Raw genomic sequence first — 57,365 nt, 5'->3', positions numbered from 1 at the left:
GTTTTCGGATCGATCATCTGTATATCCCATTTCTCAGGTTGTGGACTGACCGTTTACGCGGGGTTTAGCCAAGCCTGCCGGCAAAGTACAGGCCGGCAGAAGGAAAAACTGCAACGTTGCAGGAAGAATGACCAAACAGCCGCGAGCCTGCCGCAGAACCCTGTACTGAACGGTCATAACGCCAATGTCAGCAGTCGTGATTTGCTGTCGCGACTGTGATCCTTACGCGGGAAAGAGCATCACAATATGAAAGGAAACGAATGCTCTCGTCGATCCATCTGCTGCAGCCGCATCTCCTGAGCCTGCTGCGCATCGTCTCGTCCCTCGTGCTTTTCAGCTACGGAACGCAGAAGATCCTGCACTTCCCCGCTGCGGCGAGCGTGCCGCCCGTCGGATCGCTTTCGTGGGTTGCCGGCCTCCTCGAACTCACACTCGGCTTTCTGGTGCTGATCGGCTTCCAGACCCGTATCGCCGCCTTCGTGCTTTCCGGCCTGATGGCCTTCGCCTATTTCATCGGTCACGCATCGAAGAGCTTCTTCCCAGCACAGAATGGGGGTGTCGCCGCCATCCTGTTCTGCTTCGTCTTCCTCTATCTGGTCGCCGCCGGCGCGGGCACCTTCAGCGTCGATAATCTGCTAAAGCGCGGCCGCACCGCTGCTGCCTGATCACTTCGAATAAAAAACGCCGGGGCGATATCGAATCGTCCCGGCGTTTTTGATCATATGGGCTTGATCGGCGCGTAACTCAGACCTTGACCCAAGCGCCGTTGCGCTTGGACGAAGCCACGCAGGCCTCGACGAAGGCGACACCCTTCACACCGTCATCAACGGTCGGGTAAACCACAGCCTTGTCGACCGCTTTGCCTTTCTTGTGCGCGTTGATGGCGTGGGCAGCTTCCGTATAGATCGTCGCGAAAGCTTCGAGATAACCTTCCGGATGGCCGGACGGAACGCGGGAAACGCGCGCTGCGGCAGCACCGGAGCCGGCACCATTGCGGGTGATCAGCCGCTTGGATTCACCGAACGGCGTGTACCAGAGATAGTTCGGATCGGCCTGAACCCATTCGATACCGCCCTTGGTGCCGTAAACGCGCACCTTGAGGCCGTTCTCATGACCCGGCGCCACCTGGCTGCACCAGAGCATGCCCTTGGCGGGCTTTTCCGAACTCTTGGCCTTGAAGCGCAGCATCACATGGGCGTTGTCATCGAGACGGCGCCCCGGCACAAAGCTGTCGAGATCGGCAGCAAGGCTGTCGAGTTCGAGACCCGTGATGAAGGACGCAAGGTTATAGGCGTGCGTGCCGATATCGCCGGTCGAGCCGCCGACACCCGACTGCGCCGGGTCGGTGCGCCATGCGGCCTGCTTCTGGCCGGACTGTTCGATCGCTTCGGTCAGCCAGTCCTGGGGATACTCGGCCTGAACGATACGGATATCGCCGAGCTCGCCATTGGCGATCATTTCGCGCGCCTGACGAACCATCGGATAGCCCGTGTAATTATGCGTCAGGATGAAGAGCGCACCGCTCTCGTCGGCAACCTTCTTCAGCTTCTTGGCATCGGCAAGGTTTGATGTCAGCGGCTTGTCGCAGATGACATGGATGCCGCGGCGCAGGAATTCCTTGGCAGCGTCATAATGCACGTGGTTCGGCGTCACGATCGAAACGGCTTCGATGCCGTTCTTCAGCTTCGCTTCGCGGATCGCCATTTCCCGGTAGCTGGAATAGGTGCGCGACGGATCGAGACCGAGATCGCGACCGGACTGGGCAGCCTTTTCCGGCGTCGACGACAGCGCGCCGGCGATCAGGTCGTACTGATCGTCGATACGCGCTGCGATACGGTGGACTGCACCGATGAAGGCCCCTGCCCCGCCGCCGACCATGCCAAGCCGGATGCGCGGCTCACGGGCCTGTTCGGATGATGCTTCGATTGCCATAATATTCTCCTCGAAATCCTGATCAGGTTACGACAGACCCAGCATGCGCCGGTTGGCCGCCTGATCGGTGCCGCCGGCAGCGAAGTCGTCAAAGGCCTTTTCGGTGACGCGGATGATATGGGCCGCAACGAATTCAGCGCCTTCACGCGCACCGTCTTCCGGATGCTTCAGCGCGCATTCCCACTCGACTACGGCCCAGCCGTCGAAATTGTTGGCGGTCATCTTCGAGAAAACGGCGCCGAAATCGACCTGACCGTCGCCCAGCGAGCGGAAGCGGCCGGCGCGCTCGACCCAGCCCTGATAGCCGCCGTAGACGCCCTGACGTCCGGTCGGATTGAACTCCGCATCCTTGACGTGGAACATCTTGATGCGATCTTTGTAGATGTCGATGTTGTCGAGATAGTCGAGGCACTGCAGCACGTAGTGCGAGGGGTCGTAGAGCATGTTGGCGCGCGGATGGTTGCCGACGCGCTCCAGGAACATCTCGTAGGTGATGCCGTCGTGCAGGTCTTCGCCCGGATGGATTTCGTAGCAAACGTCAATGCCGTTTTCGTCGGCATGGTCGAGGATCGGCTTCCAGCGGCGGGCAAGCTCGTCAAAAGCGGTTTCGACGAGACCGGCCGGGCGCTGCGGCCAGGGATAGATGAAGGGCCAGGCAAGCGCGCCCGAGAAGGTCGCATGCGCCTTGAGGCCGAGATGCTTGGAAGCCGTCAGCGCATACTTGACCTGCTGCACGGCCCATTCCTGACGCGCCTTCGGGTTGCCGCGCACTTCGGGTGCTGCAAAACCATCGAAGGCTTCGTCATAGGCCGGGTGGACGGCAACGAGCTGGCCCTGCAAATGGGTGGAAAGTTCGGTGACTTCGACGCCGTTTTCACGCGCCTTGCCTGCGAACTCATCGCAGTAATCCTTGGATGTCGCCGCCTTCTTGAGGTCGATGAGCTGGCTTGCCCAGGTCGGAACCTGCACGCCCTTGTAGCCGATATCGGCCGCCCATTTGGTGATCGCGTCCCATGAATTGAAAGGGGCGGTATCGCCAGCGAACTGTCCGAGGAACAGGCCCGGTCCCTTGATCGTCTTCATGTCAGTTTCCTCCCTGAATATCGATCGTAAACGTTTTCGAGAAATCTTAGCGCGCCGTTCGATAAAGAAAAGGCGCCTCCCCGCCAATGCGAGAGATTTAAGCGGTTGGGCCAAAATCAACGCGGCCTGGACCTAATCACGCCCGCCGCTGATCGGCAAGAGGTACGTGCCGCATTTTGGCTTCAACTTATCCGAAGGCATGAAAAATGCGCCCATCCTTTCGAATGGGCGCATGCAGAAAGACTGATATCAGAACGGAGAATCCGGGAAGTAGAAGTTCTTGGCATTATCCTTGGTGACGAGCGTGGCGTCGAGGATGTAGTTGCCGTGAACCGGAACCTGATCGTAGAGCGCAGCAGCGGTCAGCTCCATGGCCGTACCGACCATCGCCGGCGGATAGAGAACGTCGACCGGGATCAGCTTGTCGCCATCCATGACCTTCTTGACCATGTCCTTGGAGCCGGCACCGGCAACGACATACTGGATGTCGGTGCGCTTGGCCTGCTCGATGGCCTGGAGAACGCCAACGGCCATGTCATCGTCCTGGCACCATACGACGTCGATCTTCGGATACTTCGTCAGATAGTCCTGCATGACCTTGAAGGCATCGTCACGGTTCCAGTTGCCGTACTGGCGGTCGAGAACCTTGACCTTGGAGCCGGCAATACCCTTGTCGAAGCCATCCTGGCGCTGCTGATCGATCGGGATCGGCAGACCTCGAATAACGACGACCTGAGCTTCCGGGGTCTTTTCGGCAATGTACTTGCCCGCGACTTCGCCGAGTGCCGGGTTGTTGCCGGCGACATAGAGGTCACGCACGGAATTGTCGTTGTTCGACGGCGCACGGTCGACGAGCGCGACGAACTTGCCCTTGCCCTTGACTTCCTTGATGGCGTTGACGAGCGGATCCGGATCCGACGGCAGGATGACGAGCGCATCGATGCCCTGCGTATCGAGGTCCTGCACGGCGTTTGCCTGCGTTGCGGCATCCGGCGAGGTCTTGACGATGACATTCAGGCCCGGATGTTCGGCCATCAGCTTCTTGGCAATGCGCTCGGCGTGAAACACGACGCCCGACGTCCAGCCATGGTCGGCTGCCGGAATGGACACGCCGATCGTATAATTCTTGTCCTGGGCGTAGGCTGCGCCGGCAAAAGCCACCCCCGCAACCGCCAGCCCCAATATGAGTTTGCGCATGCTATTTCCTCCCAAAATATCAGGGACTTATTCAATCCGGGCCGGGTGCCCTGGATAGCCCGGCCAATCCGAGAAGCAGGCCTGTCTTACGATTTGCGCACCAGCGACCGCTGCACCAGCATGGCGATGATGATGATCGCGCCCTGGATCGCACCAATGAGATATTCGCTGATGAAGTTCGAAAGCAGCATGATGTTGCCGACGAGCTCAAGAATGAAGGCGCCGCAGATCGTGCCCCAGACACGGCCCGCACCGCCCTTCAGAGCCGTGCCGCCGACAACGACAGCCGTGATTGCCTGCAGCTCCCACAGAATGCCCGTCGTTGCCGAAGTCGAGCCGAGACGCGGCACATAGAGCAGAACGGCGATCGCCACGCAGAGTCCCTGAATGACGAAGGCGATTGTGCGCACCCGATTGACTGCGACGCCGGAATAGCGGGCAACATCGCTGTTCGAACCGACTGCCACGACGTGACGGCCATAGCGCGTGCGGTAGAGAATGAAAGCGGCAATGGCGGTAACGACCAGGATAACGACGATCGGCACCGGGACACCGAAAATACTGCCGAAATAGGCTGGCCGATAAAGCGTCTGAATATCAGCCGAACGCAACGTGATTGCTCCGCCCTGCGACAGCCACGTCGTCAGACCGCGATAAATGCCCATCGTCCCGAGCGTCGCGATGAAGGGCTCGATCTTGCCGACCGTCGTGATGAGGCCGTTTGCGAGACCGCAAAGCGCACCGGCGACCACGGCGAAGACGACGGCAGCAGTCAGCATCAGCACCGGATCGGCAATGATGCCGGAATTGATGAGCAGGATCATCAGGCTGGCGACGAAGGCCACCATGGAGCCCACGGAAAGGTCGAGGTCGCCTGCCGAGATAACGAAGGTCGCACCGACGGCGATGATGGCAATGAAGGCGCAGCGCGTCGCGACATTCGTAAGATTGGTAATGCCGATGAAATTCGGATTGACCAGTGCGCCCACGATGAGGAGCAAGGCCAGTGCGGCGAAGGGGGCAACCGCGCGCAGATCGACGTCACGCCAGGATCTGCGCCGGATCTCCCTGGTCTCCTCGTTAACACTCATGTCCAAAACCAACCTCCCGTCCCATGACTGCTGGGCATCTTGTTTGTCTCGCGCGCGGTCCGCTCGCGTAGCGCCTCGCCGACATCAGGCAGCCGCTTGACGCTTCAGCCCCGCGGCGTAACGCATGATTTCCTGTTCGGAAATTTCATCCCCTTCGAGGATGCCGACGATCCGGCCTTCGCGCATCACGGCAACCCGCGTGCAGAGCCCTATCACTTCGGGCATTTCCGAGGACACGACGATGATCGACCGCCCGTCGCGGGCGAGCGCCGAGATGAAATGATAGATCTGCTGCTTGGTGCCGACATCGATGCCGCGCGTCGGCTCATCGATGATGATGATCTGCGGTTCGGTCTCCATGACCTTGGCGAGAAGAAGCTTCTGCTGGTTGCCACCCGACATGCGGCCGGCAATGATATTGCCGTCGCGTACGCGGATGTCGAAGCGCCGCTTGGCCTTGGCAAGCGCTGCCGCTTCGCTGTTCGGGCTCAGATAACCATGGCTGACATGGCGTTCGAGCGATTGCAGCGTCAGGTTGGCGATCATGCCCGAACCAAGCAGCAGCCCTTTGGACTTGCGGTCCTTGGTCATATAGGCGAGGCCGGCGCGATTGGCGGCACGCGCATCACCCGAAGACACGCTTTCGCCGTGGATGACGACCTCGCCGGAAAGGCGCGAACGTAGGCCGGCGATCGCCTCCATCAGCTCGGTACGACCCGAACCGATAAGTCCGGAAAATCCGATCACCTCGCCCTTACGCACTTCGAAGCTCGCATCCTGCACGTAGCCGGTCGAAACCGAACTGACGCGAAGCACGACTTCCTCGTCGACATTGGGCTCGACCTTGGCCGGATAGAGGCTCGAAAGCTCGCGGCCGACCATGAGCTGCGCAATGGATTCACCATCCAGCATGGAGGTCGGAGCCGTCTTCACCCACTGGCCATCGCGAAGGACTGTGACCCTGTCGGTCAGCTCCATGACCTCGTCAAGCTTATGGGAAACGAAGACGAAACTGGTGCCCTGATCGCGCAGCTTACGTACCTGCTTGAAGAGCATATTGATTTCCTCGCGCGACAAAACGGCGGTCGGCTCGTCCATGAAGACAACGCGGGCATCGCGGCTGATTGCCTTGGCAATCTCGACCATCTGCTTGTCGGCGATCGACAGCGAACTGATCATCGCATTCTCGTCGACATGCGAACCGAGCACATCCAACACGCGACGCGTCTCCGAGCGCATGTATTTGCGGTCGAGCACTCCGAAATGCGTGACCTCGCGACCGAGGAACAGGCTCTCGGTGACCGTCAGATGTTCAGCAAGATTGAATTCCTGATGAATGATGACAATGCCGAGCGCTTCGGCTGCGCCGTTCGGAGGCAGCACCACTGGCTCGCCGTCGAGCAGGATCTCGCCGGAGGTCGGCTGCTCGAAGCCGGAGAGAATCTTGACGAGAGTGGATTTTCCGGCGCCATTTTCGCCCATTAGCGCGTGGATTTCACCGGCACGGAGATCGAAGTTGACGCTGAAGAGAACCTGCACGCCGCTGAAAGACTTGCAAATGCGCCTAGCGGACAACACCACCGGTGCAATCTCTGCAGTATCCACGGTCATGATTTCCTCCTGCGGCTCCCATCCGCTTATGTGGGCATATGTAAACCTTTACATCAGCCATGTAAAGGTTTACATCGTGGATTTACACAGATCTGTTGCGCGGTGAATTTGACCTCCCGACAAGTCTGTGTAGTGTGCGGCGAAGACAGCCCAAGGCAGACCACGTGTCGAATTCCACGCCCGCTACAATCGAAGACGTCGCTCGGATCGCCGAGGTTTCCATCGCGACGGTATCGCGGGCGATCCACATGCCCGAAAAGGTGGCCAATTCGACGCGCCTGAAGGTCAACCAGGCGATCGCCATCACCGGCTATACGACGAATGCCATGGCGCGCAGCCTGCGGCTCGGTCGTTCCAACATGATCCTGGTCGTGGCGCCCGATATCGGCGACCCCAACTTTTCCAATATCCTCATCGGCCTGGAAAACGAGGCGCGGGCCCATGGCTACGGCGTGCTGATCGGCCATACGCAAAATGATGCGCAACGCGGCCTGGAATATCTGAAATTCTTCAATTCCAACCAGGCTGCAGGCCTGATCCTCTTTACCGGCATCCTGCCCTTCGGCCATCAGATGGTGACGGCGCAGCTGCCGCCGAGCGTCGGCGTCTTCGAACCCGTCTTCAATGGTGGCATCCCCTATGTCGGCGTCGACGATATTGAAGGCGCGAGGAAAGCCGTCGACCTGCTTCTGGCGGAGGGACACCGCAAGATCGCCTTCATCGGCGACTCCCGCACCCGCCTCGCCTACAGCCGCCGCCGGCAGGGCTATGACGCCGGCCTGGACGCCGCCGGCGTGCCGAAAGACACGCGTATCGTGCTGGAAGGCGATGGCACGATCGAAAGCGGCCGCCATGCCGTGGAGCAGCTTTTCATGCGCGACACGCTGCCGACTGCCTTCATGTGCGTCAACGACCAGACAGCGATCGGCGTAATGATCGGCTTGAACGCCCGCGGCTACAATATCCCGCAGGATTTTTCGGTCACCGGCTTCGATGACGTGCCGCAAGCCGTTTTCATGAGCCCCTCGTTGACGACCATTCGCCAGCCGCGCACGGCAATCGGCAAACAGGCCATGGCGCTGCTCTTGGAACTTCTCTCCGACGGCCGCCCGGCCGAGACGGAAATCCTGCTGCGACCGGATCTTGTGGTGCGCAATTCTGTTTCGGCGCCGCCGCGCAACTGGCAGAAGCGATAGCATCGAAGCCTCGACAACCATCCGCCATTGCCTGATCTCCGCCCCGTTCTAGTTTGCCGGCAGAATCCTCTGCGAAGACGGGACAACCGAAATGACACGGAACGAACTGGCTGACAGATACCGAAGCTACATTGCTTGCCTGAACAAACAGGACTGGGCAAATTTGAGAAATTTCGTCCACGACGAGGTTCGCTACAATGGCAAGCACATCGGCATCCTCGGCTATCGGGAAATGCTGGAAGGTGATTTTCGCGCCATTCCCGATCTCTTCTTCGATATCCAACTGCTGATCTGCGAGCCGCCACATGTGGCGAGCCGTTTGCAGTTCGACTGCACACCGAAGGGCGAACTTTTCGGTCTTCCCGTCAACGGCAGGAGAGTGCAGTTCGCCGAAAACGTCTTCTACGGGTTTCTGGATGGAAAGATCGAGAATGTCTGGTCGGTTATAGACAAGGCAGCCATCGAGGCCCAGCTTTGAAAGGCGGAATTTCCTCTCCGATCATGCAATCCGCTTGAACGTAGTGAATTGAAATCTCTGCACGCTATGCCAGGGTGTCGAGTGATCGTGGCGGCGGCTGTCGATCAGCTCGAAATCTGGTCCGAGGAGTTCTGCCAGACTGTCGGAGCTATGGCGCGCAACCGGCAAGCCGCTGCACTTGTCCGGCCCATCGAGGGCAAAAGTCCCCATGATCAGATGCCCCCCCATTTTCAACGCACGTTTCAGCCGCTCGATATAGGCTGCTTGCTGAGCCGCATCGGTCAGGAAATGAAAGGCTGCTCGATCGTGCCAGACATCATAGGCCTGAGGTGGCTCCCAAAGCGTGGCATCAACAGCGATCCACTTGACCTCCTCACCTTTGACGCCAAGACGCTTTCGCGCCGTATCGAGGGCCGCCGACGAAAGATCGAGCACCGTCACATCGCCAAACCCTTCGGCAAGAAGGCTATCGATCAGTCTTGAAGCTCCGCCGCCCACATCGATGATCGCGTCGGATCGTTTTGCCTTAACGAGATGGATCAGTTCGAGAGAAGGCGCCGGGCTTTCCTGAAACCAGCTGACATCGGTTTCGCTCTTGGTCGAATAGACGTTTTCCCAATGCAGCTTGCGATCGTCAGTCATGAAACGCTCCAAACGTTTTCTCCACCGCTCGTGATGGCATGCCAGATTTCCGACGGCCCGACCAGCACAACCGGCCGTCCCCCGTCTCCGCACAACGAAAAAGCCGGGAAGCTTTTGCTCCCCGGCTTTCAGAAAGATCAGACCGGCAATCAAACGTAGCGGTTGACGATGTTTTCGAGCAGTTCCTGCTTGCCGGACTTCGGCTGCGGATTGATATCCTTGCTTTCGACCCACTGCGTGATTTCTTCCAGCGAATATTCGCCGCGGAAGAGCTTCTGTCCTTCAGCCGAATTCCAGCCGGCATAGCGGTCTGCGAGCGGCTGCGACAGAGCCTTGTCTTCGAGCATCTTGGCAGCAGCCTTCAGGCCGCGGGCGCAGCAATCCATGCCGCCGATATGGCCGATCAGCAGGTCTGCCGGATCAAGTGACTGACGGCGCAGCTTCGAATCGAAGTTTGTACCGCCCGTCTTGAAGCCGCCGCCCGCCAGAACGTAGTAATAGGCCAGAGCCATTTCCGGAACGTTGTTCGGGAACTGGTCCGTATCCCAGCCGGACTGGTAATCGTTGCGGTTCATGTCGATCGAGCCGAAGATACCGAGCGCGTTGGCAAGCGCCAGCTCGTGCTCGAAGGAGTGGCCGGCAAGGATCGCATGGCCCTGCTCGATGTTGAGCTTCACTTCGTTTTCGAGGCCGTGCTTCTTGAGGAAGCCATAGACCGTCGCAACGTCGTAGTCGTACTGGTGCTTGGTCGGCTCCTGCGGCTTCGGCTCGATGAGGATCGTGCCCTTGTAGCCGATCTTGTGCTTGTATTCGACAACGAGGTTGAGGAAGCGGCCGAGCTGGTCGAGCTCGCGGCCGATATCAGTGTTGAGCAGGGTTTCATAGCCTTCGCGGCCACCCCACAGAACGTAATTTTCGCCGCCGAGCTTCTGCGTGGCGTCGATGCAGGTCTTGACCGTCGCAGCAGCGAAAGCGAAGACATCCGGATCCGGGTTGGTCGCAGCACCCGACATGTAGCGACGATTCGAGAAGAGGTTCGCCGTGCCCCAGAGCAGCTTCGTGCCGGTGGCGGCCTGCTTTTCGGCGAAATAGTCGACGATCTCGTTCAGGTTCCTGGTGTTTTCGGCAAAGTTCTTGCCTTCCGGGCGCACGTCGGCGTCATGGAAGCAGTAGTAGGGCGCGCCGAGCAGCGAGAAAAATTCGAAGGCGACGTCAGCCTTGAGCTTGGCAGCTTTCATCGTGTCTTCGAACCACGGACGCAGGAAGGTCTGACCGCCGAAGGGGTCGCCGCCCGGCCAGGTGAACGTGTGCCAGTAGGCGACTGCGAAGCGCAGATGGTCTTCCATGCGCTTGCCGAGAACGATCTCATCAGGCTGGTAGTAACGGAAAGCCAGCGGGTTGGTGCTGTCTGGGCCTTCGTACTTCACTTTCTGAATGTCGCCAAAAAATCCGGTGCTCATTGGGGTTCTCCTTGGGTTTGTCGTTCAGTTTTATCGTCGGTGCCGCGCGGCTGCAGTTCTCAATGCACCAGCGACTTGATCGCCGGGTAGGCGGAGCGGTAACGCTTGTAGGCATCTTCATAGGCGCCGCTCAGCGCAGCGACCGGCTCGATCGTGCCGGCAGTGACCGGCGGCGTGCAGACGGCAACCGGATCAGCACCTGTTGCCGCAATCAGGCCAAGGCGGGCAGCACCGAAGGCGGCACCGAAATCGCCGTCGGCCGGCAGGTCGACGGGAACGCCGAGCGCGGTCGCAATCGAGGCGAGCCAGTAGCGTGACCGCGAACCGCCGCCGATAGCCGTGACGCGGGAAATATTCGTGCCCGCCGAGCGAAGCGCCTCAAGATTGTCGCGGATCGCGAAGGAGACGCCTTCCAGCACTGCCTGCGTCAACACCGCACGACTGCTTTCGTGCTCGAGACCGATGAAAGCGCCGCGGATGACCGCGTCATTGTGCGGCGTGCGCTCTCCCGAGAGGTAAGGAAGGAAGGTCACGCCGGTCGGCGCGTTCAGGCTTTCGCCGAGTTCGCCGGTGAGATCGGCGGCCGACTTGCCGGTGACCGACGAATGCCAGTTGAGGGCGTCGGTCGCCGACAGGATGACACCCATCTGGTGCCAGGTGTTCGGCAGCGCATGGCAGAAAGCATGGACGGCGCTTTCGGGTTTCGGCAGGTAGGCGGCATTGGCGGCAAAGAGAACGCCCGATGTGCCGAGCGAAACGAAGGCAGCGCCATCGCTGACGGTGCCCATGCCGCAGGCCGAAGCTGCATTGTCACCAGCACCGCCGGCAACAATGACATCGCTGGAAATACCCCAGGCGGAAGCAAGGACGGCGCGCAGTTTGCCACCTTGTTCGGTGCCTTCGACAAGCCTCGGCATCTGCTTCTCATCGAGATTGGTCGCAGCCAGAAGCTCCGACGACCAGGCGCGCTTGCCGGTATCAAGCCAGGACGTGCCGGCCGAGTCGGACATCTCGGAGATATGCTCGCCGGTCAGCCAGAGGCGCAGATAGTCCTTCGGCAACAGAACCTTGGCAACCTTGGCGAAGATCTCGGGCTCGTTCTTGGCGACCCAGGCAAGCTTCGGTGCGGTGAAGCCGGGAAAAACGATATTGCCGGTCAGCTTGCGGAAGCGCGGATCGGCATCGAGGGCCGCAGCCTCGACATGGGAGCGCGTGTCGTTCCAGAGGATGCAGGGACGCAGCACCTTATCGGAGGCGTCGAGCAAAGTCGCGCCGTGCATCTGGCCGGAGAGGCCGATGCCCTTGACGGCGGCAAGCTCCTTCGGATGTTTGGCCTTGAGGCCGGCGACAGCCGCTTCCGTGGCCCGGACCCAATGGGCCGGCTCCTGTTCGGACCAGCCGGAATGCGGACGCGAGACGTCGAGCGAACCATTGGCAGAGCCGATGATCTTCTGATCGCCGTCGATCAGCATCGCCTTGACGCCCGAAGTTCCGAGATCGAGACCGAGATACATGTGGTATTTCTCCCTTTGCCGTTACGGCAGATTGTCTTTCAGGAATATGTCGAGGCGAATGCGCTCCTGCGCATCGATGACGGCAAGCCCGTCCGCCTTTGCCTTGAGAACACGGATCGCGCTGCGCACCTCATGGCCGGCATCCTGGTTGAGGATTGCGTCGATAGTGCCGTCGAGCAGCGCAGCGCGCGTATGGACGGTCAATTCATGGGCAATCACCGTCAGCGTCCTGTCGACAGCCTTTTCCTTTAGCGCCCGGACCAGACCACGATTACCGGCACCGAGGCTGTAAATGCCGATGATGCCGTCGTTCTTCCCAAGCGCATCGGCAATCAGCATGTGTGCAACTTCAGGGTCGTCCCGGCCTTCCAGAACCGATAACAGGTGGAGCGCTGGAAATTCCTGAGCCATGACGGCAGAGAAGCCTTCCAGGCGCTCGCGATGGTCGCGTACCAGCATGGAACCGGCCAGAATGGCGATCTCGCCCTTGGCGGCGCCAAGGAAGCGTCCGAGCAGACGCGCAGCGGTGCGCCCCGCCGCAATATTGTCGACGCCGGCATAGTGGTGGCGCAGCGACCCTGTCAGATCGGAAACGAGCGTGACGACCGGAATGCCATCTTTTACCAATCGGTCGACGGCGGCGCGCACATCGGGCGCATCGGTCGCGACAAGCGCAACACCGGAGGGCTTTTCCGCAGCGAGCGCTTCCAGCTCACGCACCAGCGCCTGCGGATCGAAAGCGGGTACCTCGACGATGCGGATATCCGTACGCTCGGCGGCCGAGCGCGCCATCGCGGCGCGGATTTCAGCATTCAAGCCATGCATGAAGGAGTTGTCGCTGGCGGGCAGGATGAAGATCAGCGGATAGACGCGGCTCTTCGCGAGGTTTGCAGCGGCCACGTCGCGCACATAGCCGAGATCGCGGATCGCGGTTTCGACCTTCTCCCGCGTCACATGACGTACACCCGGCCGCTGGTTCAGAACCCGGTCCACAGTGGCAAGACTGACGCCCGCCGCAGCGGCGATATCATGAACGGTTGGCCTCATCGCTCCTCCTAGAGGAGACCATTAGCGCCAAATTTGATGTACGTAAATCAAAAAGTGGTGAGGCATACAGCCTGTTAAAAGGGCAAAGCCATCCATGCAGAAAACAGAAAGACCCTCCGAAGAGGGCCTTTCTTGCAATGACGGCCGGAGGTCAGTGGCCGCCACCGCCTCCACCGCCGCCTTGCGGCGCGGGTTTCTTGATCATGACGACGCCGAGGATCATCGCCAGGAAAAGCACTGTCAGCATCAGGAAGATGTCGCTGAACGAAAGGATCATTGCCTGCCGCGTGGCAAGGCCGACCATCTGCTTGACTGCAACATTGGCACCATCCAGACCCCAATTATTGAAGTTTGCGGTCATATTGTTCATCTGGTCGATTGCGGCCGTGTTGCCCCAATGGATGTTTTCGCGCAGCCGCTCGTAATGCACGTCCTGGCGGCTGGTCAGCACGGTGTTGATGACGGCGAGGCCAACGGCGCCGCCGAGGTTACGCGTCAGGTTAAAGAGGCCGGATGCGCCGCGGATACGCTGCGGCGGCAGGGTGCCAAGCGCGATGTTGTTGATCGGCACCATGCACATCATCAGGCCGAAGCCGCGCAGGATCTGCGGGATGAAGAGTTCGTAGAAGTCCCAATCCTGCGTCAGATGCGTCATGATGTAGGTGCCGGCCGCAAAGCTTACGAAACCGATCGCCATCATGAAACGCAGGTCGAGCTTGGTCGACAGCCGGCCGGCAATCGGCGCGGTGAAGAACATCGCAAGGCCCGAGACGAACATCGTCTCGCCGATCATCTGCGAATCGTAGCCGCGGATACGGCCGAGATAGACCGGATAGATATAAGTGAGCCCGTAAAGGCCGATGCCCATGACGAAGGAAAAGACCGAGCCGAAGGAAAAATTTCGGTTCGAGAAAGCCGTCAGGTCGACGACAGGGAATTCCACGGTGAAGGCCCGATAGAAGAAGACGATACAAGCAACGGCCGACGCGACAGCACCCATGACGATGTAGTTGTCGTTGAACCAGTCGTTCGAATTGCCTTCTTCCAGCACATATTCCAGTGCGCCGAGAAAGATACCCATGGCAATCAGCCCGGACCAGTCGAACTTCTTGAAGAGCGACAGTTCCGGTTTGTCGAAATCGATGAAATTCCAGGTAACGAGCGTGACGATGATACCGGGAACGATATTAACCAGGAACAGCCAGTGCCAGGAGAAGGCGTGGCTGAGATACCCCCCGACCGTTGGGCCGATGGTCGGCGCCAACGTGGCGATGAGGCCGATGATCGGCGAGACGATGGCGCGCTTTGACGGCGGGAAGATCGTAAAGGCGGCAGCAAAGACCGAGGGAATCATTCCGCCGCCGATGAAGCCCTGGAGGACGCGGTAGACGATCATCTGGTCGATATTCGTCGCTGTCGCTGCAAGCGCGCTCGAGATGGTGAAGCCCGCCGCCGAAATCGCGAAAAGGTAACGTGTCGAGATGATGCGCGCGAGCGTACCCGACAGCGGGATCATGATGACTTCCGCGATCAGATAGGCTGTCTGCACCCAGCCGATTTCATCGGTACCGGCAGAAAGGCCGGCCTGGATTTCGGCAAGCGAGGCGGAGACGATCTGGATGTCGAGGATCGACATGAACATGCCGAGCACCATCGCAAAGAAGGCGATGAGCTTCTTCGGATCCATGCGATCGGCGGCATGCGCAGGCGCTGCCGGGATCGAACCTGCCGTTGCTGTCGCACTCCCGGCCATGGGACTACCTCCGCCCTAAGGGCTTGACTTACTTCACCGGCGCCGTGCGGGTGTCGACGTCGACCACGACGCTGAGACCGGCACGCAAACGACCGCTATCAAGCGCATCCTGCGGCAAGGCGATGCGAACGGGCACGCGCTGAATGATCTTGGTGAAGTTGCCGGTCGCATTCTCCGGAGGCAGCATCGAGAAGACCGAGCCGGAAGCCGGCGAGATCGATTCGACAGTGCCGACGACAGGATAATCGCTGTAGGCATCCACATGGACGTTCACCTTAGAGCCGGCAACGAGATGCTGGATCTGCGTTTCCTTGAAGTTGGCGTCGATATAGAGCTGGCGGGTCGGCACGAGTGCCATCAGCCGCTGGCCGGGCGAAACGAGATCGCCTTCCTGAACCGAACGATTGCCGACGACGCCATCATAGGGCGCCTTCAGCACCGTGAAGGAAAGGTCGCGGGCGGCCTTGTCGCGCTGGATTTCCAGCGTGCGCACCGAACCCTCGGCTTCCTTGCGCTGGGCTTCGAGGATGGCGATATTAGCCTGGGCAGCAACGATATTGGCATCGCCGCCGGCAAGGTTTGCCTTCGCCTGATCGAGAGCCGTATTCGCATCATCGAGATCTGCAGTGGTGCCGACCGACTTCGCCTGCAGGTCGCTCTGGCGCTTCTGCTTGATCTCTGCGCCGCGCACGGTGGCTTCGAGGGCAGTCTTCTGGGCCTGGGCCTGCACGAGGCTTGCCCTGGCGCCTTCGATCTGCGCATCGATGCGGCTGAGCGACAACTGCTCGGTTTCGATCTGAGCATTGGCCTGGTCGAGGGCGTTCTGGTAGTCGCCGTTATCAAGGGCAGCGAGAACGTCGCCTGCCTTGACTTCCTGGTTGGCGACAACATTCACCTTCGCGACGTAGCCGGTGACCTTCGGCGAGATCGTTGCGATATCGCCCTCGATATAGGCGTCGTCGGTCGACACCAGGAAGCGGCCATTCGTCCACCATTCATAGCCGTACCAGCCGGCGCCGGCCAGCAGCGCCAGCACGACGACGGGCAGCACGAAGCTCCGGCGCTTCTTCGGAGCAGCGGCGACCGGAGCGACAGCAGGCGACGACTGCGCAGGAGCCGTCTGCGGTGCCTCAGCCTTCAGGGCTTCAGCGGGAGCTGCAGCTTCCGCTTTTACCTCTTCCGCGCCAGCATTTTCGCTGACGATGCGCGCGACGTTGCTTTTCTGGTTTGTCGACATGGACAGGCTACCGATCTGGAGTAAAATAATCGAACTGAACGGTTCGGTTCAGTTGACATAAAGCGTTTTTAACTTCATATCAAGATGCATAGAACCAATCGGTTCGATTTCTTTGAACGAAGACACGAATTCGCCAAGACGGTTAAGGAGACATGACACTGAAGCCCGAGGACATCGCCGTATTCAGCCCGCCCAACCCGGGAGGCCGCTTTGCTGCCGGCGAGGATCCTGCCAAGCGCCAGCAGATTCTTGATGGTGCCCGGCGCGTGTTCATGAAAATGGGCTTCGATGCGGCCAGCATGAACGATGTGACTCGCGAGGCCGGCGTTTCCAAGGGAACGCTCTATGTCTACTTCGCCAACAAGGAGGAACTCTTCCACGCTATGGTCGAGAGCGAGCGCGCCGCCTTTGTTGCGGCCGTGCGCACGGTCCTTGCCGAGCATGACGATATCGAGGCCGGCTTGTACGAATTCGGAATAACCTTCGTCACCCACATGACCGAAGACAAGGTCATTGATGCCATGCGCACCGTGCTCGGCGTACGCGAGCGCATGCCCCTTCTCTGTCAACGCTTCTTCAAGGGGCCGCAGAACCTTCGCACCATCATGCACGACTTCTTGGAGCGGCATGTGCAGGCCGGTACCCTGAAGATAGACGATATCGATCTCGCCGCCGGCCAGTTCCTCGATCTTGCAAGCGGCAGCTTCTTCAAGCTGCGTCTCTTCGGCAACATGGAAGGCCCGCCGCCGCGCAACGAGATTGAGCGCGTCATCCGCGGCGCGATCTACGTCTTCATGGCAGCCTATGGCGTGCATAAACACGAGCCGGCCTGATCCTCATCTCTATCCCGATTGGTTTTCTGCCGGATTTGCGCAATAGCGATCAAATCCGGCCGTCGCATTTGCGCTAGCAATGAGACGGCAACCAAGGGAGAAGAGATGAGCGCCATCGGACGGGCGATATGGTTCATCGAGAGCCATTTCGAAACCGATATAAGCCTCGACGAGATCGCGGAAGCCGCCGGATTGTCACGCTATCATCTGTCGCGCGTCTTCGGTCTTGTGACCGGCCATTCGATTAGCGGCTATATCCGCGCACGGCGTTTGAGTGGCGCCGCGCTGTCTCTCATCTCAGGCTCATCCAGCATTCTCGAGGTTGCCCTCGAGGCGGGCTACGGCTCGCACGAAGCTTTCACCCGTGCCTTCCGCGACCAGTTCGGCATGACACCGGAGGCTGTGCGCCGGCAAGGGCACATTCGCAACCTCGCTTTGATGGAGCCTATCAGGATGAAAACCGCAAGCCTTACCGATCTCGAACCACCGCGTTTCGAAACCCTTCAGCCGATGCTTTTTGCCGGCCTGCAGGAAACCTATGCTTATGGCGGCAATGCTGCGATCCCCTCGCTCTGGCAGAAGTTTAACCAGCATTTCGGCAATATCCCGAACCAGAAGGGCAATGTCGCCTACGGGATCTGCACGCATATCGACGGCGAGACCGAGAAATTCCGTTACATGGCGGCCGTCGAAGTATCCGATGCTGACGATCTGCCGGATGGCTTTGCAACACTGAAGCTGCCGGCCCAGCGCTACGCCGTCTTCTCCCACCGCGGGCATGTTTCCGGCATACCGGCCACAATGGACCTGATCTTCGGCAACTGGTGGCCGACTTCGGGTCTCGAACATGGTAGCATGCCCGACATGTTCGAACGCTATGATGACCGCTTCGATCCTCATACGGGGATGGGGCTGACGGAAATCTGGCTGCCGATCAAGGAATAAAACCCCGATCGTTTTCGTATACCCCCTTGCGGTGCTTGCCCGGCAGGCCCGTAGCGATAGATTGTTCGCGTCCTTAGGTGACGCAAAGGGGAAATACGCCGATGCAGGATATCATGACGCTCATTCAGGACCCGGCTGCCTGGGTGGCGCTTGTCACGCTCGTGGTGATGGAAGTGGTTCTCGGGATAGACAACCTAATCTTCATCTCCATCCTCACCAACAAGCTGCCGCCCGAGCATCGGGAAAGAGCCCGCAAGACCGGTATCGCCCTTGCTCTCGTCATGCGTCTTGCCCTGCTCGGCACGGTCGCCTGGATCGTTCAGCTTACCGAACCGCTCTTCGAGCTTTTCGGCCACGGCTTCTCCTGGAAGGATCTCATCCTGATCGCCGGCGGTCTCTTCCTTGTCTGGAAGGCCACCAAGGAAATCCATCACAATGTCGATCCGGAGGATCATCAGGAGAATTTCATTGCCGGCAAGACGGGCACGAGCTTCGCCTCGGCGATCGGCCAGATCCTTCTGCTCGATCTCGTCTTCTCGGTGGACAGCATCATCACCGCCGTCGGCATGACGCCGCATCTGCCGATCATGATCGTCGCCGTCATTGCCGCTGTCACGGTCATGCTCGTCGCCGCAACGCCGCTCGCCAATTTCATCGAGCGCAATCCGACGATCGTCATGCTGGCACTGGCGTTCCTGCTGATGATCGGCACGACCCTGATCGCCGACGGTATGGGCTTCCACGTGCCGAAGGGCTATGTCTACGCCGCCATGGCCTTCTCGGCCCTCGTCGAGGTGCTGAATATGTTTGCAAGAAACGCGCGCCGGCGAAAGCGCGAGGGCGGCCACTAAGGCCGTCTATCCATCTGAGACCCAATCGTCGTCTCCGCCTTACTCGGTAAGGCGGAGGTTCTTCTGCGCACTGGCGGCCTTGCTGAAAAGCACAGACATCGCCTGCTTCATGTCGTCGGGCTTCACCTCGAAGAACAGATCATCCGAAGCGGCCGCCGGAGAGGCCGGAAGAAGCCCGCCAAAAGCGGTTTTTCTTGACGCGCCCTTTTGAATATGGCCTAAGCGCAACCATCAGGATAATCGGCGGATTATGCGGGCAGACGCCTTCCTCCAGCCGATTTCCAATAGATATCTGCATTCTCCAGGCCGGACGTCGCTTTCGCTGAAAAGCCGCTCGGCATTCATTGACGGGCACATAAAATGACAGCTTCCGGCGTCCGCGTCCGCATCGCTCCCTCGCCGACCGGCGAGCCGCATGTCGGCACCGCTTACATCGCTCTCTTCAACTATCTCTTTGCCAAGAAGCACGGTGGCGAGTTCATCCTGCGCATCGAGGATACCGACGCGACGCGCTCGACCCCTGAATTCGAAACGAAAGTGCTGGATGCGCTGAAGTGGTGCGGGCTGGAATGGAAGGAAGGCCCCGATATCGGCGGCCCCTACGGCCCCTATCGCCAGTCCGATCGCAAGGACATGTACCAGCCCTACGCGCAGGAGCTGCTGGACAAGGGCCATGCCTTCCGCTGTTTCTGCACGCCCGAGCGGCTGGAGCAGATGCGCGAGAGCCAGCGCGCTGCCGGCAAGCCGCCAAAATATGACGGTCTCTGCCTGACCCTCAAGGCCGAGGAAGTCACCTCTCGCATGGCGGCCGGTGAAACCACCGTCATCCGCATGAAGATCCCGACCGAAGGCTCGTGCGACTTCACCGACGGCGTCTATGGCGATGTGTCGATCCCGTGGGATTCCGTCGACATGCAGGTGCTGATCAAGGCTGACGGCATGCCGACCTATCATATGGCCAACGTCATCGACGACCATCTGATGAAGATCACTCATGTCGCGCGTGGTGAGGAATGGCTGGCCTCCGTGCCGAAGCACATTCTGCTCTATCGCTATTTCGGCTGGGACCAGCCGGTGTTCATGCATCTATCGCTGATGCGCAATGCCGACAAATCCAAACTGTCGAAGCGCAAGAACCCGACCTCGATTTCCTACTATTCCGCGCTCGGCTATATCCCCGAAGCGCTGATGAACTTCCTCGGCCTGTTCTTCATCCAGATCGCCGAAGGCGAAGAACTGCTTGATATGGACGAACTCTCGGAAAAGTTCGACCCGGAAAACCTATCCAAGGCCGGCGCGATCTTCGACATCCAGAAGCTCGACTGGCTGAACGGCCGCTGGATTCGCGAAAAGCTGTCGGAAGAGGATTTCCGCGCTCGCGTGCTGACCTGGGCGATGGAAAACGACCGCCTGATGGCCGGCCTGCGCCTGTCGCAGACGCGCATTTCCAAGCTCGGCGAACTGCCGGATCTCGCAGGCTTCTTGCTGAAGTCCGATCTCGGCCTGCAGCCGTCGGATTTCGCCAAGATCAAGTCGCCGCCGGAAGAGATCCTGGAGATCCTCAACACCGTTCAGCCGGATCTCGAAAAAATCCTCGAATGGAATGTCGAGACGATCGAAGCTGAATTGCGTGCCGTCGCCGACCGCATGGGCAAGAAGCTGAAGGTCGTGGTAGCTCCTCTCTTCGTGGCCGTTTCCGGCTCGTCGCGCTCGCTGCCGCTCTTTGATTCCATGGCGATCCTCGGCCGTTCGGTCGTGCGCCAGCGCCTGAAGCTCGCCGCGCAGGCCGTCGCAGCCCTCGTCGGCTCGAAGTAAGAACTGTCAGAGGAATTCGACAATGGCTGACAAAAAGACCGAAAGCACCCTTTCCTCTGACGCAACGGAAGTGCGCGCCCAGAAGCTGAAGCTGCTGCGCGAGCAGATCGGCGACGTCTATCCGGCACATTTCCACCGGACGATGACCAATGCCGAATTGGCCGCGAAATACGAGGGCCTGGAACCCGACGTCGAGACGCAGGATGTCGTGACCGTTGCCGGCCGCGTCTACTCGTCGCGCAACTCCGGCATGTTCATGGACATCCACGATGCCGGCGGCAAGATCCAGATTTTCAGTCACAAGGATACGACCCCGGAAGAGGCCCGCGCGCTTCTGCCAATGATCGACATCGGCGACATTATTGGCGTCACCGGCATCGTGCGCCGCACCAAGCGCGGCGAGCTGACGATCAACGCTCAGAAAATCGAGATGCTGACGAAGTCGCTGCTGCCGATGCCCGAAAAGTGGCACGGCCTGTCAGACATCGAGCTGCGCTACCGCAAGCGCCACCTCGACATCATGACCAACGAGGAATCGAAGCTGCGCTTCCAGCAGCGTTCGAAGATCCTCTCCGGCATCCGCCGCTTCATGGAAGACGACGGCTTCATGGAAGTCGAAACGCCGATGCTGCACTCGGTCTACGGCGGCGCCACCGCCGAGCCATTCAAGACGCATCACAACACGCTGAAGCTCGACATGTACCTGCGCATCGCGCCGGAACTGTTCCTGAAGCGCACATTGGTTTCGGGCCTCACCGACAAGGTGTTCGAGATCAACCGTAACTTCCGCAATGAAGGCGTCTCCACCCGGCACAATCCGGAATTCACCATGATGGAGTGCTACTGGGCCTATGCCGACTACGAGGACATCATGGACCTCGTCGAGCGGCTGTTCGAGAGCTTAGCGCTCTCGATCCATGGCACGACGGAATTCCCCTTCGGCGACAAGACCATGTCGTTCAAGGGACCGTTCAAGCGCGTTCCGATGCCTGATGCCGTCAAGGAAGTCACCGGCATCGACTTCCTGGCGATGAAGACCGACGAGGAAGCCCGCGCTGCTGCAAAGGCTGCGGGATTCGAGGTCGAGAAGGACTGGACCTGGGGCGAGTGCCTAGCCTTCATCTTCGAAGAGAAGGTCGAGCAGACGCTGATCCAGCCGTCGCATGTCACGCATTTCCCGAAGGACATCTCGCCTTTCGCCAAGGAAGTCCCTGGCGAGCCGCGCCTCGTCGAACGTTTCGAGACCTATTGCAACGCCTGGGAACTCGGCAACGCCTTCTCCGAACTCAACGATCCGGAAGAGCAGCGCCGCCGCATGGTAGAGCAGCTCGAGCAGGCCCATGCCCGCGGCGAGAAGGCAAAACAGCTCGACGAGGAATTCCTCGATGCAATCGACCAGGGCATGCCGCCAGCAGGCGGCCTCGGCATCGGCGTTGACCGCCTGATCATGCTGCTTACCAACGCGCCGTCGATCCGCGACGTCATTCTCTTCCCGGCTCGCCGTAGCAAGGCTGACTGAGAAACGAATTGCCTGAACGTCAAAACGGAGCGCCCGAAAGGACGCTCCGTTTTCGTTTGTCTGAGAGGCCCTTCCTTCAGATCATGTATCCGCCAGCAACCTCGATCGTTTGCGCGTTGATCCAGGCACCGTCTTCGGACGCCAGCATGGCGATCACCCGGCCGACATCGTCGGATTCTCCGATACGGCCGAGTGCCGTCTGCGAGGCAAGCAGCGCCGCAAATTCCGGGTTTTTGTCCAGCGCGGCATCAGCCAGATTGGTGCGAATAGCGCCAGGCGAGACCGCATTGGCGCGGATCCTGCGGTTGCCGAACTCCTTCGCCTGATACCGCGTCAAGGTCTCAAGCCCAGATTTGAGAGCGGCATAAGGCGCCACACCGTCGGTTGCGACACGCACCGAGGCGCTCGTCACATTGAGGATCACGCCACCATCCACCATCAGCGGCAATAGCGCCTGCGTCAGGAAAAACGGGCCCTTGAGGTGCACGTTCATCAGCGCGTCGAACTGGTCGGTCGTCACCGTCTCTATCAGATTGAACATGCCGAACCCGGCATTGTTGACGAGGCAATCGAAATCACTGCGGCCCCAATAGGTGGAAAGCAGTCGCTTGACCTCCTCCACGAAGGACGGAAAACTTGCGGCATCGCCGACATCCAAAGCCAGCGCGACCGCCTGGCCGCCCGCCGCCTTGATCTCGGCCACAGCTTCATCGGCGCCGGGCTTGTGGCTGTTGTAGGTCAGGATGACCCCCATGCCGCGCCGCGCGCATTCCTGAGCTGCCGATTGACCGATGCCCCGGCTGCCACCGGTAATGATTGCGATTTTCATCTGTGTCTCCTTGCTTTTGATGGCCGGAAGCTAGGGGAAACGGGAGGCCGCTACTCCGCCGGAAACTGCCTCGTTCTTGCCTATTCCTGCTTTTGTCTTGCGCGCAATGACGAGCTACGTCAGGATTCCCCTATGCAGACAATGCTCGAAGAGATGCGCCGCCTGACGGCCCGCGCCGAAAACCGCCCGACGGAAACCGGCATACCCGGCATATTGATGGTCAGGGGAGAGATCCCTGAGCACAGGCTCGGGGCGATCTATGAGCCGATGGTCAACCTGATTGTGGATGGCGGCAAGACGCTTACCATCGCCGGCCAGGACTATTATTACGACCCCTCCACCTATTTCGTCATCTCGGTGGATATGCCCGCAACTGGCAAAGTGCAGCAAGCCGGTCTCGACAGGCCCTATGTCGGTGTCAGTCTGTCGCTTGATCCGGCAAGGGTGGCAGCCCTTCTCATCGACCTCCCGCCACAGACCTATCAGGAGGGGCAAGGCGGCGGTTATTCCGTCTGCCGCATGACGCCGGAACTTCTCAGTGCCTGGCTGAGAATGCTGCAGCTCATGGAGCGGCCGCAGGATATCCCGGCTCTTGCGCCTGCTTATGAACGCGAAATCCTCTATCGCGTGCTGCAGGGGCCACAAGGCTGGATATTACGTGATATTGCGGCACCCGATAGCGCACTCTCGCGGATAAGACTCGCCATCCGCTGGGTACGCGATCATTACGCAGAGGCGGTCGAGGTCGAAAAGCTTGCCGGCCTCGCCTCGATGAGCGTGTCCGCCTTTCATCGCCATTTCAAGGCAGTGACGGCGATGAGCCCGATCCAGTTCCAGAAACGCATCCGATTGCTGCAGGCTCGCCAGCTTCTGATTGGCCAATCCGGAAATGCATCCTCGGTCGCCTACACCGTGGGCTATGAAAGCGCCTCGCAATTCAGCAGGGAATACGCACGCTTCTTCGGCCAGCCGCCGGCGCGCGATGCCTCACTGATAAGGGAAAATATCAAGCCTGCCGCCTGATCGTTTTCGGAACTAGTGGCCGCTCTTGACGGGCGGCTCCTCTGCGGGAGCGTCTCCTGCCGGAGTGGCCGCATCCTTGGCAGCCTGCTCTTGAGCAGACGGTTCCTCAGCCTCCTTGGGCGCAGCGCCCTTTTCCGGCTTGCTCTCTTTCTTGGTGGAAGCAACGGCCACCGGGTCGATGCAATCGGCCGGATCCTTGAGGCTCGCATTCAGCGCTGCGATCCGATCGTCTGCCAATTCGATACGTTCGCCGTAAAAAAGGCCCTGCTCACTCGCCTTGCCGTCGTAATAGCGGGCAGTATAGGGCTTGTCGTTGAGACCTTCGACCATCTTGTCGGGATGCGCGATATAGACCACGTCGGCGCCGATCGCCCGACCGCGAATATCTGAGCGCAGGGTCGGACCGTTCTCGTCGAGGACGACGACCTGCACCAGATCAGGCTTTTGTGCTTCATAGACGGCCTGGGCGACGCGCAACGCCGTCTTGATGCGCGTCATGCCGTCGACAGGTTCGGTCTTGATATATTTACGGACCCAGACATGATCCTGCTTCTTGATCGTAACGAGATTGACGTCGGTGCAGGCCACGCCATCGGCGGCTTCCTCGTCACCCAGCAGCCTGTCTTTACCGACATAGACCGCAGCACCGCCGGAAACGCCCGCCAACAGGGCGCTACCACCGATGATCAAAGCCAATTTCCGGGAAGGCCGGAACATGCGCAGTAAGGCCTTCACGCCAACTGCTCCGCCATCTGAAACTCCAACGCAATACAAGTGACTGTTAAGCTAGGGAAATGACGTTTCCGAATCTTTAAGTGGGCCTTCCGATTTTGTCTCGAAGTGGAAAAATACCAAAAAAGGTCCAGCTGCTCCCGCGCTTGCCAGAGCGCTCACACGCATGCTCTAAAATGCCATGGCCTTCACGCTTCGCCAGATCCAGTACTTCATCGCCGTTGCCGAACAGGGTTCGGTCACGCGCGCCGCGCAGAACCTGTCGATCTCCCAATCCTCGATAACGGAGGCGCTGAAAGAACTCGAAAACGACCTTGGCGTCGTGCTGTTCGAGCGTCACCCACGCGGGCTCTCGATCACCCACAACGGCCATCAGTTCCTGCGGCACGCCACGAAAATCCTGGCAACGGTTTCGGATGCCCGCACCAGCTTCTCCGGCCAGCGGAACATACCCTCCGGCACGCTCAATATCGGCGTCACCTCGCTCGTCGCCGGCTATGTGCTCTCGGATCTGCTGGCCCGCTATCGCCGCGCCTGCCCAGGCGTGGAGGTCAGCGCCATCGAGGACAATGGCAGTTACCTCGAACATTTGTTGATCGGCGGCGAACTGGATGTTGCCGTCATGGTGATTTCAAATCTGCGTGATCGCATGGCGCTGCAGGCCGAGATCCTCGAAACCTCACCCTATCGCCTCTGGCTGCCGATGGGTCATCCGCTGGTTTCGGCGGATATCATTTCCATTGCCGATATCGCCCGCGAGCCGCTGATCATGCTGACGGTAGATGAAATCGAGGAGAATACCGGCAAGTTGCTGACCGCGCTCGGCGCCCGGCCGCACGTCGCCTTCCGCACCCGCTCGGTGGAAGCGGTGCGCAGCTTGGTCGCGACAGGTGCGGGCGTAGCGCTCTTGCCCGATCTCGTCTATCGTCCGTGGTCACTGGAAGGCGACCGCATCGAAAGCCGCGACGTTTCCGGTTCTCTGCCTGTCGTGCAGGTGGGCATGGTCTGGCGCAAGGGCTCCAGCCTGCCGCAGGCGGCACGCGATTTCGTGGCCATCGCGGAAAATATGCGTTCGGGAAGATCTCGGTAGATATCGGAATTTCCGATATCGTCTTTCTGATAAATGAATTTGCGAAACCAGCCATTCCGCGTCACCTTTTCTTCCGGGAACAAAACGCCGCAAAAGCGGCACCGAACCGGGAGACAGACGATGAAGCATCTTCTGAAATCGTGCACTGCCGCGCTCGCGAGTCTGAGCTTCGCGACGCAGGTCATTGCCGCCGAACCGCTGAAAGAATTGGGCAAGGGCGAAGGCGCCGTCAGCATCGTCGCCTGGGCCGGCTATATCGAGCGCGGCGAAACCGACAAGAATTACGACTGGGTTACCGACTTCGAGAAGGAAACCGGCTGCAAGGTTTCCGTCAAGACCGCCGCCACCTCGGATGAAATGGTGGCGCTGATGAACGAAGGCGGTTTCGATCTCGTCACCGCCTCGGGCGACGCGTCGCTGCGCCTCGTCGCCGGCAAACGCGTCCAACCGATCAACACCGATCTCATCCCGAGCTTCAAGACAGTCGACGAGCGCCTGCAGAATGCGCCCTGGAATACAGTGAACGGAGTCCATTACGGCGTGCCCTATCTCTGGGGGCCGAATGTGCTGATGTATAATACCGAGACCTTCAAGGATAAGGCGCCGACGAGCTGGAACGTCGTTTTCGACGAACAGAACCTGCCGGACGGCAAATCCAACAAGGGCCGCGTGCAGGCCTATGACGGCCCGATCTACATCGCTGATGCCGCTCTGTATCTCATGGCGCATAAGCCCGACCTCGGTATCAAGGACCCCTACGAGCTCAACGAGGACCAGTACAAGGCCGCTCTCGACCTGCTGCGCGGCCAGCGAAAGATCGTCTCGCGCTATTGGCACGATGCGATGATCCAGGTCGACGACTTCAAGAACGAAGGTGTCGTCGCCTCCGGTTCCTGGCCGTTCCAGGTCAACCTGCTGCTGGCCGACAAGCAGAAGATCGCCTCCACCTTCCCCGAGGAAGGCGTCACCGGCTGGGCCGACACGACCATGCTGCATGCTGACAGCGAACATCCGAACTGCGCCTATATGTGGATGGAGCATTCCCTCAAGGCCAAGGTCCAGGGTGATGCAGCCGCCTGGTTCGGCGCCGTGCCCTCCGTTCCGGCTGCCTGCAAGGGCAATGAACTGCTGACCGACGCCGGCTGCAGCACCAACGGCTACGATCACTTTGACAAGATCAAGTTCTGGAAGACGCCGGTCGCCAAATGCGCGAGCGAGAGCGAATGCGTGCCTTATCATCGCTGGGTGTCCGACTATATCGGCGTGATTGGCGGGCGGTGACGCCAGGCCGGTTCGCGTAAGCAAATTCCCTCCCCCAGCCCCTCCTCACCAAGAGGGGCCAGAGTGGTGCCGCCGAATTCCTGCCGAAACGCCGAAAGGTTTGAGCGTGGGCGCGGCAGATTAAACCCCTCCCCGTGCGGGGAGGGGTTTAGGGCGGGTCTTTTTGAAGATCAAAGCCTCTCTTAGATACAGCTCCGGAGCCCCTATGACGTCAGCCGTCCGTTTCCTAAAGGTCTCTCGCTATTTCGGCGCCGTGCGAGCCGTCGATGGCGTCGATCTCGAAATCGCGCCGGGCGAATTCTTCGCCATGCTCGGCCCATCCGGCTCCGGCAAGACCACCAGCCTGCGGCTGATTGCAGGCTTCGAACAGCCGACATCGGGACATATCGAAATCTTCGGCGAAACCGCCGAAGGCGTCCCGCCCTATCGCCGCAACGTCAACACCGTCTTTCAGGATTACGCGCTTTTCCCGCATCTCGATATCCTCGACAACGTCGCCTACGGGCTGATGGTCAAGGGTATGGGCAAGGCGGAGCGGATCAAAGAGGCAGAAAAGGCGCTGGAACTGGTGAAGCTACCCGGTTACGGCAGCCGCCGTCCAGGCCAGCTTTCCGGCGGCCAGCGGCAGCGCGTGGCGCTCGCCCGTGCCCTCGTCAACAAGCCCCGAGTGCTCCTGCTCGACGAACCGCTCGGCGCTCTGGACCTGAAGCTGCGCGAGCAGATGCAGGAAGAGCTGAAGAGCCTGCAGCGCGCCCTAGGCATCACCTTCATCTTCGTCACCCACGATCAGGGGGAGGCCCTCTCCATGGCCGACCGCGTCGCGGTCTTCAACAATGGCGGCATCGTTCAGCAGGGTACGCCGCAGGATATATATCGCCGTCCGAAGACCCGCTTCGTCGCCGATTTCGTCGGCTCGTCCAATGTCATTTCTCCTGACGTGATGACGGCCCTCGGCGGCGAAAAGCGCTGGGCGAGCCTGCGCCCCGAGGCAATCCGCCTTTCAGGCGAGGGCATTGAAGCGAAGGTCGAAAGTGCGAGCTTCCTGGGCGCCGCAACCCGCCTCACCGTAGACATCACTGGATCGCGCCTGCATGTCATGCTGCCAGCCGGCAGCGATATACCCGATATTGGCACCGCCATCCGCCTCGCCTGGCAGCAGCGTGACGTGCACTACATGGATGATGCGGCATGACAACGCTGGCGATCACCAAGCCGGAAGCCTCGATCCTGCCGCAGCGCGGCGGTTTCTTCGGCCGCCTGTCGGACAGGTTCTGGCGCCACCCGAAACTGCTCTTGTTGCTGATGCTGACACCGCCGCTGCTCTGGCTCGGCATCATTTATGTCGGCTCGCTGATCGCACTCTTGCTGCAAAGCTTTTTCTCGATCGACGATTTCTCGGGAATGGTGAATTACGACTTCACCCTCGATACCTATGCGCAGCTTTTGAACCCCGGCAATTTCGACATCATCGTCAGAACCATCCTGATGGCAGCGCTGGTGACGGTCGCCTCCGCCATCGTCGCCTTCCCGATCGCCTATTACGCCGCCCGCTATGCGCGAGGAAAATGGAAAGCCCTGTTTTACCTTGGCGTCATGCTGCCACTCTGGTCGAGCTATCTCGTCAAGATCTATGCCTGGAAGCTGATCCTCGCCAAGGAAGGCATCCTCACCTGGTTCTTCGACAAGCTCTATCTTTCCTGGCTTCTCGACACCGTCCTCGCTTTGCCCGTGGTCGGCGGCAATTCGCTCTCCGTCAGCTATCTCGGCACCTTCATCGTCTTCGTCTATATTTGGTTGCCCTATATGATACTGCCGACACAGGCAGCACTCGAACGCGTGCCCGGCAACCTGATCGAGGCCTCAGCCGATCTTGGTGCCACGCCGCACCAGACATTCCGCACCGTGCTTTTCCCGCTGGCGCTGCCAGGCATCGTCGCCGGCTCGATTTTTACCTTCTCGCTGACCTTGGGCGACTACATCATCCCCCAGATCATCGGCTCATCCCGCCTTTTCATCGGCCAGGCGGTCTATACCCAGCAGGGAACGGCCGGCAACGTGCCGCTCGCCGCCGCATTCTCGGTCGTGCCGATCGTCATCATGGCGATCTATCTCTGGCTCGCCAAACGCATGGGGGCTTTCGATGCGCTCTGATCGAGGACAGAAATCGCCCCTTATTCTGAAGATCGCGGCCGCGTGCGGCCTGCTCTTCCTGCATTTGCCGATCCTGTTGATCTTCGTCTATGCCTTCACAACCGAGGAGAAGAGCTATCGGTGGCCGCCGCCCGGCCTGACGCTGCAATGGTTCGGCATCGCCTGGAATCGCCCGGACGTCTGGTCGGCACTCGGCCTCTCCCTGCAGGTCGCCTGCATTGCGACGGCAGTCGCACTGATCCTCGGCACGCTGTGCGCCGCTGCCGTCAGCCAGACGAAGTTCTTCGGCCGCGAAGCGATCTCTCTGCTCGTCATCCTGCCGATCGCGCTGCCGGGCATCATCACCGGCATTGCGCTCCGCTCCGCCTTCAGCCTGTTCGATATTCCTTTCTCGGTCTGGACGATCGTGCTTGGTCACGCCACTTTCTGCGTCGTGGTCGTCTACAACAATGCCGTCGCCCGTTTCCGCCGCACGTCAGGCTCGCTGATCGAAGCATCGATGGATCTCGGCGCCGACGGCTTCCAGACCTTCCGGCATGTGATCCTGCCGAATATCGGCACGGCGCTTCTGGCCGGGGGCATGCTGGCTTTCGCTCTGTCCTTCGACGAAGTCATCGTCACCACTTTCACCGGTGGCCAGCAATCCACCCTACCGATCTGGATGCTCGAAGAGCTGATCCGCCCGCGCCAGCGCCCCGTCACCAACGTGGTCGCCATGATGGTCGTGCTCGTTACCTTCCTGCCGATCCTGGCAGCCTATTATCTCACGCGCGACGGCGACCAGATCGCCGGTGCCGGTAAATAACCCGGAGCAAGATATGGAAAGCGTCAAACGCTTTCCTGCCCTATCCCGCTCCACCAACGCAGAGGGAGAATGCCTATGGACACGCAAATGCTGATCGGCTCGCGCTTCGAGACCGGCACTGAAACGGAAGAACACATCCTGAACCCGAAGACCGGCGAGACCGTGCTGAACCTCCCCGAAGCTTCGCTCAGTCAGATCGATGCCGCCGTGGATGCTGCTGAAAAGGCTTTCGTTGCCTGGGCGCAGACGACGCCATCCGAACGCTCCGCCTATCTCCTGAAAATTGCCGATGCCATCGAAAGGGACGCACAGGGTTTTGCCACGCTCGAAGCGCTGAATTGCGGCAAGCCGATCAATGCCGTGCTGAACGACGAAATCCCTGCTATCGTCGACTGCTACCGCTTCTTTGCCGGCGCGGTGCGCAATCTGCACGGGCCTGTCGCCGGTGAATATCTCCCCGGCCACACTTCGATGATCCGCCGTGACCCGATCGGCATCGTCGGCTCGATCGCGCCGTGGAATTACCCTTTGATGATGATGGCCTGGAAGCTGGCGCCCGCGATCGCAGGCGGCAATACGGTCGTCTTCAAGCCATCGGAACAGACGCCGCTGACGGCACTGAAAATGGCAAAGCTCCTCTCCGAAATCCTTCCCGAGGGCGTGGTTAATCTCATCCTCGGCCGTGGCGAAAGCGTCGGCAATGCGCTAATCAATCATCCGAAAATCAACATGGTGTCGATTACAGGCGATATCGCGACCGGCAAGAAAGTGCTGCAGGCGGCTGCAAAGACCGTCAAGCGCACCCATCTGGAGCTTGGCGGCAAGGCGCCTGTCATCGTGTTCGACGATGCCGATATCGATGCCGTCGTCGCCGGTATCCGCACCTTCGGTTACTACAATGCCGGTCAGGACTGCACCGCCGCCTGCCGCATCTACGCCGACGCCAAGGTTTACGAGAATTTCGTCGCCGACCTGACCTCCGCCGTCTCCAGTATCCGTTTCAACCATGCCGACGACACTGAGAATGAGATCGGCCCCCTGATTTCCAGGCGGCAGCGCGACAGAGTCGAAAGCTTCGTCACTCGCGCCTCCGAACATAAGCACATGGAAATCACCACCGGCGGCAAGGTCTCCGGCGACAAGGGTTTCTTCTTTGCGCCCACCGTCGTCGCGGGTGCCACACAGGAAGACGAGATCGTCCGTCGCGAAGTCTTCGGCCCCGTCGTCTCCGTCACCCGCTTTACCGATGTCGAGGATGCAGTAACCTGGGCGAATGACAGCGATTACGGCCTCGCCTCCTCTGTATGGACCAGGGATATCGGCCGCGGCATGAAGACAGCCGCGCGCCTTCAGTACGGCTGCACCTGGATCAACACGCATTTCATGCTGGTCAACGAAATGCCCCATGGCGGCCTGAAGCAATCCGGCTACGGTAAAGACCTTTCAAACTATGCCTTGGAAGACTATACCGCTGTCCGACATGTGATGATCAATCACGGATAGTTGAACTATACCGACTTGATCTTTCATGAAAGTCACTGCCGCCATCAGTGACTTTATCACCTTGTCATAATACAACTGAAAATACTGTTTTTTTGAACGTTGAATTGCCGTTCACCCCATTCGGCAGCTCGCGATAATTGTGGTTCCTCGTCGGATTAAAGAGATCAATCGGCATTACTTATGGCGACGCGCATCGATATTTCCGAGCTCGAAAAAGCCCTGGATGGCCTACTGGAATCCGCACTTGTCGCTGATAGCTGGGAGCGCACGTTGGAGCAGATCAGCCGGGCCACCGGTTCCACCGGCACGCATATCATGCCGGTGCGCGGGAAATTCCCCTCCGGCTTCCTGAGCACGCCGAATTTACTGGAGGCTTTCGAAGTCTATTTCGACGAAGAATGGTACAAACGCGACTTCCGCGAACGCGGCCTGGTGGTTGCGATGACCAAGGGTATCGTCATCGAACACGACATCGCCGGCGAGGAGGAATTCAACCACCAGATCTTCTATACGGACTTCCTGGCCCGTTTCGGCTTCCGTTACTCCGCGATGGTGGGCTTCACCTCCGGTGATACGATGCTGAGCCTCAACCTGCAGCGCCGCATTCAAGACCAGCCGTTCGATCGCGATGACGAGCGCCTGCTCGTGAGGATGCAGTCGAGACTGACCGCCGCAGCCGAGATCATTCGCGCCCTGCATGTCGCCAAGATCGACAGCATGAGCGAGGCATTCGAGTTCGCCGGCACTGCCGTGGTCTTCTTCGATCGTCTTGGCCGCGTCACCCGGCTGAACCAGCGGGCGGAGATGCTGCTCGATGGCGATATCCGGCTTCTCGATCAGGAACTTGTTGCGCTCAGTCAGGAGGAGACGGGGCTCCTGCGGCGCCACCTGCAGGCAGTTCTTTCAAAGGAGCCTTTCGCCAATCCTGCCGTCTCCACGCCGGTTCTGTTTTCCCGCCCCGGAAAAGGACCCCTGATAATCCGTGCCCAGCGCCTGAACGGAGTACCGGCCGAACTCTTCTCGCACTCCGCCGCCGTCGCCATCATCACGGATCTCTCCGAACGCACGGCCCCGAGCCGCGATCTGCTGCGCCGGCTCTTTTCGCTCACTCCTCAGGAAACGACGGTAGCGCGCCTGCTGATGGATGGTTCGTCGCCACGCCAGATCGCGGAAATATCCGGTTTGACCTACGAGACGACGCGCGGCTACGTGAAGAAGGTTCTTGCCAAGACTGGCACACAACGCCAATCCCAGCTTATCTCGCTGCTGTCGAGCCTGAAAATCTAGGCCTGATGAAACCAACGACGCTTTCCCCGAAACGGTAGACGCAGCTTCGAAAACCACTGCAGGCCGGAGACACCTTCAGGAACGGCGTTTTCAACGATTTGGAACAAAATCCGCGTTGATGCGTCTTGCCTGCGGCAATCACGGAGGAAGATATCCATGTTAAAATGGGCTCTGATATTTCTCGTAGTTTCGATCGTTGCCGGCTTTTTCGGCTTCTCCGGCATTTCGGCGGCGACCGCGACAATCGCGCGCGTGCTCTTCGGCATATTCCTCGTCGTCTTCCTGATCTTCCTGATATTGGCCTTGATGGCAGGACAGGCAATCTTCTAGCCGCGGAGGCGATTTCAGGCCACGTAACGGCGGCAGTTCTACAGCATGCCTATCAGCCAGGGATGCAGTCCCTTTGCCTGTCGCTTCAGAAGACCATCGACCGAGATTGATCCTGCTCCCCGCACCGCAAGCACGAACATGCCGCCGGCGATTGCCAGATCCTTCTCGAAATGCAGCAACTCGTTCTGACTTGAAAAATTGGTATGGAACAGAAAGGCCGTCGCAAGGCAGAACAACCCTAGCGCCGTTGCGCCGAGCCGGCAGAGAAGGCCACCGGCTACGGAAAGGCCGGCGCCAATCTGCAGAGCAATGACGGCAAACGTCACCAGCGCCGGCAGGCCAAGCTTGTCGAAGGTCGCAAGCGTCGCAGGGATATCTGCGATGAGTGTTGAACCTTCATGCAGAAAAATCAAGGATAGGAGAAGCCTACCCAGAAGAAGAATGAGGTCGGTCAGCCGGGGCCGGCTTGCAGCGTTTTCCATCATATCCTCCGCTTCTCAGGAGCAGGCGGAAACCTGCCTATTCCTGCCGTTGATGTGTCGGTCGCTTGCCGCCCTTGCGGCGTTGGCTTCCTGAGTATCTTCAGGTTCCTCGCAGCCGTCGGGGTAAAGCACAGAAAGCCCCAAGATATTCACGTGCGCCTTACGATCGAGCTGAAGTTCCAGCGCTGCGGTAGACAGGTCAGCGACATCCGGTAATCACCAGTGTTGCACAGGATCTTCCTCATCAGGTTATAAACCTCTTCCCGCTGATTATCTTTAGCGGAATCGCAACGCTCGGCGAGTGCCCGCGTCGTTCTTCGCTCTGGCTATTCTGCAAAGTTCAGACCCTCTTCGGAGCCGCAGTAAGGCCCTAGAGTAGGCTCGCCCCGACATTGATCGCAAGTGCGAGAATTGTGGTGTTGAAAAGAAACGACAGCAGCGCGTGCAGCAGGGTGAATTTGCGCATCGTCGTCGAAGTGACAGCGATATCGGCCGTCTGCGCCGCGACACCGATTGTGAAAGAGAAATAGAGGAAGTCCCAATAAGCGGGCTCCTCGATTCCATCAGGGAATTTAAGCCCTTCGCACTTGTCCGGACCGCCATAGAAATAATGGGCATAGTGGATCGTGAAAAGCGTGTGCAGGAAAAACCAGGAGATCATGATGGTCAAGATCGCCGCAGCCGCCCGCCACAGCGCGACATCTGCCGGTGCATCCTTGATCGAATGAAGCTCGATCCCGATGCCGGCAATGCTGGCAAGAGCCGCTGCAATCGATAGGAAGAGCAGGAAAATATCGGAAAAATCGAGATCTTCCGATCGTTTTTTGATGCTTTCAACGGTCGCCCGAAGCATCTTGCGCCAGCTCAGCCCTATGAAGAAGGTCGCCGAGGCATTCCAGCCGAACAGGATGTTGCTGGCGCTGACCTCCCGTGAGGTCAGCGCCAGAAAGACGATGAGACCGCCGAGCACCGAGAGGATGAAACTCGCATGTTTGCAGGCAAGTGAGATCAGCGAATTTCCGTCATCCTCGTCAGCCACTGCAATCCCCCGCCCCTATGCCCTTGATATCAACATGAAAAAGGCGCGGCTGCCAGCGGCAGCTGCGCCTTTCGTCAAAGTGCGGCTTGCGCAGCCTTACGCAGCAGCGAGTTGCAGCTCCTTGCGGACCTGGCTTCGCAGCGTGCCGAGATCCTTTGCGAATGCACGGATGCCTTCTGCGAGCTTTTCCGTCGCCATGGCATCCTCGTTCATCATCCAGCGGAAGGTCTTCTCATCGACCGTGACCTTCGCAGCCGGCTTGATCGTTTCCGGCGACAGCTTGCGCTCGAGCTTGCCCTGATCGTTCGACAGCTCGTCGAGCAGGTTGGGAGCAATCGTCAGACGATCGCAACCCGCCAGCGCTTCGATTTCGCCGGTGTTGCGGAAGGATGCGCCCATGACGACGGTCTTGATGTCGTTGGCCTTGTAGTAATTGTAGATGTCGCGAACGGACAGAACGCCCGGATCTTCTTCGGCGGTGAAATCCTTGCCGGTCGACTTCTTGTACCAGTCGAGAATGCGGCCGACGAAGGGCGAGATCAGGAACACGCCGGCGTCAGCGCAGGCAATGGCCTGGGCCTTGGAGAAAAGCAGGGTCAGATTGCAGTCGATGCCTTCCTTCTGAAGGATTTCGGCGGCGCGAATGCCTTCCCAGGTGGAAGCGAGCTTGATGAGGATGCGATCCTTCTCGATGCCGCGCTCCTTGTAGGCAGCGATGATGCTGCGCGCCTTCTTGAGCGAAGCTTCGGTATCGAAGGAGAGGTCGGCATCGACTTCGGTCGAAACGCGGCCGGGAACGAGCTTTACGAGGGCAGAACCGACGGAGATAGCAAGGCGATCGGCAACGGCTGCGGCCGCTGCATCGGCGTCACCGCCGAGCTTCTTGCCCCAGGCGATCGCCTCCTTCATGTCATCGGCAAACATCTCGGTGCCAAGTGCCTTGAGAACGATGGATGGGTTGGTCGTGCAATCAACCGGCTTCAGGCGAGCAACAGCCTGAATGTCACCGGTATCGGCGACGACGGTTGTGATCTCGCGGAGTTGGTCAAGCTTGGATGTCATGGTCAAAATCCTTTTTGAACTTGGACTGCGGACCGGCGCGAGTTCCGCCCGGCAAAGAGGTGATCTGAGGATCAGATGGTTTGCATGCAGCAGGCAAATAGTCGCGCGTCCGTCACGGATGATCCTTAAACGTGAGAGACATTGTCGGCGTTCCCAACGTCGGAATACAACGGCACACCGCAATCGATGCCGCGTGCGGCTGAGAGGCCGGTCGAAACTTTCCGCATTCCCGCACATTGTCCTCCTCGGACGGACAAGAACGATGTTGTCGACGACGACTATCGCCGCTCCCGCAACGAAAAGTCAAGGACATTTGTGCATTTCAATTGACATAAGTGTCACACCCGGCATTATCGCGGGAACAAAGCCGATGCCACAATCTTATGTCATCGATGGCAAAGATCTAGGGCGAAATCGACGCGGGAGGAGATGTGGTCAAGCTGAAACGCGGCACGCACACTGCTTATTCCGAAGCCTCTTCGCTCCGGCTGCGGGCCGCATGGCTCTATTACAACGAGGGCCTGACCCAGAAGGATGTCGCCGAACAGCTCGGCATCAGCCGCACGACCGTCATCCGCCTGCTCGACGAGGCGATGAAGCGCAGCGAAGTCCAGATCTGGATCAACGATTCGATCGGCGACTGCGTAGAGCTATCGGTCAAGCTGGAACGGGCCTACGGCCTCGATGAGGCGATCGTCGTGCCGAAGCCCTCCAAATGTGATGTGAATTCCCTGGCAAAGAATGTCGGCTTAGCGCTCGGTCAGTTCCTGTCGGAGGCCATTCCGGACGATTATACGATCGGCGTCGGCTGGGGCCGCACTATGACGGCCTCTCTCGCGAGCTTCCGGCCGCCACGGCGCGACAACTGCAAGATCGTCTCTCTGCTCGGCGGTATCGTCGCCGTCCACCAGACAAACCCGATCGACTACACCTGGCGCCTCGCCAACCAGCTTGGAGCGGAATGTTACATGTTCCTGGCCCCACTACTCGTCGATTCAATCGAGACCAAGCGAAACCTCATCGAAAAATGCGGATTGGATACGATCTACCGGCTGGCGGAAAACCTTGATCTCGCGATCGTCAGCTGTGGCGATATCGGCCCGCATTCGACGTCGCTGTCCGAGGGATGGATTTCAAAGGCCGAACTGCAGCAACTGATCGATGCCGGCTGCGTTTGCGACACGATGTTCAACTTTCTCGACAAGGACGGTAATTCCGTCGACCACTCGATCAATCAGCGGGTGATGTCGGTGGATCTCGATACGCTGAAAGAGGCGAAACATATCGTACTGTCCTCCGGCGGCGCACATCGTGCCGTCGCGATCCGCGCAACGATCAGGCGCATCGGCTGCAATACACTGATTACCGACGAGGGTGCGGCAAAAGCATTGCTGGCGCTCGCCGAAGCTGCCTGAACGGCTTCGGCTGATCCAATCGGTCAGGCGTGCGCCGATTCCCAGCCAAGCATGGCCCGCTTGCGGGTCAGACCCCAATGGTAACCGGTCAATGCTCCGTTTTTGCCGAGTGCACGATGGCAGGGCACGACGAAGGAGATCGGGTTGGCCCCGACTGCCGCACCGACCGCGCGCATGGCAGTCGGCCGGCCTATATCCTTGGCGATATCGCTATAGGTCACGGCCTTGCCGAAGGGGATTTTCAGAAGGCTCTGCCAGACGCTGACCTGAAAATCCGTGCCGATCAGCACGACCCGCAGCGGCTGGTCCGACGTCCAGCGGCCCGGTTGGAAGATACGCTCGGCATAAGGCGCCGTCGCTTGGCGGTCCTCTACATATTCCGCATTCGGCCAACGGCAGGTCATATCCTCAAGGCAGGCCTTTTCATCACCGGAATCGCTGAAGGCGAGGCCCGCAAGACCACGGTCCGTCACCATGACGAGAGCCGTGCCGAAGGGGCAGGTATGGAACCCGTAACGGATCGTCAGCCCGCCGCCCTTTGCCTTCCATTCGCCCGGCGACATTGCCTCGTGCGTCACGAACAGGTCGTGCAGGCGGCTCGGGCCTGAGAGACCGACCTCGATGGAGGTTTCGAGCAGCGGCATTTTCTCCTGGCGCAGCAGCCGTTTGGCGTGGTCGAGCGTGACGGCCTGCAGGAACGCCTTGGGAGAAAGGCCGGCCCAGCGGGTAAAGGTCTTCTGAAGCTGCGTCGGCGACTGGTTCAGCCGTGCGGCAATCGCCTCCAGCGACGGCTGGTCGCGATATTCTTCGCTGATGAGTTCGATGACCTGGCGGACAGTATCATAGTCCGGGCCTGCGGGGGTGATATCCGTATCGAGCTTCGCGATCATGTTCATCGTTTTTCTCCTTTACAAGGGAGATAATCAAGGCCGGGCGGCCAAACCACCCGTTTCTTGCGCGATATTTCAGATCCGCTGTTTTACCGCTGCAAGTGCGCGCTTGAAGGCCTTGGCGAAGCTTTCGCGATCGTCGGGATTGAGGAAGGAGCCGACATCCGTGCGCTTGCCTTCCCCGAAAATATGCATGGAGAGAATGCCGATCTCCTGATGCCGCCGCACGAGAAAGCGCGTCCAGAACGGATTGAAGTGGTGCTCGATCATTCGGCCGGACGGAGAGAACTTGCGTATCGAAACGTCCGTCCGCGAAACCGTCACCTCTTCCCGCACTTTGCCGGACCGGTAATTGAGCCAGAAGGCGCCGTAGAGCAGCAGGAAGTCCAGCCCGAAAAAGAAGCCGATCGGCCAGGCGCCGGTTAGGATGAAGAACATGCCGTACACGAAGCAGATGGCGCCGGAAATTATGAGCAACACTTTGAAACCCTTCCGTCCGAGGGAGCGGTAGGGAAAGAGCTCAGCTGCGAAAACAGGCTGCTCGTTGCGGCCGTCGGCGTTGCTTTCCATCATAGCCGTTGAGTATAGATTTTCCATGGCCAATCCGAAACTCAAATCCGTCGGCAAACCGTCGCAAAACTCGAATGTGATCGTCCGCCGCAAGCCGGCGGCGGTGAAGACAGCCTATTCGCTTGCCGAGCGCGAGGAGATTTTCCGCCGCTTCTCGATCCAGCGACCCGAGCCGCGCGGCGAGCTGGAACATACCAACCCCTTCACCCTCGTCGTGGCGGTGGCACTCTCCGCGCAGGCGACCGACGTCGGCGTCAATAAGGCGACACGGGCACTCTTCAAGGTCGCCGACACGCCGCAGAAAATGCTCGATCTTGGCGAGGAGAGGCTGCGCGACTACATCAGGACGATCGGCCTTTATCGCAACAAGACGAAGAACGTCATTGCGCTCTCGCAGATGCTGGTCGATGAATTCGGCGGCAAGGTGCCGGAGACGCGCGAAGAGTTGGTTCGCCTGCCAGGCGTCGGCCGCAAGACCGCCAATGTCGTACTCTCAATGGCCTTCGGCCAGGCGACGATGGCGGTTGACACCCATATCTTTCGCATCGCCAACCGCATCAGGCTGGCCCCCGGAAAGACCCCCGACGAGGTGGAAGAGCGACTGATGAAGGTTGTTCCGAAGCACTACCTCTATCACGCCCATCACTGGCTGATCCTGCATGGCCGCTATACCTGCAAGGCCCGTCGCCCGGAATGCGAACGCTGCGTCATCGCCGATATCTGTAAGTCGCCGGAGAAGAGCAGCGATATCCCCGCACCTCTGGTCCAGCTACCGCCGCAGGTGATCGGCGAGGCCGTCGAGTAGGGCAGCTATCCCCTGCTCGTAGTCCTCACGGCTACCGCCTGCTTCGATGGCGATTGCCGCGCGATCGAAAGCCGCTGACAGCATCGCCGTCAACGGTCCGAGCAAACTGGCTTGTGGTAGCAAGGCCTCGAGCCCTGCCCGCAATGTCGCCTCTGCATTCTCGGCATCGATCTGCGCGGTCGCGGGCAAACCGATGACCGCCGGCGCCTCGAGCAGAAGCAGCCGCGTCCGCCCTTCCACTTCCATTGCATCGAAATAGGCCGCAGCACCTTCAAGCAGTGCGTCACGCGGTGCGGTTTGCCGCCTTGTGCGCCGCTCAATCTCGTCGGCGACATCGGTCGCCTCCCTTTCGATCACGGCCTGGAAGAGCGCTCTCTTGTCTTCGAAGTGATGGTAGAGCGCACCGCGCGTCACACCGGCCTCCGCGACAATGTCAGGCGTCGCGGTCTCCGCATATCCCTTTTCGACGAAAAGCCGGCGCGCGGCATTCATCAGGGCCTGTCTCGTTTGCTCGGTTCTCTCTCGGTTGCTGCGGCTCATCACTTCTCTTTACATACAATCTGTCTGTATGTTAAATAGAAAAACATACAGATTGCACGTAAAACCGAAGGAGAAAATGATGAAATCGACGAGCTACTATCCCGTCATCATGACGGATGACGTTGCCGGCACGGCAGCCTTCTATTGCCGTCATTTCCGTTTCCAACCGCTCTTCGACAGCGGCTGGTATGTCCATCTGCAATCGACCGAAGATGAGCATGTGACGCTTGCCGTGCTCGACGGAAATCACGAAACCATCCCAGCCGCCGACCGCGGCAAAGTCTCCGGCCTTCTCCTGAATTTCGAGGTCGAGGACGTGGACGCGATCTACGCCGTCTGTACAAAAGCCGGGCTGCCGATTCTGGGCGAACTCCGCGACGAGGATTTCGGTCAGCGCCACTTCATCACTGCCGATCCCAACGGCGTCTTGATCGATATCATCAAGCCGATCCCGCCGAGCGCCGAATATGCGGCGATGTATGAGGCAAAAGCGCTGCCTGGCTAAAGCAATTCCGGCAAGCGTGTTTTGGGTTCGGAATTGCGTGAAAAACTAAACTCGGAAATCGGGATCGCGCGCCGAGATCAGCTTGTGCAGATGCACCATCATGCCTGCGGCAAAGAGCGGCGTGAGAAGGTTGACAATGGGAATCGCCAGAAAAAGTGCAATTACCAGACCGCCAAGAAAGACGGTCGGACTATGCTTGGCGCGAAACAGCCGCGCCTCCGGCGGCGACCGGAACCGCATCGCCGCGAATTCGAAGAATTCCCGCCCGAGCAGATAGCCGTTCACGAGGAAGAAGGCGACGAGATTGACGCCGGGAATGAAGAGCAGGAACAGCGCGATAATATTGCCAATGATCACGACGCCGAGGAACTTGATCGAGCTCGCCATCGCCGGGCCGAGCGGCATAGCCTTGCCCGGCGCATCCTGCGGATAATCCTTTTTTTCGATCACCTCAGCAACATCGTCGAGAAAGAGGCCGGCAATCAGCGCCGTAACTGGCGAGAGCAGTAGCGCCAGCCCGAGCGCAAGGCCGACACCGGCAGCGATCAGGAAAACGAAGCTGAGCCAGCCGGCCCAGTCAGGCATCTCGGGAAAGAACCCCGCCATCCAGGGAAAGACGAAGGTGATGAACAGGCCGCGCAACGCGAACCACAAGCCAATCAGCACCAGCACCGTCAGTCCCAGAACCTTCCAAAAAACTGACCGGGTCTCCGGCGCAAACAGGTTGGCAAGCGAAAGGCGAGCGGCGTCAAGGATCATTCTCTGGCATCTCCGTTACGCGGCGTGATGTAGGGAGTCGGGATCCTCCCGGCAAGTCAGTTGAAAATTACATGCTTGAATAGAAAACTTGTCGAAAATTACATGCTAATATATAGTTCTCAAAGTTGGAAATACGTGTGGGCCTAAGAAGAGCTTCCGGACAATATTAAGAAACAAGGATTCGGCTGCGCATGAATCCACGGAAGGCCTCTGAGGAAATGGGGGAGGCTGCGGCGTGGAAGACTTTGTAGAGAAGCTTAGGCAATACGCGAAATCCGGCACGCCTGCCGAACGACGCATCGCGAAATATTTCACCGAACATTTGAACGACCTGCCGTTCGAAACCGCTGCGTCGGTTGCCGACCGGCTTGATCTTTCGCCGATGACGGTCGGCCGTTTTCTGCGAGCGCTCGGCTATCAGGGGCTGGACAGTGTCAAGGTGGAGATCCGAGAAACGGCTACGACCTCACCCGTCCAGTTCCAAAATTCTATGACGGAGTTGCAGACGGATGCATCGGAGGGCAAGGCACTCGCCGTTCTCGTGGCCGAACAGATACAGGCGCTGCATCACATCTATCATCTGACCGCACAGCCGCATTGGGCCGAAGCCGTCGCGCTGATCGGCGCCTCCAGAGAGGTCTTCGTCGCTACCCATGCCAGACTTGCCGGGTTCTCCAATCATTTCTGCCAGCGACTGACCCTGGCTCGCGACGGCGTACGTGCGATCGACGGCGCGGGAAACCGCTTCGCGGAGCTTTTCGCCCGTTCCTTCGTCGAGGACGCCGTGCTCGTCATCATCGATTGTCGCCGCTTCGCCAGGTCACGGCTGCTTGCGCGCACTGCCCGGCGTTACGGCTACAAGGTAATCCTGATTTCCGCTCAGCATGCGGATTGGCTGCCCGAACAGTCGAACGTCGTCCTGCCTTTGCCGTCTGCCCGCGCGCAGGACGCGGATAACCTGCCACCGCTGATCGCCTTGCTCGACTGTCTGGCCGAGGCGGTCATTTTGGGTGCCGGTGAAGAGGCGAGCCAGCGCCGCCGACGCATGGTGGAATTCGCAACGATCCTCGGGGAAACGGCAAACCACTGAACTATTCCATCGCCTCCAGCTCCGCCCGATGGCGATACATGGCAAGAAAGCGACGATAGTCGCGGTCGTAACGCGCCCGCTTGCCCCTGTCGGGAAGCCGCTCGGAGCCACCCGGATACATCGCCTTGCCAGCCGCCGCCAAATCCTCGTGTAGGCGACAGGCAACCGATGCGGCGATCGCGGTGCCGAGCAGGACCCCCTCGTTCATATCAGGCACGATGACCTTGCAGCCCGTCACATCCGAATAGAGTTCCATCAGAATGGGGTTCTTCACATGCCCGCCGGCCACATGCAGCGTATCCGGCACGTAGCCGTGTTCCCTCATCTGTTCGAGGATGTGACGGATGCCGAGCGCAATCCCGATCGCGGTTCGCCAATAGAGCGCACAGAGCCCGTCGAAGGACGTATCGAGCGTCAGGCCGCTGATGACGCCGACCGCGTGCGGATCGGCCAGTGGCGACCGATTGCCGTGGAAATCCGGAAGAATGGAGATCCGGGCACCGAGCGCATCGCCTTCTTCTGCTCTGAGTTCAGCGATGCGGGCAACGATCCTCTGATGAAGCGCCGCGGTCGGCTCCCCGCCGGCAGCGTGCATGCGCACGATATGATCGAGCAGCGCACCGGCCGCCGATTGGCCGGCTTCGACGAGCCAGGATTTCGGAAAAACCGCCTCGTAATAGGGGCCCCACATTCCCTGGCTTGGCTTTCTCTCGCGGGAAAAGGCGACAATGCAGCTCGATGTTCCCGCAATCAGCGCAAGCTGCTGCTCGAGCTTCGCAGGATCGGCAACATAGCTGCTGAGTGCACCGAGAGCGCCGGCATAGGCATCAATCATTCCGGCCGAGACGTCGCAATCGGTAGTCAGGCCCAATGCTTCGGCTGCTTGCGGCGTCAGTTTACCGATGCTTTCGCCGACTGCCACCGTCTCGTCCGGCAGGTGGCCGCGCGCCAGCAGATCCTCAAGACCGATCTGCTGCAGGAAATCCTCCTGCCAGCCTTTTTCTTTATGCGCCAGGTAATTCCATTTGGCCGTCAGCGTGCAGCGGGACCGGGCAAATGAACCGGTCGCCTTCCATGTCAGGAAATCGGCAAGGTCGAAGAAATAACCGGCTTTCTCCCAGGTCGCCGGCAGGCTCTTCTTCAGCCAGATCAGCTTCGGCATTTCCATTTCCGGCGACATCACATTGCCGGAATGTTCAAGCACCTCATGCCTGGTCGCCGTACAGAAATCGGCTTCCTTCAGCGCCCGATGATCGAGCCAGACGATCGTATCGAACCGTGTCTCGCCGCCGGTGGAAACGCTGATCTGCCTGCCTTCTGTATCGCGCACCACAAGCGAGCAGGTGGCATCGAAACCAATCGCGCCGATTGCGGCAGCCCCGATGCCGGATTTGCCCATAGCCGTACGCACCGCAGTGCAAACGGCCGACCATATATCTTCGGAATCATGCTCGGCATGGTTCTCGCGCGGCCGGTTCATGACGACAGGATGTTCAGCCTTGCCAAGCAGGTGGCCGTGCGCATCGAAGATACCGGCGCGTGCGCTGCTCGTGCCGATATCTACCGCAACCACATGATCACGCATCAATGCTGAGTCCCGTCCAGCTTTTGTTTGCGGACAAGGTGTATCAATTCCGGCATGGCGTCAAACACGACTTCCGGTGAAAGACGGTCGAGTTCTTCACGGTAGCCGGCAAAGTTTGCATGCGAACCGCCGGTAAAGGCAAAGACCGTCATGCCCGCCGCCTTGGCTGCGGCAATACCCGCCGGACTGTCTTCGATGACGATGCAGTCACGGGGTTCCACATGCATCTGGTCGGCAGCATAGAGAAAGAGATCAGGCGCCGGCTTGCCGCGTTTGACCATGCTGGCGCTGAAGATGTTCGGCAGCTTCGGTAAGAGCCCGGTGACAGAGAGAGACAGCTTGATCCGCTCGACCTGGCTGGACGATGCAACACAGCAGGGAACGCCCAGCGCATCGATCGTATCGCCAATGCCGGGTATCGCCTTCAGCTCGGTGCGGAAGCGGGCATAGAGACTGGTACGGATGCCTTCGAGGAATTCCTCGTCGGCGTGCACGTTGAACTCCGTCTCCAATATAGAGATGAGGGTTGCGAGGCTTTTGCCGAGGAAGCGCTCATAGGCCTCGTCTTCGGTAATCGTCACGCCGAGATCGGCCATCGCCTTGAGGAGAACGCTGATCGAAATCGGTTCGCTGTCGACGAGCACGCCGTCGCAATCGAAGATGACCAGCCGTGGTTCAGCATCAGCCATGGAAGACCCAACCTGAATTCAGTTCGGACGCAACCGTCCTGCTTCGTCCGCAAGGCCGGGATGGCAGCAATGCCGCCATCATGATTCCTTACACTGCGAGCTTGCCGTCAAGATAGAGCTGCAGAGTTTCCTTCGTGCCTTTTTCCCACAGGGTTTTCAATGCGTGAGCGAAACGCTTGCGGAAAAGATCTGATTTCGCGACTTCACCGAAAATATCGTCAAAGGCGAGGAAGGCTGCCGGATCGTCCTTTGCCTTGACAGCTGCCTCGTGCAGACGTTCGGCGCTGGCATCGTTGAAGACAATGTCCTTGCCGCTGTCGCTCTTGCCGAAGAAGTAGCGGCACCAGAGCGCGGAGACGAGCGCAAGGCCAACGACATCCCTACCCTGGCGCAGGTTGTCGAGCGTCGAGGGCAGGATGAACTTCGGTTGGCGGTTGGAGCCGTCCTGTGCAAGCCGCGGGATCGTATCGGCGATCTTCGGGTTGAGGAAGCGGCGTTCGATCAGCTTGAAATAATCGGCGAGCGACGTGTCCGGCACCGGTGGCACGATCGGAATGATCTCCTCGTTTTCCAGCTTGGCGAGGAAGGCGCGGATCAGATCGTTTTCCATCGATTCATGGACGAAATGAATGTCCATCAGCGCTGCCGGATAGGCGATCGCCGCATGGCCGCCATTCAGGATGCGGATCTTCATATGCTCATAGGGCGTGACGTCCGGTACGAAAGTGACGCCGACCTTTTCAAGCGCCGGGCGGCCCATCGGGAACTTGTCTTCCAGCACCCACTGCTTGAACTCTTCGCAATAGACCGGCCAATTGTCCTCGATGCCGAAATTGTCTTTGAGGAAATCGATCTCGCGCTGGCTGGTCGCCGGCGTGATGCGGTCCACCATGCCGTTGGGGAAGGAGACGTTGGTCTTGATCCAGTCGGCAAAGGCAGGATCGGAAAGCTTGGCCGTTCCGACGACGGCATTCGCAGTGACGACGCCATTATGGGGAATGTTATCGCAAGACATAACGGTGAAGGGCTCGATGCCCTTGTCTTTACGCGCCTTCAGGCCGGCAACGATCAGACCGAAGACCGTCTTCGGCGTCACCGGGTTCTGGCCGTCGGCGGCGATCGCCGGATGCGCCGGATTGAACTTGCCCGAGGCATCGATGAAGTAACCGCCTTCGGTGATCGTCATTGAGACGATCCGGATCTCAGGATCGGCGAGTTTGGCGATGATAACAGCGGGTTCGCCGACCGGCAGGATATCGATCATCGGCCCGGTCACGCGCGCCGCCGTCTTGTTGTTGTCCTGCTCAACGACAGTCGTCAGGAAATCCTGCGCCGCGAGCTTGTCGCGCATGGCCGCGTCCGAGGGCAGGACGCCGGCGCCGATGATGGCCCAGTTGTGGTCGCTACCGGCATTGAAGAGATCGTCGAGATAGATTGCCTGGTGGGCGCGATGGAAATTGCCGACGCCGAAGTGCACGATGCCGGCTTTCAGCGACGCCCGCTCATAGGCCGGAATGGCTGCAGTCTTTGCTGCCTCGGCGAGCGTTGCCAGCGATAGTTTGCACGTCATGTTTCAGTCCTCTTGAAGGTCTTGCGAAAAAGGGCGTTCGTCCTCCCGGTAGCGCGGGCCGGACGAGATCGCCCGGTCCGCATGTCTCCCCCAGCCGGCGGCCGCCTCAAATCGCGAGGCCGCCCTCGTTGAATTTATGAATGCGCGTCTTGTCCGGCGTCAGATAAACCGTGTCCCCGGCCTTGGAAGCAAAATCGCCGTTGCTGCGCGCCGTCAGCATCCCGATTCCATCGACATCGACGTGCAGGAACGTGTCGGAGCCGAGATGTTCGGCCACCATGACCCTGCCCTTCCAGTCGCCGCTTTCGGTCGACAGCAGCACATGTTCGGGACGGATGCCGATCGTGTGCGCATTGACCTGCGCAGCATTATGCCCGTTGATGAAGTTCATTTTCGGCGAGCCGATGAAGCCTGCAACGAAGAGGTTTCGCGGGCTGCGGTAGAGCTCCAGGGGCGAACCGACCTGCTCGATATTGCCCCTGTTCAACACCACGATCTTGTCGGCCATAGTCATGGCTTCCACCTGATCGTGGGTGACATAGATCATCGTGGTCTTCAGCTGCTGGTGCAGCTCGCTGATCTCGATGCGCATGTTGACGCGCAGCGCCGCGTCGAGGTTCGACAGCGGCTCATCGAACAGGAAGGCCGACGGCTGGCGCACGATGGCGCGGCCGATGGCAACGCGCTGGCGCTGGCCGCCCGAGAGCTGGCGCGGCTTGCGATCCAGATAATCGCCAAGGTTCAGGACGCGCGCGGCATCTGTCACCTTGCGGTCGATCTCCGCCTTGTCCATGCCGGCCATCTTCAGCGGGAAGGCGATGTTGTTGCGCACGCTCATATGCGGATAGAGCGCATAGGACTGGAAGACCATCGCCAGACCCCGCTCGGACGGCGCCTTTTCGGTCGCGTCCTTGCCGTCGATGACGATCTTGCCGCCGGAGACGTCTTCGAGGCCGGCGATCAGGCGCAGCAGGGTAGATTTGCCGCAGCCTGACGGGCCGACGAAGACGACGAATTCGCCGTCCCTGATATCGAGATCAATCGAAGGGATGACCTTGGCTTCGCCGAAGACCTTCGAAACCTTTTGAAGGGTAATGCTGCCCATGTTTCTCTCCCTATGATCTTATTTCACTGCGCCGAAGGTCAGGCCGCGGACAAGTTGTTTCTGGCTGAACCAGCCGAGGATGAGGATCGGCGCAATCGCCATGGTCGATGCCGCCGAAAGCTTGGCATAGAACAGGCCTTCCGGGCTCGAATAGGAGGCGATGAAGGCTGTCAGCGGTGCCGCCTTGGAGGCTGTCAGGTTCAGCGTCCAGAAGGCCTCGTTCCAGGCGAGGATGATGTTGAGCAGCAGCGTCGAGGCAATGCCCGGCACCGCCATCGGCGTCAGCACGTAGGCAATTTCCTTGGCGAGCGATGCTCCGTCCATGCGCGCGGCTTCGAGGATCTCGCCGGGAATTTCCTTGAAGTAGGTGTAGAGCATCCAGACGATGATCGGCAGATTGATCAGCGTCAGCACCATCACCAGGCCGGTGCGCGTATCGAGCAGGCCCGAATTTCGGAACATCAGGTAGATCGGGATGAGCGCGCCGACCGGCGGCATCATCTTCGTCGACAGCATCCACATCAGCACGTCCTTCGTCCGCTTGGTCGGCGCAAAGGCCATGGCCCAGGCGGCCGGAATGGCGATGATGAGGCCGATCAGTGTCGAGCCGAAGGAGATCACCACGGAATTCATGAAGTGGCTGAGATAGTTGGAGCGGCTCTGCACCTCGGCATAGTTCTCCGTCGTCCAGTGGAAGAACAGGAACTGCGGCGGCGAGGCAATGGCGTCCGCTTCCGACTTGAAGCTCGTCAGGAACGTCCAGAGGATCGGGAAGAAGATCAGGATGCCGAGCGCCCAGGCGATCGCGGTCATGATGACCTTGCGTTGGGTGGTAACCTTTCTAGCCATCTCAAGCCTCCAGATTCTTGCCGACGAGGCGCACGAGGAAGATCGCAACGATATTGGCAAGCACGACCGCGACGATCCCGCCTGCGGAGGCTCCGCCGATATCGAACTGCAGCAGCGCCTGCGCATAGACAAGATAGGTGAGGTTCGTGCTCTGCGTGCCCGGGCCGCCATTGGTGGTGACCAGGATCTCGGCGAAGACCGACAGCAGGAAAATCGTCTGGATAAGGATGACGACGGTGATGGCACGGGCCATATGCGGCAGGATGATGTAGATGAATTTCGAGATCGCGCCGGCGCCATCCATCTCGGCGGCTTCCTTCTGCTCCTCATCGAGCGACTGCAGCGCTGTGAGCAGTATCAGCGTGGCAAAGGGAAGCCACTGCCAGGCGACGATCAGAATGACGGAGAGCAGCGGTACGGTGGCAAGCCAGTCGATTGGCTGCAGGCCGACAGCCTTCGCCATATAGGCGAAGAGGCCGTTGACCGGGTTCATGAACATGTTTTTCCAGACAAGAGCCGCCACCGTCGGCATGACGAAGAAGGGCGCAATGACCAGGATGCGCACGATGCCTTGGCCGTAAATCTGTTGGTCGAGCAGCAATGCGAAGAGAATGCCGCCAATCACAGTGATGAGTAGCACGCCGGCAACCAGGACCAGCGTGTTGATGAGTGCTGCGAAGAAGGCCGGGTCGGTGAGGAAGTATTGGTAGTTTAAGAGACCGACGAAATTCTCCATGCCCGGGCTGAGCAGATTGTAGTTCAGCAGGGAGAAGTAAATCGTCATCGCCAGCGGGACGATCATCCACGCGAAGAGCAGCACCACGGAAGGTGCTATCATCAGGCGTGCTGCGGAGCGAGTGTGGAACGTTGCCATAGCAATCACCGGTCTGATCTGAAGCGGAAACGGCTGCGAAACAGCTTTGAAAAAAGGGGCCGCCGATGCAGTTCGGGCAATCGGCGGCCCGGAGGTGCGGAATGCCAAGCATTCCGTACATTCTCAGGAGGTTTTACTTGATGTAGCCCGCTTTGGTCATTTCGCGGGTGGTCAGTTGCTGCGCGCTCTGCAGAGCCTGGTCGACCGAGATCTGGCCGGCAAGGGCTGCGGAGAACTGCTGGCCGACGGCCGTGCCGATGCCCTGGAATTCCGGGATCGCCACGAACTGGACGCCGACATAGGGAACGGGCTTGACAGTTGGCTTGGTCGGGTCTGCGGAGTTGATGCTGTCGAGCGTCATCTTCGCAAACGGAGCAGCCTTCTGGTAATCGGCATTCGCATAAAGCGAGCTGCGTGTGCCGGGAGGTGCGTTCAGCCAGCCTTCCTTTTCAGCCACGAGATTGGTGTAATCCTTGCTCGTTGCCCAGGCGATGAACTTCTCGGCTGCTTCAGACTTCTGCGAGCCTGCTGGTATGGCGAGGTTCCAGGCCCAGAGCCAGTTGCCGCGCTTGCCGAGGCCCTTGTCCGGAGCCAGCGCAAAGCCGACTTTGTCGGCAACCTGCGACTGCTTCGGATCGGCCACGAAGGAAGCAGCAACCGTTGCGTCGATCCACATGCCGCACTTGCCGGTCTGGAAGAGCGCCAGGTTTTCGTTGAAGCCGTTGGAAGAAGCGCCGGGAGGGCCGGCTTCCTTCATCAGGTTCACGTAGAAGGTCAGCGTGTCCTTCCACTCAGGCTGATCGAACTGCGGTTTCCACTTTTCATCGAACCAGCGGGCGCCGAAAGAGTTCGACATAGCCGTCAGGAAGGCCATGTTTTCACCCCAACCGGCCTTGCCGCGCAGGCAGATGCCGTAGATTTCCTTATCCTTGTTGGTGATCTTCTTCGCAGCGTCCGCGATGAAGTCCCAGGTCGGCGCATCGGGCATCTTCAAGCCGGCAGCGTCGAACAGGTCCTTGCGGTACATGACCATGGAGCTTTCGCCGTAGAACGGAGCTGCATAGAGCTTGCCGTCCTGGCTGATGCCGCTGCGGATGGCCGGCAGCAGGTCATTCACGTCGTAGCTGTCGCCGAGATTGTCCAGCGGCAGGAGCCAGCCCTGCTTTGCCCAGATCGGAACTTCATAGGTGCCGATCGTCAGCACGTCATACTGGCCGCCCTTTGTTGCAATGTCGGTCGTGACCTTCTGGCGCAGTACGTTTTCTTCGAGGGTTACCCATTCAAGGTCGATGCCGGGATTCTTCGCCTTGAAGTCATCCGTCAGCTTCTGCATCCGGATCATGTCGCCGTTGTTCACGGTCGCGATCGTCAGCGTCTCGGCCGAAGCCATGCCGGCAAACGCCATCGCTGAGCAGGCGCCCAGCAGGAAAGTTCTCAATGTCATATCTTCCTCCCAGAAGATGGATGTGAGCATTCGCTTTGCTCATGGGCAATTACTCATCAGCGGAGGAAATTTGTCAATTGGCAATCGTTGCTGCGATGCCGAACGATCGACCTATAACATTGATTCGAAATGATAATATTTTTGCTCAGATGCTGAGCAAAAACTCAGCCGTCTCTTCGTCGGTAATCAAACCGTTCACCTGATGGCCTGTGATGGCTGCCCTGATCGCCTTGAACTTGCGCTTGCCCTTGGCAATTCCGATGACTGTGGACGAATCGCGCGGCGGGATCGGGGCGGAGGCAACACGCTCGTTGATAGGGTTGTCGAGCAGCCTGCCGTCCGCGTCGAAAATCCAGCCGCAGATTTCACCCACGGCGCCGCCGCTCATCAGCTCCATCATCTCGTCTTTTTCGAGGAACCCATCGACGCAGAGCGGGCCGTCGATGCCGAGTTCGCCGATACCGACGAAGGTCACATCCGCCTGCGCGCTGATCGCCAGCGTCGAGCGCACGAGCTGCTGGCCGTGCAGAAGCTCCCGCTCCTCCGCCGAGGTCACGAGAACCGGCAGCGGCATCGGATAATGCCGCGCCTTGACGGCATCGGCCATGCTGAAAATCACGTTGTAATAGGCAGCCGACCCATCGGGCGCGATATTGCCGGTCAGCGAAACGATGCGGTGATTGGGACATTCGATCGCCGGCAGCTGGTCGACAGCCGCTTTCAGCGTTCGCCCGGTACCGACGGCGAGCACGATCGGATCGGGGCGTTTCAGCCAGCGCTCGATTTCGGAAGCAGCCGCTTCGGCAATGCCGACCGTCGTCGACGATGAGCCCGGATCGCTCGGAACGATCTCGACATGGCGCAGACCGAATTTCTTGCGCAGCTGATTTGCGAGTTCGAGGCAGGCGGCAATCGGGTGGTCGAGCCGCACCTTGATCAACCGCTCGGCCACGGCAAGCGAAACGAGCCGCTGCGCCGATTGCCTCGAAATACCCATGGCGGATGCAATTTCATCCTGCGTGCGGCCGGCGACATAATAGAGCCAGCCGGCGCGCGCCGCGTCATCCAGCCGTCCGGAAGTCTCCGCTTTTTTAGCCATGTGTTGCCGCCAATAATTCGTTTTGAGTCTGTCTGGCGCCAGATCAAAACAAAAATCGGGCAAATGTCGAGGGCGTTGAAAAAGTCAGCAGTCGCTTCCTTACCCGAACCACTTCATGACGACGTAGATGGCCGCCTTGACGAGACCGTAGATCACTCCGCCTGCGACGGCGAGCGAAACCGCCGTCATGACGAAGCCGAGAAGCGAAAACAATCCGTCTCGCCCAAGAATCGCAAAGGCGAAGATGGAAATCGCGATCGCCGGCAGGATATTGCCGAGCGGTACCGGCAGCACCAGAACGATCGCCAGCACCAGGCAGCAGAAGCCCGCCAAATACTCTGCAGGCGGCTCGGCGAGAATACCGAGCCGCGGCTGCAGCATGCGCTCGGCCCGGGCAAGCCAGGGGTGGATGCGCCCGACGATCGTCTCGAAATCCTCCCGTCGCATGGAGCGCGCCGCAATCGCCTTCGGCAGCCACGGCTTCAGTCCGAAAGTGAGTTGCGCAGCAAGGAAGATCAGCGGAGCGCCGAGCAGCGAGGATGTGCCGGGCGGAGTCGGAAAGGCGTTCGGCAGTGCGAAAATCAGCATGAGCGCACCGATCGCCCGATCGCCCATCGTTCGGAACAGGTCGCCGATCGATACGCGTTCGCGACTCTGGTCCGCCGCCATTTGCCGCAGGATGGAGGATAGCCGGCGGCCTTTCGGACGCGGCCTGCGGGCGGTGGATCTATTATCTTCGGTATTTTCGATTGTCATGAATCCGGCATAGGCAAGTGAATAACGAAAAGTCTGCCTGTGCAATATGCCATTAGCATGACTCTGACGGATAAAATTACCGAAGCACGCGGCCGATCCCTTAGTTCAATTATCGAATAATCCTTGTAATTCCGCTCCAAGAGTGCGAGCAGACGCCAAGCAAAGACAATTGGTAGACATCAGATGATTATTTCGTTCGACATCGGAGGCTCCGCCATCAAGGGTGGAATTGGGCGTTCGGAATCCGACATCGTGCCGCTCGGCCGTCGCCCGACCCCCAAGGATAACTTCCCGGCGTTCGTCGAGACGTTGAAAAGCTTTATCGCTGAAGCCGGCGAACAGCCCTCGCGCATTGCGCTCTCGATCGCCGGAGTTGTAGACCCGGATACACAGCGCCTCATCGTCGCCAATATCCCCTGCCTTCACGACAGCAACCTCGCCGCCGACCTGGAAGCGGAACTCGCCCTGCCCGTGCTGGTCGCCAATGATGCCGATTGTTTCACCGTGGCGGAGGCCGAGCTCGGCGCCGGCAGAGGCCACCGCATCGTCTTCGGTGCCATTCTCGGCACCGGCGTTGGCGGCGGCCTCGTCTCGGATGGTCGCCTCATCAATGCGTCGGGCGGCTTTGCGGGGGAATGGGGTCACGGACCGATCATCGCGTCGCAGGCCGGCACTCCGCCCGTCGCAATCCCCGCCTATGTCTGCGGCTGCGGCCAGAAGGGCTGTGTCGATACCGTCGGTGGTGCCCGTGGTGTGGAACGCCTGCACAAGACGCTGCACGATGTCGATGTCTCCAGTGAGGAAATTATTACCGATTGGCAGAGCGGCGAGGAAAAGGCCAACCGCACCATCGATGTCTATGTCGATCTGGTCGCCTCGCCGTTGGCACTCGCCATCAACATTACAGGCGCAACCATCGTCCCTGTCGGCGGCGGCCTGTCGAATGTCGAGCCGCTGCTGGCGGAGCTGGATCAGGCAGTACGTGCCCGTATCCTGCGGAAATTCGACCGCCCGCTCGTCGTGCGCAGCGAGTGCCGCATCGAACCAGGCCTGATCGGGGCAGCACTTCTGGGCCTCAAGGCTGAGGCTGCCTAAAGCGATTCCCGCAAAAGTGCGCAGCGGTTCTGCGTTCGGAATTGCGGGAAACAGAGCTCAAAGCTTCGGCCACATCCGGACGATTGCTGCAAAACGCTGCCAGTCCTTTCGCAGACAAGGCGTCCAGGCCGCTTCCGCGACAGCCGGCAGCCGCGGAAAGACCAGCCGGTTGAAATTGGCGCGCGAGACGCCCCGGATGCAGGCTTGGATACCGCGTATCCGCCCCCTCAGCTCCTCCGGCAGTTCGCCTTCGGCTTCGTAGGCATAGGTCTTTTCCGGTGGCGTGAAGCCGGCTCGGCTCGCACCCGGCTCGTCCTCGCCTTCGGCCTGCGCCAGGTCGAGATGATAGGCCTGACCCGGCGCCATGACGATATCATAGCCGTCGCCCGCCAGTTCGATGCCGACTTCAGGCTTTTCCCAGGCCATCAGCAGCGTGCCGCCGCGATCGACCCCGCCGCCATGCGAGACCTCGTTCCAGCCGGCGAGCTTCCTGCCACGCTCCGCCAGCATGGTCTTGATCCGCCGCATAAAATGCGACTGAAGCTCGGCGGTGTCCGCCAGTTTCTCCCTGTCCATCAATGACTTGCAGGCTGGTGAGGCAAACCAGCAGCCATGCGGCACCTCATCCCCGCCGATGTGCAGATATTCAAACGGAAAGAGCGCCACCATCTCGTCGAACACCTTGCCGAGGAACTCGTAGGTGAACTCGATCGCCGGATTGAGCGTATTGTTGGAATAATCCTGTACCGAGCGACAGCTGTCCGGCGCCTGCTGCTCGTCGATAAGCTGCGGCAGGGCGAAAAGAGGCACCGCGCTGTGTCCGGGAATGTCGATTTCCGGCAAGACATCGATATGAAGTGCGCCAGCATGGGCGACGATCCGGCGCGCGTCGTCTTGCGTGTAATATCCCGAGCGCGTTTCGGCCACGTTACCAAGCTGCGACACCGGAACTTCGCCCGGCCCGCGCCTTGCGCTGATCTCCGTCAGTTCCGGATAGGCCTTGATCTCCAACCGCCAGGCCTCGTCGTCGGTAAGATGCCAATGGAAAATGTTGAGCTTGTTCCACGCCAGGGTATCGATCAGCCTTTCGATGTCCAAAACCGGATAGAACTGCCGCGAAACATCGAGATGACAGCCACGCCACTCATAGCGAGGCTGATCAGCTATATTGCCGAAGACGGGAAATTGGAAAGTTTCCGCGTCATGGCGTGCACCGTGCAGCAGCTGCGCGAGAGTGATCAGCCCGTAGAACCGCCCGGCCGCATCGTCGCTGGCAAGAATGATCTCCTGAGCCGTAAACCGGAGCTCGTAGGCTGCCGGCATGATCGAGGATTCCGCCTTGAACCGGATCGGTCGCCCGTTCTCAACCGGCTGCAGCGAGAAGAGCACGTCGTCGGCCGGGAAGAGCCGTTGATAGAGCGCAAGCGCCTTGGCTACCGCCTCGATATTTTCGGGACGCGAGCCGGCTGCCGGATAGAGGGCGCCGGGCGCCACCTTGTCCGGCCGCATCGCAAGAGACAACGGCCAGGGCAGCAGCGAAAAAGGTTCGACTACCTGACCTTTCGGCAAAAATTCCGGCAACGCACCGGGCTTCGCGCTGTCGTGCACGAGATCGACAACGCTGACGGGCACTTGCCGGCCGTCGGCAAGCGTAAGGTAGGCCGATTTGATGCCGGACGTGACATGCTCCGGGCCGTTCGTCAGCTCTTCCACGCTAAACCGCCAGCTATCGCCCGGCTTGACGGTCAGCCCCTCTGGCGGCGAAACCTCGTGAAAATCTGCAACGCACCGCTTGAGCACGGCGCCTTCTGCGGCATGTTCGCCCGTCGCGCGGGCGGGCGACGTATAGGCGAGCGTAAAACCGGAGAGCGGTTCGTCAGATAGGTTGAAGAACGTGAAACTGAAGCGTCCGAAGCTTCCTTCGACCGGGTTCCAGCTCGCTTCCAGACGGTAATCGGCCACAGTCATATCCTCCCTTCGACGGATATAGGGCGGTCTTTGCTCCCGTTTAGCGCCATCACCTTCTCGTCTGCTTCCGCAGCTTGACAACTTGCGGGCGCCGGCGGAAATCGAGGCATTTCAATGTGAAGCGAGCCCCGAGGAGAGACCGGTTCAAAACCCTTTCCCCTCCATCCTGCGCGATGATGGCGCGCGCGATCGCATGCTTTCGCAGACGCTCTACTACTGCCGCAAACACCATGGCCGCTGGAAAATGTCGGGCTTCACCGCTACCTGCCGAACCCTATGGCCTGAGGCAAATATAGGCTGAAACAAAAATGGCGCGGCCTCGACCGCGCCATTGTCTCATTCGGCTGCCAATGCCGGCGGATGATGGATATCGCCGTCCGCCTCTTCCTGGTTGGCATTGGCATGTTCGTCATTCCTCGTCTTCGGCTCGCGGCCGAAGAACAGGGCGTAACCAGCCGGCAGCACAAGAATGGTCAGGACGGTCGCGACCAGAATGCCGCCCATCATGGCGTAGGCGAGCGGCCCCCAGAAGACACCGCGCGAGATCGGGATCAGCGCCAGCACCGCTGTCAGCGCCGTCAGCATGATCGGCCGGAAACGTCGTACCGCCGCGCCGACGATCGCCTCCTGTCTGTGCATGCCTGCCTTGATATCCTGGTCGATCTGGTCGACGAGGATGATCGAGTTGCGGATGATGATGCCGAGCAGCGCGATAACGCCGAGGATCGCCACGAAGCCGAAAGGCGCACCGCTGATCAGCAGCGCAGAGGCCGCACCGATGATGCCAAGCGGACCGGTGGCAAAGACCAGCATCGCCTTGCCGAAATGCTGCAGCTGAGCCATCAGCAGGATCATGATGACGACAAGCATGATCGGCGCCTTGGCAGCGATCGAGGCCTGGCTTTCGGCCGAATCCTCCGCACCGCCCTGGATCTCGATCTTGTAGCCGGCCGGCAGGCTGTCCCGCAGGTCCTTCATGTCATTGTAGAGTTTGGTCACCACGTCGTTCGACTGGACGCCGTCAGGCAGCGTCGCGCGGACACTGATCGTCGGCAGGCGATCGCGCCGCCATTCAACGCCCTGTTCCATGGATGGCACGACCTTGGCGATCTGCGAGACCGGAACATAGCCGCCGAAATCCGTCGGCACATAGACCGAGTTGACGGCCGAGAGCAGCGAACGGTTGGCATCCGGCTCGCGGGCGACGATGGAGACCGTTTCCTCGCCGTCGCGGAAGTCATCGAGCGGCGCGCCGGACATAGCCGTCTGCAGCATTTGGCGAACGCGCTGCGAGGTGACGCCGAGTGCACGGGCACGGTCCTGGTCGATCACCAGCTTCATTGCCGGCACCGGCTCCAGCCAGTCGTCGTGGATGGCGCCGAGCATTGGATCCCTCGTGAAGCGCTCCTTCACCTGATCGGCAATCTTGCGCACTTCCGCACGGTCGGGACCCATCACGCGCATCTGCACCGGCCAGCCCGTCGGCGGGCCGAGGAAGAGGCGGTCGACCTTGCCTCGGATGTCAGGGAAGTCTTCCGCGAGGATCGTCCTGAGCTTGGTGATCAGCCGTTCGCGGGCTGGCTCGTCATTGGCCATGATCAGCAGCTGGGCATAGTTCGGGTTACGAAGCTGCTGGTCGAGCGGCAGGAAGAAGCGGGGTGCGCCCTCGCCGATATAGGTGGCGATGAACTTCTTGTCCGGATCGTCCATCATCTTGGCTTCCAGCGCCTTTGCCTGGACTTCCACTTCCTTGATGCTGGTTCCCTCGGGCAGCCAGAGATCGACAAGGATTTCCGGACGTGAAGACTGCGGAAAGAAGTTCTGCGGGATGAACTGGAAGCTCCAGAGGCTCGCCACGAAGGTGCCGAGCGTCAACGCAAGCACGATGACGCGGTGGCGTACCGCCCATCCGACGGTATGGCGCAGGCCGCGGTAGAAA

The 57,365-nt window shown here is 59.7% G+C and carries 54 protein-coding genes (2 of these 54 cut by a window edge); 22 read left to right on the top strand and 32 right to left on the bottom strand.

The window, feature by feature from the left end:
• A protein-coding gene (locus FHT92_RS22340; protein ID WP_183829421.1) for a GH1 family beta-glucosidase crosses the window boundary here: on the bottom strand, positions 1-17 show its 5' portion. Its footprint begins 1,357 nt before the window's first position; 17 of the gene's 1,374 nt are visible here — the first part of the coding sequence; the start codon lies at positions 15-17; its stop codon lies beyond the left edge, outside the window.
• Positions 18-260: 243 nt separating this feature from the next.
• On the opposite strand from FHT92_RS22340, the gene FHT92_RS22335 reads away from it, so the two are divergent.
• Entirely contained in the window at positions 261-665 is a 405-nt protein-coding gene (locus tag FHT92_RS22335; RefSeq protein ID WP_183748544.1) for a DoxX family protein, read from the top strand.
• Between the two features lie 79 nt (positions 666-744).
• Here FHT92_RS22335 and FHT92_RS22330 read toward each other — a convergent pair whose 3' ends face one another.
• From FHT92_RS22330 to FHT92_RS22310, 5 genes are all read right to left on the bottom strand, one after another.
• On the bottom strand, positions 745-1,932 hold the full coding sequence (locus tag FHT92_RS22330) for a Gfo/Idh/MocA family protein (RefSeq protein ID WP_183829418.1): 1,188 nt from the start codon (positions 1,930-1,932) through the stop codon (positions 745-747).
• 27 nt (positions 1,933-1,959) lie between these two features.
• On the bottom strand, positions 1,960-3,015 hold the full coding sequence (locus FHT92_RS22325) for a sugar phosphate isomerase/epimerase family protein (protein WP_007817498.1): 1,056 nt from the start codon (positions 3,013-3,015) through the stop codon (positions 1,960-1,962).
• Positions 3,016-3,264: 249 nt separating this feature from the next.
• The gene (locus FHT92_RS22320) at positions 3,265-4,212 is read right to left on the bottom strand and encodes a substrate-binding domain-containing protein (protein WP_183829415.1); all 948 of its coding nucleotides are present in this window, start codon (positions 4,210-4,212) and stop codon (positions 3,265-3,267) included.
• An 86-nt stretch (positions 4,213-4,298) separates the two neighbouring features.
• Complete coding sequence (locus FHT92_RS22315; protein ID WP_183748536.1) at positions 4,299-5,303, bottom strand: ABC transporter permease; 1,005 nt, start codon at positions 5,301-5,303, stop codon at positions 4,299-4,301.
• Positions 5,304-5,387: 84 nt separating this feature from the next.
• Positions 5,388-6,914, bottom strand: a complete 1,527-nt coding sequence (locus FHT92_RS22310; RefSeq protein ID WP_183748534.1) for a sugar ABC transporter ATP-binding protein — start codon at positions 6,912-6,914, stop codon at positions 5,388-5,390.
• A 164-nt stretch (positions 6,915-7,078) separates the two neighbouring features.
• On the opposite strand from FHT92_RS22310, the gene FHT92_RS22305 reads away from it, so the two are divergent.
• Positions 7,079-8,110: a LacI family DNA-binding transcriptional regulator gene (locus FHT92_RS22305; RefSeq protein ID WP_113117229.1), complete on the top strand. Its 1,032-nt coding sequence runs from the start codon at positions 7,079-7,081 to the stop codon at positions 8,108-8,110.
• 91 nt (positions 8,111-8,201) lie between these two features.
• The gene (locus FHT92_RS22300) at positions 8,202-8,588 is read left to right on the top strand and encodes an ester cyclase (RefSeq protein WP_183829412.1); all 387 of its coding nucleotides are present in this window, start codon (positions 8,202-8,204) and stop codon (positions 8,586-8,588) included.
• Positions 8,589-8,609: 21 nt separating this feature from the next.
• Here FHT92_RS22300 and FHT92_RS22295 read toward each other — a convergent pair whose 3' ends face one another.
• The 6 genes from FHT92_RS22295 to FHT92_RS22270 all read right to left on the bottom strand — a co-directional run bounded on the left by FHT92_RS22295 (position 8,610) and on the right by FHT92_RS22270 (position 16,241).
• Positions 8,610-9,230, bottom strand: coding sequence for a trans-aconitate 2-methyltransferase (locus tag FHT92_RS22295; RefSeq protein ID WP_183829409.1), 621 nt, complete (start codon positions 9,228-9,230; stop codon positions 8,610-8,612).
• 149 nt (positions 9,231-9,379) lie between these two features.
• Positions 9,380-10,690 (bottom strand): xylose isomerase, encoded by a 1,311-nt coding sequence (xylA, locus tag FHT92_RS22290; RefSeq protein WP_183829407.1) that lies wholly within the window; start codon positions 10,688-10,690, stop codon positions 9,380-9,382.
• Between the two features lie 59 nt (positions 10,691-10,749).
• On the bottom strand, positions 10,750-12,204 hold the full coding sequence (gene xylB, locus FHT92_RS22285) for a xylulokinase (RefSeq protein ID WP_183829404.1): 1,455 nt from the start codon (positions 12,202-12,204) through the stop codon (positions 10,750-10,752).
• Positions 12,205-12,225: 21 nt separating this feature from the next.
• On the bottom strand, positions 12,226-13,251 hold the full coding sequence (locus tag FHT92_RS22280) for a LacI family DNA-binding transcriptional regulator (RefSeq protein WP_183829401.1): 1,026 nt from the start codon (positions 13,249-13,251) through the stop codon (positions 12,226-12,228).
• A gap of 151 nt (positions 13,252-13,402) precedes the next feature.
• Positions 13,403-15,004, bottom strand: a complete 1,602-nt coding sequence (locus FHT92_RS22275; protein WP_183829398.1) for a DHA2 family efflux MFS transporter permease subunit — start codon at positions 15,002-15,004, stop codon at positions 13,403-13,405.
• A 28-nt stretch (positions 15,005-15,032) separates the two neighbouring features.
• Positions 15,033-16,241, bottom strand: a complete 1,209-nt coding sequence (locus FHT92_RS22270) for an HlyD family secretion protein (protein WP_183829395.1) — start codon at positions 16,239-16,241, stop codon at positions 15,033-15,035.
• A 152-nt stretch (positions 16,242-16,393) separates the two neighbouring features.
• On the opposite strand from FHT92_RS22270, the gene FHT92_RS22265 reads away from it, so the two are divergent.
• The 5 genes from FHT92_RS22265 to lysS all read left to right on the top strand — a co-directional run bounded on the left by FHT92_RS22265 (position 16,394) and on the right by lysS (position 22,204).
• Positions 16,394-17,074: a TetR/AcrR family transcriptional regulator gene (locus tag FHT92_RS22265; protein WP_183748523.1), complete on the top strand. Its 681-nt coding sequence runs from the start codon at positions 16,394-16,396 to the stop codon at positions 17,072-17,074.
• Between the two features lie 105 nt (positions 17,075-17,179).
• A complete protein-coding gene (locus FHT92_RS22260; RefSeq protein WP_183829392.1) occupies positions 17,180-18,019 on the top strand; it encodes an AraC family transcriptional regulator in 840 nt (279 codons plus the stop codon).
• Positions 18,020-18,120: 101 nt separating this feature from the next.
• Positions 18,121-18,870, top strand: a complete 750-nt coding sequence (locus tag FHT92_RS22255) for a TerC family protein (RefSeq protein ID WP_183748521.1) — start codon at positions 18,121-18,123, stop codon at positions 18,868-18,870.
• Between the two features lie 360 nt (positions 18,871-19,230).
• Positions 19,231-20,685, top strand: coding sequence for a glutamate--tRNA ligase (gene gltX, locus FHT92_RS22250; protein WP_183748520.1), 1,455 nt, complete (start codon positions 19,231-19,233; stop codon positions 20,683-20,685).
• Between the two features lie 22 nt (positions 20,686-20,707).
• Positions 20,708-22,204 (top strand): lysine--tRNA ligase, encoded by a 1,497-nt coding sequence (lysS, locus tag FHT92_RS22245; RefSeq protein ID WP_183829389.1) that lies wholly within the window; start codon positions 20,708-20,710, stop codon positions 22,202-22,204.
• 76 nt (positions 22,205-22,280) lie between these two features.
• Here lysS and FHT92_RS22240 read toward each other — a convergent pair whose 3' ends face one another.
• The gene (locus FHT92_RS22240) at positions 22,281-23,033 is read right to left on the bottom strand and encodes an SDR family NAD(P)-dependent oxidoreductase (RefSeq protein ID WP_183829386.1); all 753 of its coding nucleotides are present in this window, start codon (positions 23,031-23,033) and stop codon (positions 22,281-22,283) included.
• A gap of 132 nt (positions 23,034-23,165) precedes the next feature.
• Here FHT92_RS22240 and FHT92_RS22235 point away from each other — a divergent pair, with 132 nt between their 5' ends.
• On the top strand, positions 23,166-24,056 hold the full coding sequence (locus FHT92_RS22235; RefSeq protein ID WP_183829382.1) for an AraC family transcriptional regulator: 891 nt from the start codon (positions 23,166-23,168) through the stop codon (positions 24,054-24,056).
• A gap of 12 nt (positions 24,057-24,068) precedes the next feature.
• On the opposite strand, the gene FHT92_RS22230 is transcribed toward FHT92_RS22235, so the two are convergent.
• On the bottom strand, positions 24,069-24,791 hold the full coding sequence (locus tag FHT92_RS22230) for a hypothetical protein (RefSeq protein ID WP_183829379.1): 723 nt from the start codon (positions 24,789-24,791) through the stop codon (positions 24,069-24,071).
• A 178-nt stretch (positions 24,792-24,969) separates the two neighbouring features.
• Here FHT92_RS22230 and FHT92_RS22225 point away from each other — a divergent pair, with 178 nt between their 5' ends.
• The 8 genes from FHT92_RS22225 (at position 24,970) to FHT92_RS22190 (ending at position 33,235) form a co-directional block, all read left to right on the top strand.
• A complete protein-coding gene (locus FHT92_RS22225) occupies positions 24,970-25,878 on the top strand; it encodes a LysR family transcriptional regulator (protein ID WP_183748517.1) in 909 nt (302 codons plus the stop codon).
• Positions 25,879-25,998: 120 nt separating this feature from the next.
• On the top strand, positions 25,999-27,159 hold the full coding sequence (locus tag FHT92_RS22220; protein WP_183829376.1) for an ABC transporter substrate-binding protein: 1,161 nt from the start codon (positions 25,999-26,001) through the stop codon (positions 27,157-27,159).
• 205 nt (positions 27,160-27,364) lie between these two features.
• Positions 27,365-28,351, top strand: a complete 987-nt coding sequence (locus tag FHT92_RS22215; protein ID WP_183748515.1) for an ABC transporter ATP-binding protein — start codon at positions 27,365-27,367, stop codon at positions 28,349-28,351.
• Entirely contained in the window at positions 28,348-29,310 is a 963-nt protein-coding gene (locus FHT92_RS22210) for an ABC transporter permease (protein WP_183748514.1), read from the top strand. The genes FHT92_RS22215 and FHT92_RS22210 overlap by 4 nt, the downstream gene beginning before the upstream one ends.
• Positions 29,300-30,115, top strand: coding sequence for an ABC transporter permease (locus FHT92_RS22205; protein ID WP_183829373.1), 816 nt, complete (start codon positions 29,300-29,302; stop codon positions 30,113-30,115). The genes FHT92_RS22210 and FHT92_RS22205 overlap by 11 nt, the downstream gene beginning before the upstream one ends.
• A 75-nt stretch (positions 30,116-30,190) precedes the next feature.
• Complete coding sequence (locus FHT92_RS22200) at positions 30,191-31,618, top strand: gamma-aminobutyraldehyde dehydrogenase (RefSeq protein WP_183829370.1); 1,428 nt, start codon at positions 30,191-30,193, stop codon at positions 31,616-31,618.
• A 180-nt stretch (positions 31,619-31,798) separates the two neighbouring features.
• On the top strand, positions 31,799-32,905 hold the full coding sequence (locus FHT92_RS22195) for a LuxR C-terminal-related transcriptional regulator (protein WP_183829367.1): 1,107 nt from the start codon (positions 31,799-31,801) through the stop codon (positions 32,903-32,905).
• A gap of 156 nt (positions 32,906-33,061) precedes the next feature.
• Positions 33,062-33,235 (top strand): DUF1328 domain-containing protein, encoded by a 174-nt coding sequence (locus tag FHT92_RS22190; protein WP_183748510.1) that lies wholly within the window; start codon positions 33,062-33,064, stop codon positions 33,233-33,235.
• A 38-nt stretch (positions 33,236-33,273) separates the two neighbouring features.
• Here FHT92_RS22190 and FHT92_RS22185 read toward each other — a convergent pair whose 3' ends face one another.
• The 3 genes from FHT92_RS22185 to tal form a co-directional block, all read right to left on the bottom strand.
• Entirely contained in the window at positions 33,274-33,720 is a 447-nt protein-coding gene (locus tag FHT92_RS22185) for a DoxX family protein (protein ID WP_183829364.1), read from the bottom strand.
• A gap of 367 nt (positions 33,721-34,087) precedes the next feature.
• Positions 34,088-34,756 carry a DUF1345 domain-containing protein gene (locus FHT92_RS22180; RefSeq protein ID WP_183748508.1) on the bottom strand — a complete coding sequence of 223 codons (669 nt, stop codon included), beginning with the start codon at positions 34,754-34,756 and terminating at the stop codon, positions 34,088-34,090.
• 96 nt (positions 34,757-34,852) lie between these two features.
• Positions 34,853-35,818: a transaldolase gene (tal, locus tag FHT92_RS22175; protein WP_183748506.1), complete on the bottom strand. Its 966-nt coding sequence runs from the start codon at positions 35,816-35,818 to the stop codon at positions 34,853-34,855.
• 431 nt (positions 35,819-36,249) lie between these two features.
• Here tal and FHT92_RS22170 point away from each other — a divergent pair, with 431 nt between their 5' ends.
• Positions 36,250-37,233 (top strand): sugar-binding transcriptional regulator, encoded by a 984-nt coding sequence (locus tag FHT92_RS22170; protein WP_183829361.1) that lies wholly within the window; start codon positions 36,250-36,252, stop codon positions 37,231-37,233.
• 23 nt (positions 37,234-37,256) lie between these two features.
• Here FHT92_RS22170 and FHT92_RS22165 read toward each other — a convergent pair whose 3' ends face one another.
• Together FHT92_RS22165 and FHT92_RS22160 are read right to left on the bottom strand one after the other, a co-directional pair.
• Complete coding sequence (locus tag FHT92_RS22165) at positions 37,257-38,129, bottom strand: methylated-DNA--[protein]-cysteine S-methyltransferase (protein WP_183829358.1); 873 nt, start codon at positions 38,127-38,129, stop codon at positions 37,257-37,259.
• Positions 38,130-38,198: 69 nt separating this feature from the next.
• Entirely contained in the window at positions 38,199-38,696 is a 498-nt protein-coding gene (locus FHT92_RS22160; RefSeq protein ID WP_183829878.1) for a DUF2244 domain-containing protein, read from the bottom strand.
• 22 nt (positions 38,697-38,718) lie between these two features.
• On the opposite strand from FHT92_RS22160, the gene nth reads away from it, so the two are divergent.
• Positions 38,719-39,498: an endonuclease III gene (gene nth, locus FHT92_RS22155; RefSeq protein ID WP_183829355.1), complete on the top strand. Its 780-nt coding sequence runs from the start codon at positions 38,719-38,721 to the stop codon at positions 39,496-39,498.
• Here the strand turns inward: nth and FHT92_RS22150 are convergent.
• Complete coding sequence (locus FHT92_RS22150; protein WP_183829352.1) at positions 39,463-40,038, bottom strand: TetR family transcriptional regulator; 576 nt, start codon at positions 40,036-40,038, stop codon at positions 39,463-39,465. The two genes, nth and FHT92_RS22150, sit on opposite strands and share 36 nt — an antisense overlap.
• 79 nt (positions 40,039-40,117) lie before the next feature.
• Between FHT92_RS22150 and FHT92_RS22145 the strand changes: the two genes are divergently transcribed.
• A complete protein-coding gene (locus FHT92_RS22145) occupies positions 40,118-40,543 on the top strand; it encodes a VOC family protein (RefSeq protein WP_183829349.1) in 426 nt (141 codons plus the stop codon).
• Positions 40,544-40,588: 45 nt separating this feature from the next.
• Here the strand turns inward: FHT92_RS22145 and FHT92_RS22140 are convergent, their stop codons facing one another.
• On the bottom strand, positions 40,589-41,302 hold the full coding sequence (locus FHT92_RS22140; protein ID WP_183829346.1) for a sulfate transporter family protein: 714 nt from the start codon (positions 41,300-41,302) through the stop codon (positions 40,589-40,591).
• 235 nt (positions 41,303-41,537) lie between these two features.
• On the opposite strand from FHT92_RS22140, the gene FHT92_RS22135 reads away from it, so the two are divergent.
• On the top strand, positions 41,538-42,392 hold the full coding sequence (locus tag FHT92_RS22135; RefSeq protein ID WP_183748496.1) for a MurR/RpiR family transcriptional regulator: 855 nt from the start codon (positions 41,538-41,540) through the stop codon (positions 42,390-42,392).
• Position 42,393: 1 nt separating this feature from the next.
• On the opposite strand, the gene FHT92_RS22130 is transcribed toward FHT92_RS22135, so the two are convergent.
• The 9 genes from FHT92_RS22130 to FHT92_RS22090 form a co-directional block, all read right to left on the bottom strand.
• Positions 42,394-43,977: an FGGY-family carbohydrate kinase gene (locus FHT92_RS22130; RefSeq protein WP_183829343.1), complete on the bottom strand. Its 1,584-nt coding sequence runs from the start codon at positions 43,975-43,977 to the stop codon at positions 42,394-42,396.
• Positions 43,977-44,666 carry an HAD family hydrolase gene (locus tag FHT92_RS22125; protein ID WP_183748492.1) on the bottom strand — a complete coding sequence of 230 codons (690 nt, stop codon included), beginning with the start codon at positions 44,664-44,666 and terminating at the stop codon, positions 43,977-43,979. Before FHT92_RS22125 ends, FHT92_RS22130 begins: the two co-directional genes overlap by 1 nt.
• Before the next feature lie 88 nt (positions 44,667-44,754).
• Positions 44,755-46,236 carry a mannitol dehydrogenase family protein gene (locus FHT92_RS22120; RefSeq protein WP_183829340.1) on the bottom strand — a complete coding sequence of 494 codons (1,482 nt, stop codon included), beginning with the start codon at positions 46,234-46,236 and terminating at the stop codon, positions 44,755-44,757.
• Positions 46,237-46,342: 106 nt separating this feature from the next.
• Complete coding sequence (locus FHT92_RS22115) at positions 46,343-47,341, bottom strand: ABC transporter ATP-binding protein (RefSeq protein ID WP_183829337.1); 999 nt, start codon at positions 47,339-47,341, stop codon at positions 46,343-46,345.
• Positions 47,342-47,359: 18 nt separating this feature from the next.
• Positions 47,360-48,190 (bottom strand): carbohydrate ABC transporter permease, encoded by an 831-nt coding sequence (locus FHT92_RS22110; RefSeq protein ID WP_183748487.1) that lies wholly within the window; start codon positions 48,188-48,190, stop codon positions 47,360-47,362.
• 1 nt (position 48,191) lies between these two features.
• Positions 48,192-49,064, bottom strand: coding sequence for a carbohydrate ABC transporter permease (locus FHT92_RS22105; RefSeq protein WP_183748486.1), 873 nt, complete (start codon positions 49,062-49,064; stop codon positions 48,192-48,194).
• Positions 49,065-49,197: 133 nt separating this feature from the next.
• Positions 49,198-50,508, bottom strand: coding sequence for a sugar ABC transporter substrate-binding protein (locus tag FHT92_RS22100; RefSeq protein ID WP_183748484.1), 1,311 nt, complete (start codon positions 50,506-50,508; stop codon positions 49,198-49,200).
• Between the two features lie 145 nt (positions 50,509-50,653).
• Entirely contained in the window at positions 50,654-51,607 is a 954-nt protein-coding gene (locus FHT92_RS22095) for a sugar-binding transcriptional regulator (protein WP_183748482.1), read from the bottom strand.
• 99 nt (positions 51,608-51,706) lie between these two features.
• Positions 51,707-52,285 (bottom strand): exopolysaccharide biosynthesis protein, encoded by a 579-nt coding sequence (locus tag FHT92_RS22090; protein ID WP_183748859.1) that lies wholly within the window; start codon positions 52,283-52,285, stop codon positions 51,707-51,709.
• 261 nt (positions 52,286-52,546) lie between these two features.
• Here FHT92_RS22090 and FHT92_RS22085 point away from each other — a divergent pair, with 261 nt between their 5' ends.
• A complete protein-coding gene (locus tag FHT92_RS22085; RefSeq protein ID WP_183829334.1) occupies positions 52,547-53,458 on the top strand; it encodes an ROK family protein in 912 nt (303 codons plus the stop codon).
• A 57-nt stretch (positions 53,459-53,515) separates the two neighbouring features.
• On the opposite strand, the gene FHT92_RS22080 is transcribed toward FHT92_RS22085, so the two are convergent.
• Together FHT92_RS22080 and FHT92_RS22075 are read right to left on the bottom strand one after the other, a co-directional pair.
• Positions 53,516-55,420, bottom strand: a complete 1,905-nt coding sequence (locus tag FHT92_RS22080; RefSeq protein ID WP_183829331.1) for a family 20 glycosylhydrolase — start codon at positions 55,418-55,420, stop codon at positions 53,516-53,518.
• Between the two features lie 342 nt (positions 55,421-55,762).
• Positions 55,763-57,365: the 3' portion of an efflux RND transporter permease subunit gene (locus tag FHT92_RS22075; RefSeq protein WP_183829328.1), read on the bottom strand. Its footprint extends 1,544 nt past the window's final position; only the last 1,603 of its 3,147 coding nucleotides appear in the window; its start codon lies off the right edge, out of view — the gene reads right to left on this strand; the stop codon is at positions 55,763-55,765.

Source organism: Rhizobium sp. BK377 (assembly GCF_014193935.1).
GTDB lineage: Bacteria > Pseudomonadota > Alphaproteobacteria > Rhizobiales > Rhizobiaceae > Rhizobium.
Note: the sequence above shows the minus strand (reverse complement) of the source record. Positions and strands in the feature narration are given on the sequence as shown.

Bases quoted from the DNA above. Each gene is read 5' to 3' on its own strand.
- gltX (WP_183748520.1), top strand. From the start codon at position 19,231: ATGACAGCTTCCGGCGTCCGCGTCCGCATCGCTCCCTCGCCGACCGGC.
- FHT92_RS22260 (WP_183829392.1), top strand. From the start codon at position 17,180: ATGAGCGCCATCGGACGGGCGATATGGTTCATCGAGAGCCATTTCGAA.
- FHT92_RS22085 (WP_183829334.1), top strand. From the start codon at position 52,547: ATGATTATTTCGTTCGACATCGGAGGCTCCGCCATCAAGGGTGGAATT.
- FHT92_RS22300 (WP_183829412.1), top strand. From the start codon at position 8,202: ATGACACGGAACGAACTGGCTGACAGATACCGAAGCTACATTGCTTGC.
- FHT92_RS22275 (WP_183829398.1), bottom strand. From the start codon at position 15,004: ATGGCCGGGAGTGCGACAGCAACGGCAGGTTCGATCCCGGCAGCGCCT.
- FHT92_RS22210 (WP_183748514.1), top strand. From the start codon at position 28,348: ATGACAACGCTGGCGATCACCAAGCCGGAAGCCTCGATCCTGCCGCAG.
- FHT92_RS22225 (WP_183748517.1), top strand. From the start codon at position 24,970: ATGGCCTTCACGCTTCGCCAGATCCAGTACTTCATCGCCGTTGCCGAA.
- FHT92_RS22325 (WP_007817498.1), bottom strand. From the start codon at position 3,015: ATGAAGACGATCAAGGGACCGGGCCTGTTCCTCGGACAGTTCGCTGGC.
- FHT92_RS22320 (WP_183829415.1), bottom strand. From the start codon at position 4,212: ATGCGCAAACTCATATTGGGGCTGGCGGTTGCGGGGGTGGCTTTTGCC.
- FHT92_RS22145 (WP_183829349.1), top strand. From the start codon at position 40,118: ATGAAATCGACGAGCTACTATCCCGTCATCATGACGGATGACGTTGCC.
- FHT92_RS22105 (WP_183748486.1), bottom strand. From the start codon at position 49,064: ATGGCAACGTTCCACACTCGCTCCGCAGCACGCCTGATGATAGCACCT.
- FHT92_RS22235 (WP_183829382.1), top strand. From the start codon at position 23,166: ATGCAGACAATGCTCGAAGAGATGCGCCGCCTGACGGCCCGCGCCGAA.
- FHT92_RS22220 (WP_183829376.1), top strand. From the start codon at position 25,999: ATGAAGCATCTTCTGAAATCGTGCACTGCCGCGCTCGCGAGTCTGAGC.
- FHT92_RS22115 (WP_183829337.1), bottom strand. From the start codon at position 47,341: ATGGGCAGCATTACCCTTCAAAAGGTTTCGAAGGTCTTCGGCGAAGCC.
- FHT92_RS22295 (WP_183829409.1), bottom strand. From the start codon at position 9,230: ATGACTGACGATCGCAAGCTGCATTGGGAAAACGTCTATTCGACCAAG.
- FHT92_RS22240 (WP_183829386.1), bottom strand. From the start codon at position 23,033: ATGAAAATCGCAATCATTACCGGTGGCAGCCGGGGCATCGGTCAATCG.
- FHT92_RS22205 (WP_183829373.1), top strand. From the start codon at position 29,300: ATGCGCTCTGATCGAGGACAGAAATCGCCCCTTATTCTGAAGATCGCG.
- xylA (WP_183829407.1), bottom strand. From the start codon at position 10,690: ATGAGCACCGGATTTTTTGGCGACATTCAGAAAGTGAAGTACGAAGGC.
- FHT92_RS22110 (WP_183748487.1), bottom strand. From the start codon at position 48,190: ATGGCTAGAAAGGTTACCACCCAACGCAAGGTCATCATGACCGCGATC.
- FHT92_RS22310 (WP_183748534.1), bottom strand. From the start codon at position 6,914: ATGACCGTGGATACTGCAGAGATTGCACCGGTGGTGTTGTCCGCTAGG.
- lysS (WP_183829389.1), top strand. From the start codon at position 20,708: ATGGCTGACAAAAAGACCGAAAGCACCCTTTCCTCTGACGCAACGGAA.
- FHT92_RS22150 (WP_183829352.1), bottom strand. From the start codon at position 40,038: ATGAGCCGCAGCAACCGAGAGAGAACCGAGCAAACGAGACAGGCCCTG.
- FHT92_RS22270 (WP_183829395.1), bottom strand. From the start codon at position 16,241: ATGTCGACAAACCAGAAAAGCAACGTCGCGCGCATCGTCAGCGAAAAT.
- FHT92_RS22265 (WP_183748523.1), top strand. From the start codon at position 16,394: ATGACACTGAAGCCCGAGGACATCGCCGTATTCAGCCCGCCCAACCCG.
- FHT92_RS22335 (WP_183748544.1), top strand. From the start codon at position 261: ATGCTCTCGTCGATCCATCTGCTGCAGCCGCATCTCCTGAGCCTGCTG.
- FHT92_RS22190 (WP_183748510.1), top strand. From the start codon at position 33,062: ATGTTAAAATGGGCTCTGATATTTCTCGTAGTTTCGATCGTTGCCGGC.
- FHT92_RS22255 (WP_183748521.1), top strand. From the start codon at position 18,121: ATGCAGGATATCATGACGCTCATTCAGGACCCGGCTGCCTGGGTGGCG.
- FHT92_RS22125 (WP_183748492.1), bottom strand. From the start codon at position 44,666: ATGGCTGATGCTGAACCACGGCTGGTCATCTTCGATTGCGACGGCGTG.
- FHT92_RS22185 (WP_183829364.1), bottom strand. From the start codon at position 33,720: ATGATGGAAAACGCTGCAAGCCGGCCCCGGCTGACCGACCTCATTCTT.
- FHT92_RS22130 (WP_183829343.1), bottom strand. From the start codon at position 43,977: ATGCGTGATCATGTGGTTGCGGTAGATATCGGCACGAGCAGCGCACGC.
- FHT92_RS22330 (WP_183829418.1), bottom strand. From the start codon at position 1,932: ATGGCAATCGAAGCATCATCCGAACAGGCCCGTGAGCCGCGCATCCGG.
- FHT92_RS22140 (WP_183829346.1), bottom strand. From the start codon at position 41,302: ATGATCCTTGACGCCGCTCGCCTTTCGCTTGCCAACCTGTTTGCGCCG.
- FHT92_RS22165 (WP_183829358.1), bottom strand. From the start codon at position 38,129: ATGAACATGATCGCGAAGCTCGATACGGATATCACCCCCGCAGGCCCG.
- FHT92_RS22315 (WP_183748536.1), bottom strand. From the start codon at position 5,303: ATGAGTGTTAACGAGGAGACCAGGGAGATCCGGCGCAGATCCTGGCGT.
- FHT92_RS22280 (WP_183829401.1), bottom strand. From the start codon at position 13,251: ATGAGGCCAACCGTTCATGATATCGCCGCTGCGGCGGGCGTCAGTCTT.
- FHT92_RS22195 (WP_183829367.1), top strand. From the start codon at position 31,799: ATGGCGACGCGCATCGATATTTCCGAGCTCGAAAAAGCCCTGGATGGC.
- FHT92_RS22100 (WP_183748484.1), bottom strand. From the start codon at position 50,508: ATGACATTGAGAACTTTCCTGCTGGGCGCCTGCTCAGCGATGGCGTTT.
- FHT92_RS22200 (WP_183829370.1), top strand. From the start codon at position 30,191: ATGGACACGCAAATGCTGATCGGCTCGCGCTTCGAGACCGGCACTGAA.
- FHT92_RS22120 (WP_183829340.1), bottom strand. From the start codon at position 46,236: ATGACGTGCAAACTATCGCTGGCAACGCTCGCCGAGGCAGCAAAGACT.
- FHT92_RS22215 (WP_183748515.1), top strand. From the start codon at position 27,365: ATGACGTCAGCCGTCCGTTTCCTAAAGGTCTCTCGCTATTTCGGCGCC.
- xylB (WP_183829404.1), bottom strand. From the start codon at position 12,204: ATGTATCTCGGTCTCGATCTCGGAACTTCGGGCGTCAAGGCGATGCTG.
- FHT92_RS22095 (WP_183748482.1), bottom strand. From the start codon at position 51,607: ATGGCTAAAAAAGCGGAGACTTCCGGACGGCTGGATGACGCGGCGCGC.
- nth (WP_183829355.1), top strand. From the start codon at position 38,719: ATGGCCAATCCGAAACTCAAATCCGTCGGCAAACCGTCGCAAAACTCG.
- FHT92_RS22160 (WP_183829878.1), bottom strand. From the start codon at position 38,696: ATGATGGAAAGCAACGCCGACGGCCGCAACGAGCAGCCTGTTTTCGCA.
- tal (WP_183748506.1), bottom strand. From the start codon at position 35,818: ATGACATCCAAGCTTGACCAACTCCGCGAGATCACAACCGTCGTCGCC.